The organism is Paludibacterium sp. B53371, from assembly GCF_018802765.1.
Taxonomy (GTDB): Bacteria; Pseudomonadota; Gammaproteobacteria; order Burkholderiales; family Chromobacteriaceae; genus Paludibacterium.
Genome location: NZ_CP069163.1, coordinates 1884989 through 1939188, shown reverse-complemented (window position 1 = coordinate 1939188; position 54200 = coordinate 1884989). Strand labels below are relative to the sequence as shown.

General features: G+C 62.2%; 58 protein-coding genes (1 of these 58 cut by a window edge). 35 read left to right on the top strand and 23 right to left on the bottom strand.

Features of this window, described 5'->3' with window-relative positions; translation table 11 throughout:
• Positions 1–42: 42 nt before the first annotated feature.
• Both fdhF and JNO51_RS09285 read right to left on the bottom strand, forming a co-directional pair.
• The gene (gene fdhF / locus JNO51_RS09290; protein WP_215776355.1) at positions 43–2187 is read right to left on the bottom strand and encodes a formate dehydrogenase subunit alpha; all 2145 of its coding nucleotides are present in this window, start codon (positions 2185–2187) and stop codon (positions 43–45) included.
• A 33-nt stretch (positions 2188–2220) separates the two neighbouring features.
• Positions 2221–2757, bottom strand: a complete 537-nt coding sequence (locus JNO51_RS09285) for a 4Fe-4S dicluster domain-containing protein (RefSeq protein WP_215776354.1) — start codon at positions 2755–2757, stop codon at positions 2221–2223.
• Positions 2758–3153: 396 nt separating this feature from the next.
• On the opposite strand from JNO51_RS09285, the gene hypA reads away from it, so the two are divergent.
• The 7 genes from hypA to JNO51_RS09250 all read left to right on the top strand — a co-directional run bounded on the left by hypA (position 3154) and on the right by JNO51_RS09250 (position 9872).
• Complete coding sequence (hypA, locus tag JNO51_RS09280) at positions 3154–3495, top strand: hydrogenase maturation nickel metallochaperone HypA (RefSeq protein ID WP_215776353.1); 342 nt, start codon at positions 3154–3156, stop codon at positions 3493–3495.
• 32 nt (positions 3496–3527) lie between these two features.
• Entirely contained in the window at positions 3528–4355 is an 828-nt protein-coding gene (hypB, locus tag JNO51_RS09275; protein WP_215776352.1) for a hydrogenase nickel incorporation protein HypB, read from the top strand.
• Positions 4352–6658, top strand: coding sequence for a carbamoyltransferase HypF (gene hypF / locus JNO51_RS09270; RefSeq protein ID WP_215776351.1), 2307 nt, complete (start codon positions 4352–4354; stop codon positions 6656–6658). Before hypB ends, hypF begins: the two co-directional genes overlap by 4 nt.
• Positions 6659–6685: 27 nt before the next feature.
• Complete coding sequence (locus tag JNO51_RS09265; RefSeq protein WP_215776349.1) at positions 6686–6934, top strand: HypC/HybG/HupF family hydrogenase formation chaperone; 249 nt, start codon at positions 6686–6688, stop codon at positions 6932–6934.
• A gap of 7 nt (positions 6935–6941) precedes the next feature.
• Entirely contained in the window at positions 6942–8078 is a 1137-nt protein-coding gene (gene hypD, locus JNO51_RS09260) for a hydrogenase formation protein HypD (RefSeq protein WP_215776346.1), read from the top strand.
• Complete coding sequence (hypE, locus tag JNO51_RS09255; protein WP_215776344.1) at positions 8075–9115, top strand: hydrogenase expression/formation protein HypE; 1041 nt, start codon at positions 8075–8077, stop codon at positions 9113–9115. Before hypD ends, hypE begins: the two co-directional genes overlap by 4 nt.
• A gap of 88 nt (positions 9116–9203) precedes the next feature.
• Positions 9204–9872, top strand: coding sequence for a DUF975 family protein (locus JNO51_RS09250; RefSeq protein ID WP_215776342.1), 669 nt, complete (start codon positions 9204–9206; stop codon positions 9870–9872).
• Here the strand turns inward: JNO51_RS09250 and JNO51_RS09245 are convergent.
• On the bottom strand, positions 9866–10555 hold the full coding sequence (locus JNO51_RS09245) for a cyclic nucleotide-binding domain-containing protein (RefSeq protein WP_215776339.1): 690 nt from the start codon (positions 10553–10555) through the stop codon (positions 9866–9868). The two genes, JNO51_RS09250 and JNO51_RS09245, sit on opposite strands and share 7 nt — an antisense overlap.
• 88 nt (positions 10556–10643) lie before the next feature.
• Here JNO51_RS09245 and JNO51_RS09240 point away from each other — a divergent pair, with 88 nt between their 5' ends.
• Positions 10644–11060: a DMT family transporter gene (locus JNO51_RS09240; RefSeq protein ID WP_215776336.1), complete on the top strand. Its 417-nt coding sequence runs from the start codon at positions 10644–10646 to the stop codon at positions 11058–11060.
• 18 nt (positions 11061–11078) lie between these two features.
• Positions 11079–11564, top strand: coding sequence for a DMT family transporter (locus tag JNO51_RS09235; RefSeq protein WP_215776334.1), 486 nt, complete (start codon positions 11079–11081; stop codon positions 11562–11564).
• Here the strand turns inward: JNO51_RS09235 and JNO51_RS09230 are convergent.
• Positions 11507–12928 carry a PLP-dependent aminotransferase family protein gene (locus JNO51_RS09230; RefSeq protein WP_215776331.1) on the bottom strand — a complete coding sequence of 474 codons (1422 nt, stop codon included), beginning with the start codon at positions 12926–12928 and terminating at the stop codon, positions 11507–11509. The genes JNO51_RS09235 and JNO51_RS09230 overlap by 58 nt on opposite strands.
• Positions 12929–13017: 89 nt before the next feature.
• Between JNO51_RS09230 and JNO51_RS09225 the strand changes: the two genes are divergently transcribed.
• The 4 genes from JNO51_RS09225 (at position 13018) to JNO51_RS09210 (ending at position 16422) form a co-directional block, all read left to right on the top strand.
• The gene (locus JNO51_RS09225; protein ID WP_215776329.1) at positions 13018–14388 is read left to right on the top strand and encodes a pyridoxal-dependent decarboxylase; all 1371 of its coding nucleotides are present in this window, start codon (positions 13018–13020) and stop codon (positions 14386–14388) included.
• A gap of 58 nt (positions 14389–14446) precedes the next feature.
• Entirely contained in the window at positions 14447–15079 is a 633-nt protein-coding gene (locus tag JNO51_RS09220; RefSeq protein WP_215776327.1) for a LysE family translocator, read from the top strand.
• A gap of 28 nt (positions 15080–15107) precedes the next feature.
• Positions 15108–15857 (top strand): bifunctional 2-polyprenyl-6-hydroxyphenol methylase/3-demethylubiquinol 3-O-methyltransferase UbiG, encoded by a 750-nt coding sequence (locus JNO51_RS09215; RefSeq protein ID WP_215776325.1) that lies wholly within the window; start codon positions 15108–15110, stop codon positions 15855–15857.
• A 106-nt stretch (positions 15858–15963) separates the two neighbouring features.
• Positions 15964–16422, top strand: a complete 459-nt coding sequence (locus JNO51_RS09210) for a GNAT family N-acetyltransferase (protein WP_215776322.1) — start codon at positions 15964–15966, stop codon at positions 16420–16422.
• 17 nt (positions 16423–16439) lie between these two features.
• On the opposite strand, the gene JNO51_RS09205 is transcribed toward JNO51_RS09210, so the two are convergent.
• Positions 16440–17582 (bottom strand): helix-turn-helix transcriptional regulator, encoded by a 1143-nt coding sequence (locus JNO51_RS09205; RefSeq protein ID WP_215776320.1) that lies wholly within the window; start codon positions 17580–17582, stop codon positions 16440–16442.
• A 192-nt stretch (positions 17583–17774) separates the two neighbouring features.
• Between JNO51_RS09205 and JNO51_RS09200 the strand changes: the two genes are divergently transcribed.
• Positions 17775–18116, top strand: a complete 342-nt coding sequence (locus JNO51_RS09200; RefSeq protein ID WP_215776318.1) for a hypothetical protein — start codon at positions 17775–17777, stop codon at positions 18114–18116.
• A gap of 177 nt (positions 18117–18293) precedes the next feature.
• Positions 18294–18713, top strand: coding sequence for a hypothetical protein (locus tag JNO51_RS09195; protein ID WP_215776315.1), 420 nt, complete (start codon positions 18294–18296; stop codon positions 18711–18713).
• A gap of 13 nt (positions 18714–18726) precedes the next feature.
• Here JNO51_RS09195 and JNO51_RS09190 read toward each other — a convergent pair whose 3' ends face one another.
• The gene (locus tag JNO51_RS09190) at positions 18727–19281 is read right to left on the bottom strand and encodes a lipocalin family protein (protein WP_215776312.1); all 555 of its coding nucleotides are present in this window, start codon (positions 19279–19281) and stop codon (positions 18727–18729) included.
• A gap of 420 nt (positions 19282–19701) precedes the next feature.
• On the opposite strand from JNO51_RS09190, the gene JNO51_RS09185 reads away from it, so the two are divergent.
• From JNO51_RS09185 to JNO51_RS09125, 13 genes are all read left to right on the top strand, one after another.
• On the top strand, positions 19702–20271 hold the full coding sequence (locus tag JNO51_RS09185; RefSeq protein ID WP_252346039.1) for a 4Fe-4S dicluster domain-containing protein: 570 nt from the start codon (positions 19702–19704) through the stop codon (positions 20269–20271).
• Complete coding sequence (gene hyfB / locus JNO51_RS09180; protein WP_215776308.1) at positions 20268–22292, top strand: hydrogenase 4 subunit B; 2025 nt, start codon at positions 20268–20270, stop codon at positions 22290–22292. The genes JNO51_RS09185 and hyfB overlap by 4 nt, the downstream gene beginning before the upstream one ends.
• A 10-nt stretch (positions 22293–22302) precedes the next feature.
• The gene (locus JNO51_RS09175) at positions 22303–23241 is read left to right on the top strand and encodes a respiratory chain complex I subunit 1 family protein (RefSeq protein ID WP_215776305.1); all 939 of its coding nucleotides are present in this window, start codon (positions 22303–22305) and stop codon (positions 23239–23241) included.
• Positions 23242–23250: 9 nt separating this feature from the next.
• Entirely contained in the window at positions 23251–24690 is a 1440-nt protein-coding gene (locus tag JNO51_RS09170) for a hydrogenase 4 subunit D (RefSeq protein ID WP_215776303.1), read from the top strand.
• A 10-nt stretch (positions 24691–24700) separates the two neighbouring features.
• Entirely contained in the window at positions 24701–25351 is a 651-nt protein-coding gene (gene hyfE / locus JNO51_RS09165) for a hydrogenase 4 membrane subunit (protein WP_215776301.1), read from the top strand.
• Positions 25352–25356: 5 nt separating this feature from the next.
• Entirely contained in the window at positions 25357–26907 is a 1551-nt protein-coding gene (locus tag JNO51_RS09160) for a hydrogenase 4 subunit F (protein ID WP_215776299.1), read from the top strand.
• A 22-nt stretch (positions 26908–26929) separates the two neighbouring features.
• Positions 26930–28645, top strand: a complete 1716-nt coding sequence (locus JNO51_RS09155) for an NADH-quinone oxidoreductase subunit C (protein WP_215776296.1) — start codon at positions 26930–26932, stop codon at positions 28643–28645.
• Positions 28646–28655: 10 nt separating this feature from the next.
• On the top strand, positions 28656–29195 hold the full coding sequence (locus JNO51_RS09150) for a formate hydrogenlyase complex iron-sulfur subunit (RefSeq protein WP_215776294.1): 540 nt from the start codon (positions 28656–28658) through the stop codon (positions 29193–29195).
• Positions 29192–29986: an NADH-quinone oxidoreductase subunit B family protein gene (locus JNO51_RS09145; RefSeq protein ID WP_215776291.1), complete on the top strand. Its 795-nt coding sequence runs from the start codon at positions 29192–29194 to the stop codon at positions 29984–29986. Before JNO51_RS09150 ends, JNO51_RS09145 begins: the two co-directional genes overlap by 4 nt.
• Positions 29983–30393, top strand: coding sequence for a formate hydrogenlyase maturation HycH family protein (locus JNO51_RS09140; RefSeq protein ID WP_215776289.1), 411 nt, complete (start codon positions 29983–29985; stop codon positions 30391–30393). Before JNO51_RS09145 ends, JNO51_RS09140 begins: the two co-directional genes overlap by 4 nt.
• Complete coding sequence (gene hycI / locus JNO51_RS09135) at positions 30386–30859, top strand: hydrogenase maturation peptidase HycI (protein WP_252346038.1); 474 nt, start codon at positions 30386–30388, stop codon at positions 30857–30859. The genes JNO51_RS09140 and hycI overlap by 8 nt, the downstream gene beginning before the upstream one ends.
• 111 nt (positions 30860–30970) lie before the next feature.
• Positions 30971–32617, top strand: a complete 1647-nt coding sequence (locus JNO51_RS09130; RefSeq protein WP_215776287.1) for a sigma 54-interacting transcriptional regulator — start codon at positions 30971–30973, stop codon at positions 32615–32617.
• A 22-nt stretch (positions 32618–32639) separates the two neighbouring features.
• Positions 32640–34865 (top strand): patatin-like phospholipase family protein, encoded by a 2226-nt coding sequence (locus tag JNO51_RS09125; RefSeq protein ID WP_215776284.1) that lies wholly within the window; start codon positions 32640–32642, stop codon positions 34863–34865.
• On the opposite strand, the gene trpC is transcribed toward JNO51_RS09125, so the two are convergent.
• From trpC to JNO51_RS09110, 3 genes are all read right to left on the bottom strand, one after another.
• Entirely contained in the window at positions 34859–35671 is an 813-nt protein-coding gene (gene trpC / locus JNO51_RS09120) for an indole-3-glycerol phosphate synthase TrpC (RefSeq protein ID WP_215776282.1), read from the bottom strand. The two genes, JNO51_RS09125 and trpC, sit on opposite strands and share 7 nt — an antisense overlap.
• A gap of 137 nt (positions 35672–35808) precedes the next feature.
• The gene (locus tag JNO51_RS09115) at positions 35809–36012 is read right to left on the bottom strand and encodes a cold-shock protein (RefSeq protein WP_133680610.1); all 204 of its coding nucleotides are present in this window, start codon (positions 36010–36012) and stop codon (positions 35809–35811) included.
• 225 nt (positions 36013–36237) lie between these two features.
• Positions 36238–36711, bottom strand: coding sequence for a MarR family transcriptional regulator (locus tag JNO51_RS09110; RefSeq protein ID WP_215776280.1), 474 nt, complete (start codon positions 36709–36711; stop codon positions 36238–36240).
• Between the two features lie 177 nt (positions 36712–36888).
• On the opposite strand from JNO51_RS09110, the gene JNO51_RS09105 reads away from it, so the two are divergent.
• The 3 genes from JNO51_RS09105 (at position 36889) to JNO51_RS09095 (ending at position 39359) form a co-directional block, all read left to right on the top strand.
• Positions 36889–37974, top strand: a complete 1086-nt coding sequence (locus JNO51_RS09105; RefSeq protein WP_215776278.1) for an HD domain-containing phosphohydrolase — start codon at positions 36889–36891, stop codon at positions 37972–37974.
• 189 nt (positions 37975–38163) lie between these two features.
• Positions 38164–38919, top strand: coding sequence for a hypothetical protein (locus JNO51_RS09100; RefSeq protein ID WP_215776276.1), 756 nt, complete (start codon positions 38164–38166; stop codon positions 38917–38919).
• Positions 38889–39359 (top strand): hypothetical protein, encoded by a 471-nt coding sequence (locus JNO51_RS09095; protein ID WP_215776273.1) that lies wholly within the window; start codon positions 38889–38891, stop codon positions 39357–39359. Before JNO51_RS09100 ends, JNO51_RS09095 begins: the two co-directional genes overlap by 31 nt.
• A 440-nt stretch (positions 39360–39799) precedes the next feature.
• Here the strand turns inward: JNO51_RS09095 and JNO51_RS09090 are convergent, their stop codons facing one another.
• The 6 genes from JNO51_RS09090 to JNO51_RS09065 all read right to left on the bottom strand — a co-directional run bounded on the left by JNO51_RS09090 (position 39800) and on the right by JNO51_RS09065 (position 45284).
• Entirely contained in the window at positions 39800–40597 is a 798-nt protein-coding gene (locus JNO51_RS09090; protein WP_215776270.1) for a Cof-type HAD-IIB family hydrolase, read from the bottom strand.
• A gap of 99 nt (positions 40598–40696) precedes the next feature.
• Positions 40697–41461 (bottom strand): SDR family oxidoreductase, encoded by a 765-nt coding sequence (locus tag JNO51_RS09085; RefSeq protein ID WP_252346037.1) that lies wholly within the window; start codon positions 41459–41461, stop codon positions 40697–40699.
• Positions 41462–41480: 19 nt separating this feature from the next.
• Entirely contained in the window at positions 41481–42002 is a 522-nt protein-coding gene (locus JNO51_RS09080; protein ID WP_215776266.1) for a DUF3833 domain-containing protein, read from the bottom strand.
• Positions 41999–43225 (bottom strand): cyclopropane-fatty-acyl-phospholipid synthase family protein, encoded by a 1227-nt coding sequence (locus JNO51_RS09075; RefSeq protein ID WP_215776262.1) that lies wholly within the window; start codon positions 43223–43225, stop codon positions 41999–42001. Before JNO51_RS09075 ends, JNO51_RS09080 begins: the two co-directional genes overlap by 4 nt.
• Positions 43222–44007, bottom strand: coding sequence for a DUF1365 domain-containing protein (locus JNO51_RS09070; RefSeq protein WP_252346036.1), 786 nt, complete (start codon positions 44005–44007; stop codon positions 43222–43224). The genes JNO51_RS09075 and JNO51_RS09070 overlap by 4 nt, the downstream gene beginning before the upstream one ends.
• Positions 44004–45284, bottom strand: a complete 1281-nt coding sequence (locus tag JNO51_RS09065; protein WP_252346035.1) for an NAD(P)/FAD-dependent oxidoreductase — start codon at positions 45282–45284, stop codon at positions 44004–44006. The genes JNO51_RS09070 and JNO51_RS09065 overlap by 4 nt, the downstream gene beginning before the upstream one ends.
• Before the next feature lie 104 nt (positions 45285–45388).
• On the opposite strand from JNO51_RS09065, the gene JNO51_RS09060 reads away from it, so the two are divergent.
• Positions 45389–45997, top strand: a complete 609-nt coding sequence (locus tag JNO51_RS09060) for a TetR/AcrR family transcriptional regulator (protein WP_215776257.1) — start codon at positions 45389–45391, stop codon at positions 45995–45997.
• Between the two features lie 76 nt (positions 45998–46073).
• Here JNO51_RS09060 and JNO51_RS09055 read toward each other — a convergent pair whose 3' ends face one another.
• Entirely contained in the window at positions 46074–46283 is a 210-nt protein-coding gene (locus tag JNO51_RS09055) for a hypothetical protein (RefSeq protein WP_215776254.1), read from the bottom strand.
• 312 nt (positions 46284–46595) lie between these two features.
• Here JNO51_RS09055 and soxR point away from each other — a divergent pair, with 312 nt between their 5' ends.
• Complete coding sequence (gene soxR / locus JNO51_RS09050; RefSeq protein ID WP_215776251.1) at positions 46596–47051, top strand: redox-sensitive transcriptional activator SoxR; 456 nt, start codon at positions 46596–46598, stop codon at positions 47049–47051.
• Between the two features lie 106 nt (positions 47052–47157).
• A complete protein-coding gene (locus JNO51_RS17465; RefSeq protein WP_256444943.1) occupies positions 47158–47286 on the top strand; it encodes a hypothetical protein in 129 nt (42 codons plus the stop codon).
• A 241-nt stretch (positions 47287–47527) separates the two neighbouring features.
• On the opposite strand, the gene JNO51_RS09045 is transcribed toward JNO51_RS17465, so the two are convergent.
• The 3 genes from JNO51_RS09045 to JNO51_RS09035 all read right to left on the bottom strand — a co-directional run bounded on the left by JNO51_RS09045 (position 47528) and on the right by JNO51_RS09035 (position 50808).
• Positions 47528–48469 (bottom strand): DMT family transporter, encoded by a 942-nt coding sequence (locus tag JNO51_RS09045; RefSeq protein WP_215776248.1) that lies wholly within the window; start codon positions 48467–48469, stop codon positions 47528–47530.
• A gap of 221 nt (positions 48470–48690) precedes the next feature.
• Positions 48691–49917, bottom strand: a complete 1227-nt coding sequence (locus tag JNO51_RS09040) for a phospholipase D-like domain-containing protein (RefSeq protein ID WP_215776246.1) — start codon at positions 49915–49917, stop codon at positions 48691–48693.
• Positions 49918–49989: 72 nt separating this feature from the next.
• The gene (locus JNO51_RS09035) at positions 49990–50808 is read right to left on the bottom strand and encodes an ABC transporter substrate-binding protein (RefSeq protein WP_215776244.1); all 819 of its coding nucleotides are present in this window, start codon (positions 50806–50808) and stop codon (positions 49990–49992) included.
• A gap of 100 nt (positions 50809–50908) precedes the next feature.
• Between JNO51_RS09035 and JNO51_RS09030 the strand changes: the two genes are divergently transcribed.
• On the top strand, positions 50909–51652 hold the full coding sequence (locus tag JNO51_RS09030; RefSeq protein WP_215776242.1) for a 2'-5' RNA ligase family protein: 744 nt from the start codon (positions 50909–50911) through the stop codon (positions 51650–51652).
• On the opposite strand, the gene JNO51_RS09025 is transcribed toward JNO51_RS09030, so the two are convergent.
• From JNO51_RS09025 to JNO51_RS09010, 4 genes are all read right to left on the bottom strand, one after another.
• Positions 51591–52655: an RNA methyltransferase gene (locus JNO51_RS09025; protein WP_215776240.1), complete on the bottom strand. Its 1065-nt coding sequence runs from the start codon at positions 52653–52655 to the stop codon at positions 51591–51593. The two genes, JNO51_RS09030 and JNO51_RS09025, sit on opposite strands and share 62 nt — an antisense overlap.
• Positions 52656–52775: 120 nt before the next feature.
• Positions 52776–53834 carry a ribonucleotide-diphosphate reductase subunit beta gene (locus tag JNO51_RS09020; RefSeq protein WP_215776238.1) on the bottom strand — a complete coding sequence of 353 codons (1059 nt, stop codon included), beginning with the start codon at positions 53832–53834 and terminating at the stop codon, positions 52776–52778.
• A 94-nt stretch (positions 53835–53928) separates the two neighbouring features.
• Entirely contained in the window at positions 53929–54126 is a 198-nt protein-coding gene (locus JNO51_RS09015) for a hypothetical protein (protein WP_215776235.1), read from the bottom strand.
• A 62-nt stretch (positions 54127–54188) separates the two neighbouring features.
• On the bottom strand, positions 54189–54200 hold the 3' portion of the coding sequence (locus JNO51_RS09010; protein WP_215776233.1) for a ribonucleoside-diphosphate reductase subunit alpha. The gene runs 2826 nt beyond the window's last position; 12 of the gene's 2838 nt are visible here — the last part of the coding sequence; its start codon lies off the right edge, out of view; the stop codon is at positions 54189–54191.

The window sequence follows — 54200 nt, the reverse complement described above, 5'->3', positions numbered from 1 at the left end:
AATCTGTAAAACGCCCCCGGCGCGGCCGGGGGCGGCTTGCGGCTAGTTCAGGGCCGCCTGGCGCATGTCGGCCTTCATCTTGCTGTAGGTCTCATGCACATGCTGCTCGGCCCATGCCTGGTCGGCAATGGCTTCGACCTTGACGGCGCTGTATTTGTACTCCGGCGTCTTCGAGATCGGGTCCAGATGCTCGGCGGTCAGTTCGTTGCAGGCACCGATCCACCACTGATAGGTCATGTAGACCGCCCCCGCATTGACACGCGGGTTCAGGTTGGCTCGGGTGATGACCTTGCCGCGGCGCGAGGAAACCCAGACCAGAGACTGATCCTGGATGCCGTAGGTCTTGGCATCGTCCGGGTGGATCTGGACAAAGCCCGGTTCGTCGGCCAGGGTTTGCAGCGCGGCGCAGTTACCGGTCATCGAGCGGCAAGAGTAGTGCCCCACTTCACGCACCGTGCACAGGCCGAGCGGATAGTCGGCATCGACCTTTTCCAGCGGCGCACGCCATTCGGCGGCAAACAGCAGCGCTTTGCCGCTCGGGGTGTCGAACTTGTTGCCTTCGTACAGCCACGGTGTGCCGGGGTGGTCCTCCGTCGGGCAGGGCCATTGCACATAGCCCAGATCCGCCATCTTCTCGTAGGTGGCGCCGGTGTACAGATGGCACAGGCCGCGCAACTCGTCCCAGATTTCCCGGGCATTGTTGTAGTGCATCGGATAGCCCATGGCGGTGGCCATCAGGCTGTGGATCTCCCAGTCGTCCTTGACGTCGCCCGGGGCGTCCACGGCCTTGTAGCAGCGCTGGAAGCCGCGGTCGGCACTGGAGAAGACGTTCTCATGCTCGCCCCACGAGGTGGCCGGCAAAATGACATCGGCCATCATGGCGGTCTTGGTCATGAAGATGTCCTGAACGATGATCAGGTCCAGCTTGGCAAAGGCCTTGCGCATCACGCCCAGGTCCGGCTCGGTCTGCAGCGGATCTTCGCCGAAGATGTAGTAGGCCTTGAGCTTGCCTTCCTCGATCAGGTGCGGCACCTCGGTCAGACTGTAGCCCTTCTCGGCCGGCAGGCTCGGCACCCCCCATGCCTTGGCGAAACGCTCGCGTGCCTCGGCATCGGTCACGCTGTAATAGCCGGGCAGGGTGTTGGGCAGGGCCCCCATGTCACAGGCGCCCTGGACATTGTTCTGACCGCGGACCGGGCCGACGCCGACATTCGGGCGGGCCAGGTTGCCAGTGATGGTGGCCAGGCTGGACAGCCCCTTGACCACGTCGACGGCCTGACCCCACTGGGTCACGCCCATGCCCCACAGGATGGTGGCGGTGGCCGACCTGGCATACATGCGCATGGCCTTGCGCACCAGCTCCGGTTCCAGGCCGGTGATCTCGGCGGTGTACTCCGGGGTGTACTTGGCGACCATCGCCTTGTATTCCTCGAAGCCTTCGGCGTAATGCTCGACGAAATGCTGGTTGTACAGGCCTTCCTGGATCAGCACATTGGCGAAGGCGTTGACCAGCGCCATGTTGGAGCCGTTTTTCAGTGGCAGGTACAGGTCGGCGATACGAGCGGTTTCAATGAAACGCGGATCGCAGACAATGATCTTGGCGCCTTTTTCCTTGGCTTTGAGGATGCGGCGCGCCACGATCGGGTGCGAATCGGCGGCGTTGTAGCCAAAGACCAGGATGCAGTCGGTATCTTCGATTTCGCAGATCGAATTACTCATGGCGCCATTGCCCAGCGTGACCATCAGGCCGGCGACCGACGGGCCGTGGCAGACGCGGGCACAGCAGTCGATGTTGTTGGTGCCGATGACGGCCCGGGCGAACTTTTGCGCGACATAGTTCGATTCGTTGCCGGTGCCACGCGACGAGCCGGTCATCATGATGGCGTCAGGGCCGTATTGTTCCTTGATGGACTTCAGGCGCGAGCTGGCAAACTGGATGGCCTCGTCCCAGGAGACGGCTTCGAACTGGCCGCCACGCTGGCGGCGAATCATCGGTTGCTTCAGACGCGGGGTCAGCAGCTTGGTGTCGTTGAGGAAGTCCCAGCCGTAATAGCCCTTCAGGCACAGTTCACCTTCGTTGGTCACGCCATTGGCGGCTTCGGCGCCGACCACCTTGCCGTTATCGACCAGCAGGTTCAGCTTGCAGCCCGAGCCGCAGTACGGACAAACGGTAATTACCTTCTTCATGTTGCGATTCCTTCAGCGGAAAAGTGAGAGCGGTCAGAACGGCAGTGGCGGCACATCCAGTGCTGCCTGTTCGCGGCGTTTCTTCATGGCGGCTTCCAGCCGGGCCTGGTCAACCAGATGCAGGCACTTGGTCGGACAGGACGGAATACAGGCCGGGCCACCCGGGTGATCGATACACAGGTCGCACTTGAGCGCCAGCGCCTTGCTGGCCTGGCTCTTCAGGACACTCTTGCCGGGTGCCGGGACCGTGGTGACATCCATCGCGCCGTAGGGGCAGGCCACCATGCAGCTCTTGCAGCCGACGCAGCGTTCCTGCAGTACCTGAATGCTGTCTTCGCGCCGGACAATGGCGCCGCTCGGACAGGCTTTGGCACAGGGGGCATCGTCACACTGGCGGCACAGCACCGGGGTACTGACCCGCGCGCTCTTGATGACCTTCAACCTGGGTCTGAAATTGGCCGGGGACAGCATTTCCGTGCCCTCACCGACCGGGTGCGCCATGGCGCACGCCACCTCGCAGGTTCGGCAACCAATGCAATTCTGGGGTTCAGCAATGATGAACCGGTTCATGTTTCCGCCTCCTTTGGGCTCCGGACTTGATGCAAAACAATCGGGCTAGTGCGATGGCAATTTGCGATTGCCCGGGACTGTCAGTTGCATATGTTGTGCCAGGTTCGATTATGCCGCTGTCACCGGGGGCGGCGATTTGCGCCAGCGCAAGGCCGATTCGGGTTGCGACGGGCTTAGCACATTGATTTGCCGGGGGTTTGTACGCAGGGGCTGCGGGTTGAAATTCTTGGGTTGCCAGCCTGACGGGGCGCAGGGTTTGTCGACGCCGGGTGTCGAAACCGTCAGTGCCGTGTGCCGGATCGTCAAAAGTGTCGAAGTGTCGACAGTACACCGCGTGTGCGCGGCACTGCGCGCAGATATTCGAAGATGTTAATATAAGCAGATCTAGGAGGATTTATGCATGAGCTGATGCTGGCGGAAAGCGTGGTGCGGATCGTTGAGCAAACCGCCAGTCGGGCCGGCGCCAGCAAGGTGACGCGGGTGCGTCTGGCGCTGGGTGCGCTGGCACATGTCGATGCCGATGCCTTGCTGTATTGCTGTCAGCTGGTTGCGCGCGACGGGCCGGCGGCCGGCGCCGAATATGAGGTGGAGCGTCCTCCGGCCGAAGCCTGGTGCGCGAATTGCTTGCAACTGGTGTCACCGGTCGCGCTGGCGGCACCCTGCCCACAGTGCGGCGGCTTCCAGCTGGACATCCGGGCCGGTGAAGAAATGCAGGTTTTGGAGATTGCCGTCGCCTGACAACGGAAGGCGACATCAGGAAGGATCTTGTCATGTGTACCACCTGCGGCTGCAGTCACGGCCATATCATGATCAACGGCAAGGCCGCGCGCGGCCATGCCCACCCGCCAGGCAAGCCGGGGACGAGCAGCGGCGGTTATCGCCAGGTGGCGCCGCTGGATGCCGCGCATGCGCCGGGCATGGATCAGGCGCGAACCCTCAAGATCGAGCAGGACATTCTGGCCGACAATGACGCCCGCGCTGCGCATATCCGTGCGCAATTGCAACGCAAGGGCATCTTTGCCCTCAACCTGGTTTCCAGCCCCGGCTCGGGCAAGACCAGCCTGCTGGTGGAAACCATCCGCCGCTGGCAGCAGCAAAGCCCGGTGGCGGTGATCGAAGGCGATCAGCAGACCGCCAACGATGCCGAGCGCATTCGCGCCACCGGTGCGCCGGCAGTGCAGATCAATACCGGCAAGGGGTGTCATCTGGATGCCCGCATGGTGGATCAGGCCCTGCTGCAGCTGGATCGGGAGGGGGCCCTGGCACCGCGCAGCCTGTTGCTGATCGAGAACGTCGGCAATCTGGTGTGTCCGGCCGCCTTCGATCTGGGCGAGGCGCACAAGGTCGCCATTCTGTCGGTCACCGAGGGTGAGGACAAACCGCTCAAATACCCGGATATGTTCCGTGCCGCCGATCTGATGATTCTGAGCAAGATCGACCTGCTGCCCTATGTCGATTTCAAGGTGGAGGCGGCCATCGAGATGGCTCGTCAGGTCCGTCCGGGTTTGCCGGTGATCTGTCTGTCCACTCGCAGTGGTGAAGGCTGGCAAGCCTGGCTCGACTGGTTGCGCCAGGGGCTGGATCAGGCCGGGCAATGAGTCCGCTGCGACAGCGCCTGGTGGTGCGTGGCGTGGTGCAGGGCGTGGGTTTCCGCCCTTTCGTGTTTCGGCTAGCCCACGAACTCGGCCTGTCCGGCTGGGTGCGCAATGACACCGAGGGGGTGACCCTCGAAGCGCAGGGCAGCCCGGCCTCCCTGGCCGAGCTGGCCGTGCGCCTGCAGCGTGACAAACCGCCCATGGCCCGAATCGACAAGATTGCCGTGAATGCACTGCCGCTGCAGGATGAGCGCGATTTCGTCATCCGCCTCAATCATGGCGACAGTCCGGCGCGCATGGCGCAGATCGGGCCGGACAGCACGGTCTGCCCGGCCTGCCTGGCCGAGCTGTTTGATCCTGATAATCGTCGCTATCGCTATCCCTTCATCAACTGTACCGATTGCGGTCCGCGTTACACCCTGGTGCGGCATTTGCCCTATGAACGCGCCGGTACCAGCATGGCGGCTTTCCCGCTTTGTGCCCGCTGTCAGCAAGAATATGAAGACCCGCTGCACCGGCGCTTTCACGCCGAACCCAATGCCTGCCCTGACTGTGGGCCAAACCTGAGGCTGCTGGACCCGCAGGGCCAGCCTCTGGCGGGCGATCCGCTGGCTACCACCCTGGCTTGGCTGCAGCAGGGCAAGATCGTGGCCATCAAGGGCCTGGGTGGTTTTCATCTGGCCTGCGATGCCCGCCAGCCCGATGCCGTCGCCCGGCTGCGGTTGCGCAAGCAGCGCGAAGAAAAGCCGCTGGCGCTGATGGTGGCCAATACGGCCTCTCTGGATGCCTGGGTGGACTGGCAGCCCGGTGATCAGGCGCTGCTCGAACAGTCTGCCCGCCCCATCGTGTTGCTGCGCAAGCGCACTGCGGCCGATCTGGCCTTGCCGGGCATCGCCCCCGGGCTGGCCTGGCTGGGGGCGATGCTGCCGTATACCCCACTGCATTATCTGTTGTTTCACGAGGCGGCCGGCCGTCCCGACGGCACCGACTGGTTGTCGCAAGCCCAGCCGCTGACGCTGGTGATGACCAGTGCCAATGCCCATGGCGAGCCGCTGGTCATCGACAATCAGGCGGCGCTGACGCAACTGGCCGGGCTGGCCGATGCCGTGTTGCTGCACGACCGTGACATCGTCACGCGCTGTGACGACAGCGTGCTGCGCCAACAGCAGGGCCAGTCACAATTCCTGCGCCGCGCCCGGGGCTATACCCCGCTGGGTATCCCGCTGGCCCGGGTTGGTCCGGCGGTGCTGGCCATGGGGGGCTTTTACAAAAATGCGCTGTGCCTGACGCGTCAGGATCAGGCCTTTCTGTCGCAGCATATCGGCGACCTGGATCGGGTGGCGGTCTGTCTGGCCCAGGAGGCAGCCGTCGGGCACCTGCTGCATCTGCTGCAGATTACGCCGCAGGCGGTCGCGCATGATCTGCACCCGGACCTGCACGGCAGCCGGCTCGGGCAGCAACTGGCCCAGCAGTGGCAGGTGCCGGCGGTGGCGGTGCAGCATCACCATGCGCACATCGCTGCTGTGCTGGCTGAACACGGGGTCGACCGGCCGGTGCTCGGGCTGGCGCTGGATGGTGTCGGCCTGGGCAGTGACGGCCAAGCCTGGGGTGGCGAGCTGCTCAAGGTCGACGGTGCCGCGTTTGAACGTTTGGGCCACTTGCGACCGATTGCCTTGCCGGGGGGCGACCGGGCGGCGCGCGAGCCCTGGCGCATGGCCGCCGCCGCGCTGGCCATGCTCGGGCGTGGCGACGAGATTGCCACGCGCTTTGCCGGTCAGACCGGCGCGTCACAACTGGCGCAATGGCTGGCGCGACCGGGGCTGCAGACCACCAGCATGGGGCGCTGGTTCGATGCGGCAGCCGGCCTCTTGGGCGTCCAGCCGGTGATGCGCTTCGAGGGACAGGCGGCGATGCTGCTGGAGGGCCTGGCCGAACGTCATGGGCCGGTGACAGCGCCCGGTGCCCTGTATGTGCTGGATGACCATCTCGATCTGCTGCCGCTGCTGGCGAGACTGGCCGATGAGCCGGATGCCGGGCAGGGCGCCGCCCTGTTTCATACCGTGCTGGTGGATGCGCTGGCAGATTGGGTGGCACTGCATGCCGAACGGCAGGGGCTGCACCTGGTGGCCTGTGGCGGTGGCTGCATGCTCAATGCGCTGCTGAGCCGTGGTCTGCAGCATGCCCTGAAAGCGCGCGGCATCCGCATGCTGAGCGCCGGCGCCGTGCCGCCGGGCGACGGCGGACTGGCGCTCGGGCAGGCCTGGGTGGCCCGCCATCAACTGGATCAAACCATTCGGGTGTACTGACACCCGTTGAACGCAAGGAATACAAGCATGTGTCTGGCCATACCGGCGCGCGTGATCGAACTCATGGACGATGATCAGGCGCGTATTGAACTGGGCGGTGTGCACAAGGTGATCTCGGTCGCCCTGATTGATCAGGTGGCGGTTGGCGATTATCTGATCGTGCATGTCGGCTACGCCATCGGCAAACTCGACCCGGCCGAGGCGGCACAGACCCTGTCGCTGCTGGCCTCCATGGGGCAGGATGCCGATCCGGCCAACCCTGCTGCCTATCGCTGAGTCTGCCATGAAATATATCGACGAATTTCGCGATGGTGAGCTGGCGCAACGCCTGGCCCGCACGATCGCGGCCGAAGTGCGGCCGGGGCGCAGTTACCGGCTGATGGAGTTCTGCGGCGGCCATACCCATGCCATTTCGCGCTACGGTCTGCAGGACCTGCTGCCGCCGCAGGTCCGCATGATCCATGGCCCGGGCTGTCCGGTGTGTGTGTTGCCGATCGGGCGCATCGACAGCGCCATCGAGCTGGCAGTGCAGCACCAGGTGATCCTGTGTACCTATGCCGATACCCTGCGGGTGCCTGCCTCGGGCGGTATGTCGCTGTACAAGGCCCGCGCCCGGGGGGCGGATGTGCGCATGGTCTACAGCTGCGATGACGCGCTGGCGCTGGCCGAGCAGCATCCGGATCGTCAGGTGGTGTTCTTCGCCATCGGCTTTGAAACCACCACGCCACCGACCGCGGCGGTGATTCGCAAGGCGGCCGCACGCGGTGTGCAGAATTTCAGCGTGTTCTGTAACCACGTGCTGACCCCGGCCGCCATGGTGCATATCATGCAGGCACAGACCGAACCGGATGCCGTGGCGCTGGACGGGTTTGTCGGCCCGGCGCATGTCAGCACCGTGATCGGCTATGGCGCCTATCAGGCCTTTGCCGAGCGCTATCACAAGCCGGTCGTGATTGCCGGGTTCGAGCCGCTGGATGTCATGCAGGCTATTCTGATGCTGGTGCGACAGCTCAACGAGGGGCGGGCACAGATTGAAAACCAGTTCACCCGCGCGGTGAGCCGCGAGGGCAATCTCAAGGCGCAGGGCATGGTGGCCGAGGTCTTCACCCTGCGCGATGCCTTCGACTGGCGCGGCCTGGGTGAGGTGCCGGCCAGTGCCTTGCGTATCCGCGACGAGCTGGCCGCCTTCGACGCCGAACGGCGCTTCGGTATCGGCGATCGTCAGGTGCCGGATCACAAGGCCTGTGAATGTGCCGCCATTCTGCGCGGTCAGAAGCGACCGCAGGACTGCAAGGTTTTCGGTACGGTCTGCACACCGGATCACCCCATCGGGGCCTGCATGGTGTCCTCGGAGGGGGCCTGTGCCGCCCATTACACTTACGGCCGTTTCCGCACGGCCACGCAGCCGGATCTCTCATGAGCTATACCCGACCTCTGGATCTCAAACATGGCCGCATCGATCTGACCCACGGCAGTGGCGGTCGCGCCATGGCGCAATTGATTCAGCAGATTTTCCTGCGCCATTTCGATAACCCGTGGCTGGCGGCACAGAACGATGGTGCCTGTCTGCCACTGCCGGCTGACGGCGGGCGTCTGGTGATGGCGACCGACAGCCATGTGGTGTCGCCCTTGTTCTTTCCGGGCGGCGACATCGGCTGTCTGTCCGTACACGGCACCGTCAACGATGTGGCCATGAATGGCGCCCGGCCGCTGTATCTCGCCGCCAGTTTCATTCTGGAGGAGGGCTTTGCGCTGGCCGACCTGGTGCGCATCGTCGAATCCATGGCCGCGGCGGCACAGGCCGCCGGGGTGCCGGTGGTGACCGGGGATACCAAGGTGGTGGAGGAAGGCAAGGGCGATGGCGTATTCATCACCACCACCGGTGTCGGTGTGGTGCCTCCGGGGATCGAGCTGTCCGGGGATCGCTGTCGCCCGGGAGACAAGATCCTGGTTTCCGGGCCGATCGGCGACCATGGTGTGGCCATCATGTCGCTGCGCGAGGGCTTGCGTTTCGACACCACCATTCAGTCGGATACCGCGGCCCTGCATCATCTGGTTGCGGCCATGCTGGAGGCGGTACCGGGCCTGCGCGCGCTGCGTGATCCGACGCGCGGCGGCCTGGCCGCCGTGCTCAACGAGTTTGCCAGCCAGTCCGGTGTCGGCATGCTGATTCACGAGCGTGCCCTGCCGGTGCGCGAGCAGGTCAGTGCCGCCTGCGAGCTGCTGGGGCTGGACCCGCTGTATGTGGCCAATGAAGGCAAGCTGGTGGCGATCTGTCCGCCGGAAGATGCCGAGCGTCTGCTGCGTGTCATGCGGGCGCGTCCGGAAGGGCGCGAGGCGGCGATCATCGGCGAGGTGCTGGCCGATGATCATCATTTCGTGCAGATGGAAACCGCTTTTGGCGGTCGGCGCATGGTGGACTGGATCAACGGCGAGCAGCTGCCGCGTATCTGCTGAGGACGGGGCGCGGGTTTTAGCTGTCTGTCATGAATGTTGGGCAAAGATTTGCTATGCTTTTCCGTCCATCCATCCGGAGAAGCCAGTAATGAGCCAGATTTCCATGACCGACAATGCCCGCATCATGGCCGAGGCCCGGGCCGCCCTGAGCGGCCGCTGGAAAATGGCGGTCGGCGCGACAGCCATCCTGCTGGGGATCGAACTGGGCCTGAGCCTGTTGGTTTACCTTGGCTTGCCGCCATACTCTGACAGCTTCGTCGACCTGTTGATCAAGGGGCCGCTGGAGCTGGGGTTTGCCTTGTTTTACCTGCAGTTGCTGCGTGGCGGCGAGCTGCGCTTCAGTCAGCTGTTCAGCGGCTTCGAGCGCTACCTGACCGGTCTGGCCGCCTATTTGCTGATGGTGTTGTTCATCCTGCTGTGGGCGCTGTTGCTGATCATCCCGGGCGTCATCGCCGCCTTGTCCTACTCGATGACGTTCTATCTGCTGGTCGATGAGCCGCAACTGAGTGCACGCGAGGCGCTGCGCAAGAGCAAGATCATGATGATCGGCAACAAGTGGAAGTTCTTCTGTCTGGGCTGCCGCTTCATCGGCTGGTTCCTGCTGGGCCTGCTGACGCTGGGCATCGGCCTGCTGTGGGTGATCCCGTATCTGTCCACCAGCCTGGTGCGCTTCTATCAGGATATTCGCGATGTGCCGCCGGCAGTCGGCAGCGCCGACCCCGATCCCGGTCTGTCCTACGGTTTTGACGATCAGTAAACGCTGCCTGGTATGACATAGATACCGCCTGCACGACGTGCCAGCTCGGCGCGATCCTGCAGGCGGTATTGTTGTCCCTGTTTGATCAGCCAGCCCTTGCTGCAGAATGCCTGCAGGCTGCGGTGCAGATGACGGAAACTGACGCCCAGGCAGTCGGCAATCTGGCTCAGATTGCCGCTGAACCACCAGTCCTCACCCTGCTGGCGGGCGGTGGCCAGGAGGTAGCTGGCCAGACGATCCTCCAGCGGGTGCAGCATATTGAGGGCGCTGTTCTGGATCACCCGTCCCAGCTTGCGTCCCAGAGAGCGGCTGAGCGATTGCAAAAAAACGCTGTCACCAATCAGCGCTCGTCTGACGTAGTCCATGCTCAGACTCAGGCACAGACAATCATCCAGTGCTTCGATGCGCGAACTGGCGGGCCGGTCCGGCTCGAAAATTTCCATATCACCAAATAATTGCAGAGGCTGGTAGAAGCACAGCAGCAGCTCGCGGCCATTGGCCATGGGCAGCACCACCTTGGCGCGTCCCGCCACAAAGAACTGCAGATACCGCACCGGCTGGCCCTGCGCCAGCAGGCACTCGCCAGCCTGGAAAGCTTGCAGCTGCAGCGCCGGCAGATGGATCTCGCCCAGCATGCGCTGCAGCTGGTGCTGTCGGTAATAGTGTTCGATGCGCGGATCCATGCGGCTGCCCTCGAAGAAAATACCATTGTGACATTTGTCATAACGACTGCCAATTCAAACCACCTAAGCTCGGTGGCAAGGAGGCAGGATGATGACTGTGTGGGCATTTCTCTGTGGCGCGCTGACGGCGCTGATGATTCATCTCAATGGTCAGATGGCGGCGGCACTGGGCAATCAGCCGGCCAGTGTCCTGATTCACTTGTCGGGCCTGTTGTGGGTGCTGCTGTTGCTGGTGCAGCGCCGCTGGTCGCTGTGGCGACCGGGCATTCCGTTCTGGTGGTATGGCGGCGGGGTGGTCGGCATGCTGATCGTGGTGCTGGCCAATGCCGGTTTCCTGCGCCTGGGCGTCACCCTGACCGCGGCGCTGGGCCTGTTCGGTCAGACGGCTTCGGCCATGCTGGTTGATCACTTTGGCTGGCTGGGGGTGCGCCGGGTGCGTTTTGATGCCCGCAAATGGCCCTGTCTGGCCCTGATTGTCGTCGGCATTGTGGCCATGGCGCATTGAATGGAAAGGAGGGCAATCATGTGGATGGCGATGATGCTGGCTTTGCTGGCCGGTGTGGCGCGAACCCTGTCGCGTCTGTTGAACGCACGGCTGGCCGGACAGATCGGCGTGCTGCCGGGGACGCTGGTCAATTATCTGGGAGGGCTGGCTGCCGCCGTGCTGGCCTGTCTGTCTTGTGGCGTCTCCTTGCCCTGGCCATCCCTTGCCTGGGTCACTGTACCAGGCTGGGCCTGGCTGGGTGGTGCGGTGGGGGTGGGTTTCGTGGTGTTGTGCAATCGGGTGACACCGCATGTCTCGGCCTTTGCCATGACCCTGTTGATGTTTGCGGGGCAGATGAGTGCCGGTCTGCTGCTGGATGCCTGGCTGCACGCAGGGCTGTCCGGCTGGCGGGTACTGGGGGCCGTCTTGGCAGGACTGGGTCTGCTGGGCACTTTGTGGGTGGATCGTCATCCACGTGCGGCAAGACCCTGCGTGGCGAGTGCGCCCAGCCGTGAAACCGCCTGATCCAGGCCGTCGCTCCAGGGGTTGCCGGCATTGAGTCGCAGGCAGTCGCCATACAGTCCGCGGGCGCTGAACACCATGCCCGGTACCAGGCTGATCGCTCGCTGGCGCGCGGCGCGATACAGCGCCATGCCGTCGCCTGCGTCCGGCAGTTGCACCCAGAGCGCGTAGCCGCCGTCGGGCTGACTGACGGCGGTGCCGGGCGGGAAATGGCGCAACACCGACTGGCGCAGCTGGTCGACCTGCCGGGCCAGTTGCGGTTGCAGCCGGCGCAGGTGACGGCGGTATTCACCGCGATGCAGGAAATCGGCCAGTGCCAGCTGCAGCGGGGCATTGACAGCCAGCATGCCGGCCAGATGCAGGCTGCGCAGCGCATCATGGTGTCTGCCGGGGGCGCACCAGCCGATGCGATAGCCGGGCGCCAGGGTCTTGGAGAAGGAACCGCACCAGATTACCTGGCCGGTGCTGTCCCAGGCCTTGATCGGCAGGGGGCGCGGACCGCCATGGCTGCATTCCCCGAACACATCGTCTTCGATCACGGTGACCTGGTAGCGCTGTGCCAGTGCCGCGATGCGCTGCTTGTCCTCGCTGGACAGGCTGAAGCCGAGCGGGTTGTGGTGGCTGGCACTGAGCAGGGCGACCCGGGTCTGGCCGCCGGCCAGGCAGGCCTCCAGCCGGTCCAGATCCATGCCGTGCTGGCTGCAGGGTATTTCCAGTGCCTGACGCCCCAGGCTGGCGAGTAGCTGCAGTTGACCGCTGTAGCAGGGGGAGGGGACGGCAATACTATCCCCGGGCTGGCTGACGGCCAGCAGCGCCAGATGAAGTGCCGGCATGCAGCCCTGCGTGATCAGCAGATCTTCCGGATGCAGTGCCAGCCCGTCCGCGGCGAAATGCTGGCACAGTGCCTGGCGCAAGATGGCTTCGCCACCGGGGGCGCCATAGCTGGCCGCTGCCTGCGGCGCACGCCGCGCCGAACGCTGCAGGCTTTGCTGCAGGCTGGCGAGCGGCAGCAGCGAGGGGGCCAGCATGACCGTACCCAGCGGGGTGTGGCCGGGGTGTTGGGCACCCTGGCGGATTTCGGCGATCAGGCCGGCATGGTCGACCGGATGGGCGAGCGGATCGAAGTCCTTAAAGCGCGGCGCTGCACTGGCTTGCCGTCGGGCACGCACATAGAAACCGGACTTGGGCGCGGCCTGGATCTCTCCCTGTGCCTCCAGCCATTCGTAGCTGCGAATGGCCGTGGTCAGGCTGACGCCATGCTGTCGGGCCAGCTGCCGGATCGACGGCAGACGCTGACCGGGCGGCAGCCTGCCCTGATGAATGTCGTGGCGCAGGCTGAGGGCCAGTTGCTGATATTTGGCGTTCATCTGTACTCTTTTTTATCTGTCATTCTGTATCTGTATCCTGCCGGGTCTTCAGCATAAGCTTTTGGCATCAATCACGAAAGGACAATGCGATGGAACAGGCTCAGGCGGATCAGGCTTTTTTCGATCTTCAACCGCAGCTGCTGGCATGGAGCAGGGAGTGGTTGCAGCAATTGGGGCAGCGCCCGGTGGCTCGGCCGGATGATCCTTCGCCGCCGGAGCTGGCGCTGCCCGGGCAGGGGCTGGGGCTGGCGGGCGTCTGGCAGGCATTTTGTCAGGACCTGGCGCCCGGCTTCAATGCCTCGCCCGGTCCGCGTTATCTCGGCTTCGTCACCGGTGGCGTGACCCCGGCGGCGCTGGCGGGCGACTGGCTGACGGCGGTGATCGATCAGAACGTCGCCTCTGCCGGCAACTCGATCGCCACCGGGGTGGAACTACAGGTGCTGGACTGGCTGCGGCAGTTGCTGGATCTGCCCGAAGGGCTGGTCGGCAGCCTGACCACCGGGGCCACGGCGGCCAATCTGCTGGCCATGGTCTGCGCCCGCCAGCATGCCGGCTGGCGTCAGGGGCGCGACATTGCGCGAGACGGCATCGGGCCGGCGGCGATCCGGGTATTCAGTGCCACCCCGCATGCCAGCAGTCTTAAGGTGCTTGGTCTGGTCGGGCTGGGGCGCGAGCAGATCGCTGCCGTGCCTTGTCTGCCGGACAGCGAAGCGATGGATGTCGCGGCGCTGGCCGCCATGCTGGCCGCCAGCCCGGAACCGGGCAAAATTGTCATTGCCAGTGCCGGTACGGTCACCGGTACTGACTTTGATGACTTGACGGCCATTGCGGCCCTGTGCCGCCAGCATCAGGCCTGGTTGCATGTTGATGGTGCCTTCGGGCTGTTTTCGCGCCTGGATCCTTCGCGGCATGGCTGGACCGCGGGCATCGAGCTGGCCGACTCCATCACCTGCGACGGCCACAAATGGCTCAATGTGCCTTACGACTGCGGTATTTTCTTCACGCCCCACGCGGATCTGCTGCAGCAGTGCTGCTCGGTCGCCGCCCCCTATCTGGAAATGCATGACAGCCTGCCGGCCCTGATGGATCGTGGCATCGAGCAATCGCGCCGCTTCCGTGCGCTGCCGCTGTGGTTCAGTCTGCTGGCCTATGGGCGCGATGGCATGCGGCATATCGTCGAGGAGAATTGCCGCCAGGCGAGCGCTCTCGCTGAATGGCTGCAGGCTTCGCCGGATTATGAGCTGCTCAAGCCGCCACGCTTGAATGTGGTGATCTTCCGGCCGCGCCACGCTGAGGCGATGGCGGTGCTGACACGCCTGAATGCCGCGGGCGAGGTGTTCATGACACCGGGGGTGTGGCAGGGACAGAAAGGCATTCGGGCGGCTTTCAGCAACTGGCGTACCGAGGCATCCGATGTGGTGCGGGTGTGTCAGGCCCTGGCCAGGGCAAGTCAGGCTTGACGCCGTTCTGATAGAAATGCAGTATGAAAATGTCATTGATTATAAATGCGGTGCAACGATGAGCTGGCATCTGTGGTGTTGGTTTGCACTGGCCTATCTGGCGACGACCTTGTCCCCGGGGCCAAATGTATTGCTGGTTATTCGCAATACGCTGCGCTATGGGCCGCGAGCCACGTTTGTGACCGTGTCGGGTAATTTGTTGGCGCAGTTGCTGGTGGTGCTGCTGGTGGCGCTCGGCGTCGGGGCCGTGCTCAAGACGTTGCCGCCTCTTTTTCTCATCATGAAGCTTGTCGGGGCAGGGTATCTGCTCTGGCTTGGCGTGCGGCAGTTATGGCCGTCGTCGCCGGGTCGGTCCACGGCCGTTGTGCGTGGCGATGTCCCTTCCTTTGACCGGGGAAGGGTCTGGCGTGAGGCGATGTTCGTCTCTGGCAGCAATCCGAAAACCATGATCTTCTTTTCGGCCTTCTTGCCGCAATTCCTGGTGAATGACCGCCCTCTGTGGTCCCAGTTTGCCGTGATGTACCTGACCATCGCCGCCATCGTGTGTCTGGTGCATGCCATTTATGCTTTTAGTGCAGGTCAGATACAGTCCAGGCTGCGCAACGGCAGGTTGTTCGCTGGGCTGCGTCGCCTCGGCGGCCTGCTGTTTATCGGCATGGGGGTCAGGCTGGCTCGTTTGCAGGCCCCGTAAATGGGTTCTGGCGGTCCCGGGAGGAATGATGGAAGTCGAACACTACACCTCTGCCACGCTGGCGCGTTTTTATGATGCCTTCAATGAGTCTGAGCATGACTGGTTGTTTTACCAGTCTCAGTTGGGCGAAACATCACTGGATGTGCTGGATGTGGGGTGCGGCACCGGCAGCTGGCCTTTGCGGCTGGCCGCCGGCGGCCACCGGGTGATGGCGATCGATCCGGCCGAGGCCATGGTGCAGTGCGCGCGGGCCAAGGATGCGGGGCAAACGGTGCAGTGGCATGTCGGCGAGTTGTCGTTTGTACCGCCGGAGCCGATGTTTGATCTGGTGACGATGACCGGCCATGCCTTTCAGTGCCTGCAGACGGACAGCGATATTGCCGCCACGCTGAGTGGGGTGCGTGAACGTTTGCGTCCGGCCGGTCGGCTGATGTTCGAGACGCGCAATCCCCTCAGGCGGGCCTGGCGGCACTGGACCCCCATGGTGACCCGGCGCGAGGTCATGCTGCCTGACGGGCAGCGCCTGGCGCACTGGAACCGCTTTGTCGAGCAGATCGGGCAGTTGATTCGTTTTGAAGATCATTACCAGCTGTTGCCGGCCGGTCGTCACTGGGTCAGCGAGAGCCAGTTGCGTTTTTTGTCACAGCCACGTCTGGCCGAGCATCTGGCGCTGGCAGGATTCGGAAAGATTGACTGGTATGGCGATTGGCAGGGGGGCGCATTCGATCCGCAGAGTAGTGGCGAAATCATTGTGGTGGCCCACGCGCCGGCCCGCTGATCAGGGTGCAGGTCCGTTCTTGCACTATCGCTGACAAGTCTTATTCTGAAATCAAGGGAAATGCCCGTTGGGCAACGACAACGACCGATTATCACGGAGGTGAGCCATGTACCAGCTGACTCATGAAGACCCGTCCTGTGCCGATGCCGTCATGCTGCAGAATGCTTTGTCCACGGTGTTGTTCAATCTGACCGGCAGTAGCGGTCGCGCTTCTTTTGATCCGTCCGAACTCAAGGGCGCCAAGTCCTGTTTTGTGGTGGCGCGTGGTGATCGCGGCGAGCCGGTGGGCTGCGGGGCATTGCGCCCGCTGGAACCCGGCATTGCCGAAATCAAGCGCATGTATGCGGTGCCGGGCCATCAGGGGGTGGGGCGCAAATTGCTGGCGCATCTCGAAGCCGAGGCCCGGCGCATGGGCTATGAGGAAGTCTGGCTGGAAACCCGCGAAATCAACCGTCGTGCCGTGGCGTTTTATCAGCGGCATGGCTATGTGCGGATTGCCAACTATGGGCGGTACAGTGGCCGCAGTGAGGCCGCCTGTTTCGGCAAGTGCCTGCATCAGGGCTGATCCTGCCCGCCCTGGCCTCAGGACTCGTTCTGTGTCGGCATCACCGATAACAGGATACGGATCAATTCTGCTTGACGACGTGCCCCTGTCTTGAGAAAAACCTGTTTCAGGTGGCTGCGTGCCGTGTCGTAAGCCACGTCGAAATGGCGGGCGTAACTCTTCAGGTCCTCCCCCAGCATCAGCCAGCCCGCCAGTTGTGCCTGGCGGCGCGTCAGGCCGAATCGCTGGATCAACAGCTCCTCCGGCGCATAGGTGCGCTCGTCCGGGTCGGTGGCAAATACGATGACGTGGGTGTCATCGCTCAGTCCGGTCGCCCCCTCCTTTACGGGGGCCAGCATGACCGTCAGGGTGGTGGTGGAGTCAGGGCGGCTCAGTGCCAGGGCGCTGCCGCTGCGATGTCCGGCGTCCTGGTGTCCGCAGGCGCGCCGCATGGCGGCTTGCAGGCCGGCATCTTCGCTCGTTTGTTCACTGTGCAGCCCTCCGCCTTCGTCAATCCATAATCCGCGTCGCCGGCTGGCGATCTGTCGCCCTGCCTGGTTGACATGCAACACCTTGCCCTCACGGTTGCACAACCACAAGGCCAGGGGCAGGGAATCCAGTGCGCCGTTCAGACTGCTCAGCAGGCTCAGCCGGCGATGCAGGGCCAGTGCCAGTTTCAGGTGGGGCTGCAGCAGATCGTAATGTCGCAGATCTTGCTGGTCGAAGGCGGGTTGTCCGGCGCTGCGCAGTGTGGCCAGCATGATGGTATGGCCATTGTCGCGACTGACCAGTCCGCCCAGGCAATACATCAAGCCTTGCGGGCGCAGCCAGTCTTGATAGAACTCGGTCCGGATCAGCGCGTCAGTCGGACAGAGCATTTCCGACAGGACGGCCTGTCCGGGCGCAAATTGGGCCTGGGCGCGGGTCCATGGGCTGCAGGCGGCGTAGTGACGCGTATAGCTTTCCACATACGCCGAATCGTAGTCGTGATACTCCAGCAGCATGATCTTATCCCCCTGGCGGGATAAATCGCCGCATTGACTGTCATGCATGAACAAGGCGCTGGGGCCGCCATGGAATGTCCGGGCAAAGGCAGCCAGGAAGGCGGGCCATGCCTGCTGGTCTTCGGCTGCACGATAAATCAGGTGGATGAGATGGGAGAGGCTGTGTGCGTCGATCATCGCCAGCGCCGTTAGGGGTTTAATATATGTTTATAGCATATATTGCGCGGTGCATATCAAGTGTTCCACTGACCGCCAATGACCGGCTGCGGCTGTCAGTTTAGGAATTCGCCTAGATTCAGTCGTTTGCCATTTCAACAAACTCTCCGATATGTCGCCCTGATCGCAGGGCTCCCCTCATACGGAGTTGTTATGTCGTTGTCTGTTCATCCCGTCGTGCATGCCCTGCATCACCACCGGGCCGAGGCCAGCCCATATGCACTCGCTGCGGCGGCTGCCCTGGCGCAGTTGCCTCAGCATGGTCATGTCATGCCAGTCAAGCTGGGCAAGGTCGGAAAGGTGCTGGCGCTTGAGGCGGCGGCGCGGCGTGTTCGCCATCGCCATCCCTTGCTGGTCGAGGCGATGTTGCAGCGGGTCGCACTGCATCATGGTCCGGGCCGGCTGGCCGTGTCGCAGATGATGCGCCATGTGGCTGCCGGCATGGAGGGGAATGGTTTGCATCGCCCCGGCTCGTTGCTGCAGACCAGTGCCTGAGTCCTGTCCGAACCGGCTGCTCTGTTCTAGGACAAGGTCATCATTAACAATTGGTAATTATTTCAAAACCGATTTCGGGAATTTTGCCGTTCGACTGTCTGACAAAGCTGTTAGTGTGCGATACACGCCGTTGAGCATGGGCCTGTCTGGCGTGGTCGCATCAGAACAGGAGTCTGGATGGATTTCCCGATCGTGCCCGGCAGTCCGGCATCGCTCACGCTGATGCCCAGCAGTCATGCCAGTGACCTGGCCGGCGTGGCCGCCACCCCTGGCTATCAGGGCGACCCGCCAGATCATGCCGGACTGATGCCCGGGGCAGGGCTCAGTCTGGCTCAGATGGGGGTGGTGAGCAGCGTGCCGTCCGTGCCTGCCGCCATGCGGGGGCCTGCGCCGGTGCAGGCGGCTGCAGATAACCCGGCTTCCGGGACAGAGGGGGAGTCGGACGGCTTTGCCCAGCTGCAACAACAGTTCAGACAGGCGGCGCTGATGGCGCAGTGGCGTCTCAGTCCGCGTGTCGCATCCGGCAGGGCGGGTCTTGAGGCCGCATTCGCTTCGGCCTCCGCCGCTTCCCCGTCTTCCCTGATTGCCCGGGCCTGAGCCCGGGCACGACTCAGTTCGGCTGATCGGCCGTCATGCCGGTCTGAGGGGTCAGGGTCAGCCCGGACGTATCAAATCCCATCACTTCAAGGCGCGCCAGCAAACTCTGATAGGCAGAAGGTTTGACTTGCGGTGTGCGCGACAGGATCCAGAGATATTTGCGGGTTGGCTCGCTGACTGCGGCCAGCTGATATTTCGCATCCAGGTCGATGACCCAGTAGTCGCCCCATACCAATGGCGCAATCTGCAGCCATGTCGGGGCGAAACTCACTTCCAGTCTGGCGGAATCCGGCCCTCCCAGCTGGCGCGCGATGCCGCTGGCTTGTTCGATCTCCCCCTTGCTGTTGCGGCAGCGATTGAGTACGGACAGCTGATGGTCGCTGTTCAGATCGTATTGCGCCGTGGTGTCGGCGACGCAATGTCGCTGGAACCAGTTCGGATACTTGGCAATTTCGTACCAGGTGCCGAGATAGCGGTTGACGTCGAGGCGCGGGATGGCAGTGAGCGAGTCTGCCTGTGACGCCAGGGGTAGTAGTGTGCAAAGCAGGAAAAGCAGGTTTTTTTTCATCTTGATTCCTGAGTGTACGAGCGTGGGCATGAGGCCCTGAATGATTATCCCGACTTGGCCCCGGCTTGTCGCGTCTGATTTGATGTCGAAGTGTCATTTTTCTTCCCCGGTTTCGTCATTTGTGTCGAAGTGCTGACGCAGGTGTCGACATCTCAGCCCGCACCTCCCCGGCTTGATACAGGCCAATCCCTTGGCGACAAAGGGAATAATTTCCCGGTGAAATTGTTTTGCCGCAAAGACGAGAGCTGGCACGGCATGTGCAATGCATGAGCGGAGACCTTCCGTGCGCACGTTTCGCCGCATCGCAGCGACAAGGCATGGAAGGCCCCTATTGCAGGCTGGCGTCGATTTTTCGGGGGATTGGTTATGAGCCGCTTCGTTTTTGCGGAGCCAACACGTTGTATTGGATGTAACACCTGCATGGCGGCCTGCACCATGGTGCACAAGGCTGAAGGCCTGCAGGCGCATCCACGTCTGACGGTGGTCAGAACCGGGCAGGTGACTGCGCCGGTGCAATGCCGCCATTGCGAGGACGCGCCCTGTGCGCGCGTCTGCCCGGTCAAGGCCATTACCCATGAAGGCGATGCGGTAGTGCTGAACGAGACGCTGTGCATCGGCTGCAAGCTGTGTGCGATTGCCTGTCCGTTTGGCGCCATTACCCCCTCCGGGACCCCGGTCAGCGGCGTGGTGGCGGTCAGCCATCTCTACCAGGCACCGCCGGTTACCAGCGGCGCTGCCACGGGGGCGGATACCTCGGCCACGCTGGATCCGATGCTGGACTGGCAGCCGGGGGTCAAGCAGGTGGCGGTCAAATGCGATCTGTGCGACTTCCGCGCCACGGGGGCCGAATGTGTCCGAGTTTGTCCGACCAAGGCGCTGCGACTGATCGATCGCCGCACGCTGGCACAGGATGCCGATAGCAAGCGTGCCGATGCCGGTGAGGCGCTGAATGCTGCCGTCTCGATCGATTTCTCCCGGGAGCCAAAATGAGTCTGATGCCACTGGGTTATCTGCTGTTGTCGGTGCTGCTGTTCCTGGCCGGCGGCGTGGCTTCGGTCGCCGCGGCACGCTGCGAGCGGCTGGCGATCAATCTGTCGGCGCTGGCCGGCCTGCTCGGCGGTTTTGCCGGACTGGCGTCCGCCTTGCCGACCCTGCTGACCGGGCGGGTGTTCATGCTCGATCTGGCCGGTCCGTTTTCCTTTGCTCATTTCACCCTGCGTCTGGACATGCTGGCAGCCCTGATGGTGGCGGTCATCTCCGTGCTGGCGATGCTGGCGGCAATCTACTCGCAGTCATATGTACGCGAATATCAGGGACGTGGCGCCTGGGCCATGGGGCTGTTCATGAATACCTTCATCGCCGCCATGCTGGCGCTGGTGGTGGTCGACAATGCCTTCTGGTTCCTGGTGTTCTTTGAAGCCATGTCGCTGGCGTCCTACTTCCTGGTGATCTTCGATCAGGATGAAGAGTCGGTCGGGGCGGGGTTGCTGTATTTCCTGATCGCCCATGCCGGTTCGGTGCTGATCATGGTGGCCTTCTTCCTGCTCTACAGCCGCAGCGGCAGCCTGGACTTCCAGTCGTTCCGCGGACTGAAGCTGCCGCTGGGGCTGTCCTCGCTGGTGTTTGTGCTGGCCTTCCTTGGTTTTGGTGCCAAGGCCGGGATGGTGCCGCTGCACAGCTGGCTGCCGCGTGCGCACCCGGCGGCACCGTCGCATGCCTCGGCCATGATGTCCGGGGTGATGGTCAAGATCGGTGTGTTCGGGATCATCAAGGTCGGGATTGATCTGCTGGGGGCCCAGTCGAGCTGGTGGGGGCTGCTGGTGCTGGCCGTCGGCGCCGTGTCCGCCGTGCTGGGCGTGCTGTATGCCCTGGCCGAGCAGGACATCAAGCGTCTGCTGGCTTATTCGACGGTGGAAAACGTCGGCATCATCCTGATGGGGGTGGGTGCCGGCATGCTTGGCCTGGCGACCGGTCACATCGCGCTGGCCGGTCTGGCGCTGATGGCCGCCTTCTATCATCTGTTCAACCACGCGCTGTTCAAGGGCCTGATGTTCTTTGGCGCCGGGGCCATTCTGTATCGCACTCATACCCGCGACATGACCCTGCTGGGCGGACTGGCGCGCCGCATGCCGCTGACTGCCCTGGTGTTCCTGATCGGCGCCATGTCGATCTGTGCCTTGCCGCCGCTCAATGGCTTTGTCAGCGAGTGGTTCAGCTATCAGGCCCTGTTCGCCATGAGCCATGACGGCGACTTCATGATGCGGCTGGCCGGTCCGGTCGCCATCGTCATGCTGGCGCTGACCGGTGCCCTGGCGGCGCTGTGCTTCGTCAAGGCATGGGGCATGACCTTCTCCGGGCAGGCCATGAGTGAACATGCCGAGCATGCGGAGGAAGCGCCCTACAGCATGTTGCTGGCGATGGGGGTGCTGGCCGTATTGTGCATCGGCGCCGGTGTCGGCGCGCCGTGGCTGGCCCCGCTGTTTGCCCGGGTCGCCGCCTCGCTGACCGGGGGCTTCGTCTTGCCGGTTGCCCAGGGTCTGGTGCTGCATTCGGGGCAACTGAACACCCCGGCCGTGGTGTCGACGCCGCTGCTGGCACTGTTGCTGCTGGCTTTGCCGCTGTTGCCTTTCCTGCTGATCGCTGCCATGCAGGGACGTCGCGTGGCGCGTCGCCATGCCGGCGATGCCTGGGCCTGCGGCTATGTCACGGAAAAGCGCATGACCGTGTCGCCGGAAGGCATGTCACAGCCGGTGGGCTTCATGTTCGGCAGTCTGTACCGCCTGCGTCAGACGCTGAGCCTGTCGGCCTGGTTCGATCGCGGCCTGTCCGGTGCGGTGGATGGCGCCACCCGGCTGGAGCCGCAGTGGGATGCCCGCCTGATCGCCCCGATTGTTGCCGGTGTGCAGCAGCTGGCCCGACGCATCGCCTGGCTGCAGCGTGGTGATTTCCGTGTTTATTGCCTGTATGTGGTCGTGGCCCTGGTCACGCTGCTGCTGGTCTCGGTTCGATAGGAGCATTGCAATGCCGAACCCGAACATGATTCTGCTGGCCGTGCTGCAGGGGGTGATCCTGCTGTTGCTGGCGCCCCTGATGACCGGTGTGTCACGCATGATCCGTGCCCGCATGCATTCGCGCCGCGGCCCGGGCGTGCTGCAGGACTACCGTGACATCATCAAGCTGTTCAAGCGCCAGGATATTGCTCCGGCGGCCTCCGGCATGGTTTTCAGGCTCACGCCCTATGTGATTGTCGGTGCCATGTTCCTGATGGCCATGGCGCTGCCGGCGTTCATTCGTCACTCGCCTCTGGGGGCGCTGGCTGATCTGATCACTTTTGCCTATCTGTTTGCCCTGGTGCGCTTCTTCTTCTCGCTGTCGGGGATCGACTCCGGGAGTTCATTCGCCGGGATTGGTGCCGGTCGCGAGCTGACGCTGGGCATTCTGGTCGAACCGACCATGATCCTGTCGCTGCTGGTGGTGGCGCTGATCGAGGGGACGACCAATCTGGGCGCGATTGGCGCCGGCATCGGCGGCAATTATCTGCAGTCGCCGGCGGCGATCGGTCTGGCCATGCTGGCCTTTGCCTTCACCGTATTTATTGAGATGGGCAAGCTGCCATTCGACATGGCCGAGGCCGAACAGGAGCTGCAGGAAGGGCCGCTGACCGAGTATTCCGGTCCGTCGCTGGCCTTGCTCAAGCTGGGGCTGGGTCTGAAGAAAGTGGTGATGGCGCAGTTTCTGCTGGGGGTATTTCTGCCGTTCGGCATTGCCTCGTCGGCCGATGCCGGCGCCTTGCTCATCGCCCTGATCGTACTGCCTCTGAAGTTGCTGCTGGTATTCCTGCTGGCCGGTCTGATCGAGAACAGCATGGCGCGCGGACGCTTCCTGCTGACCTCGCGTGTCACCTGGGTCGGCTTCGGTCTGGCGGCGCTGTCCTTCGTCTTTTATCTCACCGGTCTCTGAGGAGCAATCATGGAGAATATCGCTCTCGCGACCATTCTGGTGCCATTTGCCGGGGCGGCGCTGATTCTGCTGGCGCCGGCGCGGGCCGCCAAATGGATTGCCTCGCTGTTTGCTGCGCTCGCCTCGCTCGGCACGCTGGCACTGGCACAAGCCTTCGCCGCCGGCGGCAAGCTGGCATTGACGACCGGGGTTTTTTCCCTGGCGGGCATGCCGCTGATCGGCATCACGGTTGACCGTCTCAGCACCCTGGTGGCCATTGCCGTGGTGGTGCTGGGGTTTCTGGTGGTGCTGTATTCCACGGCCTATATGTCGGAAGGCAACCGGGAACACCCGCATGTCGCCAAGCCGCGCTACTACGCCTATCTGTTGGTGTTCATCGGGGCCATGGCCGGGCTGGTGCTGTCTTCCACCCTGCTGGGCCAGCTGGTGTTCTTTGAAATCACCGGTGCCTGCTCCTGGGGGCTGATCGGTTACTACCAGAAGCCGAAGGCACTCAAGTCGGCCCTCAAGGCCCTGCTGGTGACCCATGTGGCGGCGCTGGGCCTGTATGTCGCGGCCGGCTGGCTGTTTGCCCAGACCGGGTCCTTTGCCCTGACCGGTATCGCCAGTCTGACGCCGCAGGCCAAGATCGTGGTGTTCCTCGGCGTGATGCTGGCGGCCTGGGGCAAGTCGGCGCAGTTGCCGCTGCATGTCTGGCTGCCGGATGCCATGGAGGCGCCGACCCCGGTCAGTGCCTATCTGCACGCGGCCTCGATGGTCAAGGTGGGGGTGTATATCTTTGCCCGTGCCATTTACTCGGCCGGTCAGGTGCCGGAAATCATCGGCTGGATCGGTGCCGTGATGGCGCTGCTGACCATGCTGTACGGCTTTGCCATGTACCTGCCGCAGAAGGACATGAAGCGACTGCTGGCCTATTCGACGATCGCCCAGCTGTCGTACATCTTCCTCGGTCTGTCGCTGTCGATTTTCGGTTCGCAACTGGCCTTCAACGGTGCGGTGGCTCATATCTTCAACCACGCTTTTGCCAAGAGTCTGTTCTTCCTGGTGGCCGGGGCGCTGTCGTATACCTGCGGCACCCGGGTGCTGCCGAATCTGCGCGGGGTGCTGAAGCAGTCGCCGTTCCTCGGGGTGTGCTTCGGTGTGGCGGCGCTGGCGATTTCCGGTGTGCCGCCGTTCAACGGTTTCTTCAGCAAGTTTGCCATTCTGGCTGCCGGTTTCCAGCTGTCGGGCGCGCACTGGCTGCTGCTGCCGCTGGTGATCCTGGCACTGATCGAGTCGGTGTGCAGCTTCGGCTGGCTGATGGCCTGGTTCGGCAAGGTGGTGCCGGGAGAGCCGTCCGAGGCGGTGGCCTCGGCCACGCCGCTGCCCATGGCCATGCGCGTGGTGTTCTCGCTGTTGCTGGTGATGTGTCTGGCTTCCAGCTTCATCGCATCGTCCTGGCTGGGTTGAGGAGTTAATCATGGATGGAATGTTGATCGTCAATAACCTGGCCGGTCTGCTGATCGTGACGTCGCTGCTGGTGATCTGTACCGGCAGTGTGCTGTCCTCGGCGCGCTGGTATGCCCTGCAGTCGCTGGTGCTGGTCGGGATTTTCCTGGCGCTGGCCGCCACGCAGGGCTCGGGTGAGCTCTACTTGTGGTCGCTGTCGGCCTTTGTCACCAAGGTGGTGCTGGTGCCGCTGATCATGGTGCGCACCCTGGGCAGGCTGGCGGATCGCGAGAGTCTGCAAGGCTGGCTGAGTCCCGCCTGGATGCTGCTGCTGGCAGCGGTGATCGTGATGTTGTCGTGGTTTGCCGTGTCGTCGGTCAAGCTGGCCGTGGTCGCTGATCTCAAGCCGGCGCTGGCCGTGTCGCTGGGCCATTTCCTGCTGGGGCTGATGTGTATCGTCACTCAGCGCAACATCCTCAAGCAGATTTTCGGTTATTGCCTGATGGAAAACGGTGCGCATCTGACGCTGGCGCTGATGGCCAGCAAGGCGCCGGAGCTGGTGGAGGTCGGTATTGCGACGGACGCGGTCTTTGCGGTGCTGATCATGGCGATCCTGGCGCGGCGCATCCATCGCACGCTCCATACCCTGGATGTGAAGCAACTGACTGCGTTGAAGGGCTGATCAAAATGACCCATAACCCATGGCTTTCCCTGATGTTGACCATCCCGCTGGCCACGGCACTGCTGTGTTTTGCCAGTCGCCTGCTGGGTGGCATGGCCCGTTCGGCGGCTACCGCGCTGCATCTGCTGGGCACGGCGCTGCTGCTGGTGCTGTCGATGCTGGTGGCCGGCTCGGTGCTGCATGGCGGGTCGACGGCCGGTCTGGCGGACTGGCTGCATGTCGACGCGCTGGGGGCGATCTTCCTGGGCCTGCTCGGACTGGTCGGTTTCCTGACCGGTTTCTATTCGATTGGCTATATGGGCCACGAACTGGACGAGGGAGAGATTGATGTCGGACAACTGTGCAACTACTTCGGCATCTTCAATCTGTTTCTGTTCACCATGTTGCTGGCGGTGACAGCCAACAACATCATCATGATGTGGGTGGCCATCGAGGCCACGACGCTGGGCTCGGCTTTCCTGGTCGGCTTCTACAACCAGCGTTCCTCGCTGGAGGCTGCCTGGAAGTACATCATCATCTGTACCGTTGGTGTGGCCTTCGGTCTGTATGGCGTGGTGCTGGTGTATTCCAATGCCGCCAGCGTGATGGGGGACCATGGCGGGGCGGTGTTCTGGACCGTGCTGATGGGGCAGGGCAAGGCCCTGGATCCGACGCTGATGCGTCTGGCCTTCGTCTTCGTGATGATCGGCTTCGGCACCAAGACCGGCCTGTTCCCGATGCATGCCTGGCTGCCGGATGCGCACAGTGAAGCCCCCAGTCCCGTCAGTGCGCTGCTGTCGGCCGTGTTGCTCAACTGTGCCCTGCTGGTGATCATCCGCTTTTACCTGCTGGTGTCGCAGTCGATTGGTCCGGCTTTCCCGCAAACCCTGCTGATGGTGTTCGGCTTCCTGTCACTGGCTGTGTCGGCTTTCTTTATCGTATCTCAAGGTCATATGAAAAGACTCTTGGCATACTCTAGCGTCGAGAACATGGGGCTGATTGCCCTGGGGCTGGGGCTGGGTGGGCCACTGGGCGTGTTTGCCGCACTGTTCCATACCATCAATCACAGTCTGGCCAAGGCCTTGCTGTTCTGTGGTTCGGGCAATGTGCTGCTCAAGTACGGCACGCCGGATCTGGGCTCGGTCAAGGGCTTGCTCAAGACGGCGCCGCTGACCGCCATGCTCTTTGGCGCCGGGGCGCTGGCGCTGGGCGGGATTCCCCCCTTCAATGTGTTTTTCAGTGAGTTCCTGCTGGTGGCTGCCGGGATCAAGGTCGGCTATGGCTGGCTGATGGTGCTCTGTCTGCTGCTGCTGACGGTGGTGCTGGCCGGTCTGGTGCGCATGGTCGCTGGCAGCCTGTTCGGCGAGGCACCGGAGCAGGTGGAGAAGGGTGAGCCCGGCGCACTGACGCTGCTGCCGATGGCCGTGTTGCTTGGCCTGATGTTGTTGATGGGGGTGGCAGCGCCACGTCCGGTGACCGATTTGCTGCATGCCGCCACGGCGGCGGTGCAGGATGTGGTCGGCACCGCCCCCGCCATGAATGCTGCCGTGGTGGCGCCGCTTGCCACCGTGAAATAAGCCCGCGAGGAGAATGTCAGATATGTCAGTAGCAGAACACGCCAGAGTGGGCAAAAGCTATGTCGAGGCCCTGCGGGCCCGTTTTCCCGCTGCCGTGCTGGAAGAGGAATGGCAGACCGCGGACCAGGTGACGGTGACCGTCAAGCTGGGCAGTTTGCCGGAAGTGGTCGAGTGGCTGTACTACGAGCAGGGCGGCTGGTTGTCGGTGTTGTTCGGCAACGATGAGCGTTCGCTCAACGACCATTTCGCCGTGTATTACGTCTTGTCGATGGAAGGCATCGTCAAGAGCTGGGTGGTGGTGCGGGCGCTGGTGGAGGCCCATCGGCCGGAGTTTCCGTCGGTGACGCCGCGCGTGCCGGCGGCGGTGTGGGGCGAGCGCGAGATCCGCGATATGTACGGCCTGACGCCGGTCGGCCTGCCGGACGAGCGCCGTCTGGTGCTGCCGGATGACTGGCCGGACGATCTGCACCCGCTGCGCAAGGACGCCATGGCTTATAACCAGCGCCCGGCGCCGACCAGTGACACCGAAACCTATACCTTCGTCAATGACGCCACCGGCAGCACGCGCGATGTGCCGCTCGGCCCGCTGCACATTACTTCCGACGAGCCGGGGCATTTCCGCCTGTTTGTCGACGGCGAGGATATCGTCGACGCCGATTACCGCATGTTCTATGTGCATCGCGGCATGGAAAAGCTGGCGGAAACCCGCATGGGCTACGACGAGGTGACTTTCCTGTCGGACCGTGTCTGCGGCATCTGCGGTTTTACCCATAGCGTGGCCTACAGCACGGCGGTGGAAAATGCGCTGGGTCTGGTCGTGCCGCCGCGGGCCCAGGCGATCCGCAGCGTGTTCCTTGAGGTCGAGCGTCTGCACAGTCATTTGCTCAACCTGGGTCTGGCCAGCCACTTCGTCGGTTTCGACACCGGCTTTATGCAGTTCTTCCGGGTGCGCGAGAAGGCCATGACCATGGCCGAATTGCTCACCGGGGCCCGCAAGACCTACGGCATGAACCTGATCGGTGGCGTGCGGCGCGACATCATGAAGGAAGAGCGCAGTCGTACGCTCAAGCTGGTTGCCGAGCTGCGGGTCGAAGTCACGCAATTGGTGGAGATGTTGCTGGCGACGCCGAATCTGCGCGAGCGCACTTCGGGCGTGGGGATTCTCGACCGCAAGGTCGCGCGCGATTTCAGTCCGGTCGGTCCGCTGATCCGGGCCAGCGGCTTCAAGCGCGATATCCGCGCCGATCACGCCTATGCCGGTTATGCCAGTCTGCCATTTGACGTGCATACCGAAGACAGCTGCGACGTACTGGGCCGGGTGCTGATCCGTGCGCGCGAGTTTTTCGATTCGCTGGCCATCATCGAGCATGCGCTGGACAATCTGCCGGCCGGTCCGGTGTTGCTGGAAGGGTTCCACTATCGTCCGCACCAGTTTGCGCTGGGCTTTGCCGAAGCCCCGCGCGGCGAGGACATTCACTGGGCCATGACCGGCGACAATCAGAAGCTGTTCCGCTGGCGTTGCCGTGCGCCGACCTATGCCAACTGGCCGCCTTTGCGCTATATGCTGCGCGGCAATACCGTGTCGGACGCGCCGCTGATCGTCGCCAGTATCGATCCGTGCTACTCGTGTACCGACCGCGTGACGCTGGTGGACGTGAAGAAGAACAAGTCCACCACGGTGCCGTACAAGGAAATCGAACGCTATGGCCGCGAGCGCAAAGACTCGCCGCTGAAATAGGAGCCGATCCATGCTCAAGCTCTTCAAGATCATTACCGGTGCGGGCGAGGCGACCGCCAAGTATCCGTTTGCCCCCTATCCGGTCAGCCCCGGGTTCCGCGGCAAGCCGGAGCTGAATGCCCAGCAGTGCATTGCCTGTGCAGCCTGTACTTCCGCCTGTCCGGCCAATGCCCTGACCATGGGCAACGACACGGCCAGCGGCACGCGAACCTGGCAGCTCAATCTCGGGCGCTGCATCTTTTGCGGCCGCTGCGAGGAGGTTTGCCCGACCCATGCCATCGCCCTGACACCGGAATTCGAGCTGGCGGTAGCCAACAAGGACGATCTGCTGCAGAAGGCCACTTTCCGCCTGCAGGATTGTGCCGTGTGCGGCCAGCCGTTTGCACCGGCCAGGGAGGTCGGCTATGTGATGGATCTGCTGCGACAGAGCGGCTTGCCGCTCAGCGAGGCGCAGCGCGAGCAATTCGCCTGCTGCCCGTCGTGCAAGCGTGAAGCCACCATTGCACGTGATTTGACCTCGCAGCATTTGTCCCCGGAGGCGGAACAATGAACGGAGCTGTTGACACTTCCCGGCTGATCGCCCCGCGCGACGCCAGCGGCATGCCGGTGCCCCTGACTGAAAGCGAGCATATTGCCGCCCTGAAAGGCAAGCTGCTCAAGGATATCCAGCGTTCGGCCTATGTGTACCGGGTGGACTGCGGCGGCTGCAACGGTTGCGAAATCGAGATTTTTGCCGCCATTACCCCGGTGTTCGATGCCGAGCGTTTTGGCATCAAGGTGGTCGCCTCGCCGCGCCATGCCGACATCTTGCTGTTTACCGGCGCGGTGACCCGTGCCATGCGCATGCCGGCGCTGCGTGCCTGGCAGGCGGCGCCGGACCCGAAGATTTCCGTCTCTTATGGTGCCTGCGGCTGCTCGGGCGGGATTTTTCATGATTTGTATTGCGTCTGGGGTGGCAGTGACAAAGTGGTGCCGGTCGATGTTTATATTCCCGGCTGCCCGCCGACACCGCCGGCCACGCTGTACGGGTTTGCCATGGCGCTCGGCCTGCTGGACCAGAAGCTCAAGGCCACTCATCAGGTCGAGGGCGAGGATGAGCGTCCGGTCGTGCCGCATCCGGCGATTCCGTTGGATGTGCGGGTGGAGATCGAGCGCGAGGCGCGTCGTCTGGCCGGCTATCGCAGTGGCCGGCTGATTGCCGATGAATTCCTTACCCTGGTGACGGAAACCGATCTGACGCTGGATGAGTGCATGAAGCGTCGTCTGTCTGGTGAAGATGATCCGCGTCTGGCGGAGATCCTGACCCGCCTGTGGGACATCGGTGCCGGGGGCCGGCCATGAGCGGCAAGGTGATCTTTTACTCGCTATCGAAGAAGTTCCTTGAGCGCGAACAGGATCTGCCGGCTGAGGGGCCGGCGCGTCAGGTGATCTACCAGACGCTGGCGCTCGGGCACCATATCGGGGTGATCGACTGCCTGAAGACGGCACTGTCCTGTCCACTGGACGGCTTTGATCGCTGGGTGGGCAAGTTGCCGCCCGGCGAGGCCCGCCGCAAGCTGGAAGGGGTGTTCAAGTTCGGCGAAATCATGATTGATGCCTCACATACCCAGTTGCTGGCGCTGGCCTTGTCCCGTGCCGAGGCAGGGTTCGAGGAGGATGAGCTGACCTGGACGCGTGCGTTGATGTCCGCGCTGGCGGCGATTGAGGCCGAGCCGGCCATGTATCTGATGGTGAAACGCCGTGACTGATTCCCTGTTGCTGACCGTGGGTAACCGCATGATGGGCGACGATGGCGCCGGCCCCTTGCTGTTTGACTTGCTGCAGGCGCAACCGGCGCCGGGCTGGCAGGCGATTGATGGCGGGTCGTCGCCGGAGAATGTGGCCCATGAGGTGCTGGCGGCACGACCGCGGCAGGTCGTGGTGTTCGATGCGGCCGATATGGGGCTGGCGCCGGGCGAGGTGCGTCTGGTGGATGACCGGACCATTGCCGACATGTTCATCATGACTACACATAATCTGCCGCTGAATTTTCTCATCGAGCGTCTGCGCGAGGAGGTCGACGAGGTACTGTTTCTCGGCGTACAGCCGGATGTGGTGGCGTTCTATTTTCCGCTCACCTCGCGCATCGAAGCGGCTGTGCGTGCGCTGCATGACCGCCTGACCAGCGGCAAGGGGCTGGATGGCATGCCCTGGCTGGAATCGGCGCACCCCTGACATCCCTTGATCTGACCGCGTTTGCCGAATGGTCACTGCCTGTTACAATGCCGCTTGACTGTGGCAGTAGCAGGCTTTCCTTCTTTCATTGGCCATAATTCCGATCGAACCATGGACTCCCATCTGCATTGTCTTGCCCCGGATGTCGGCGCTGCCAGCCAGGCTGCATCGCTCGACGCCTTGCGTCGCGAGCGTGATCATCTGCAGATTCTGGTCGATGTCACCAATGCCGTGTTGTCCACATTGCAGCTCGATGATCTGGTCGAGCAGGTGGCCCGTGCCCTGAGCCGTTATCTGGCTATTCATTTCGTTGATCTCAACCTGTTTGATGCCGACTCGACCCGGGTCGAGTCGCATGCGGCCCTGTTTCGTGCCGACGGCTCTTTGCGTCGCGAGCAGGCAGAGTTCTCGCTGAATCATCTGCCGGCGCGGCAGGATGTGATGAACAAGCAGGTGCTGGTGTGCGATCAGTCGCGCATGCAGCAGCTGGCGGCGGAACATCGCCATGTGCGCGAGCTGCTGGCGCAGGGGTTTTGCTCGCTGTGTGTGTTGCCGCTGTTCTCCGGCGAGCGCATCGTGGGGGCCCTGATGCTGGCGCATGACCGCGAGGCGCATTTCTTTCATGACAATCTGTTGTTGTTGCAGCAGATTGCCGCCCGCATCGCGCTGTCGCTGGACAATGCACTGGCCTATCAGCAGATCTCCCGCCTCAAGGATCGCCTGACCGACGAAAACCGGCTGCTTGCCGAAGAAATCAGCAATTACGAGAGCTTTGACGAGATTATCGGCCAGAGTCGGCTGATGTCGGAGCTGTTGGAGCAGGTTCGCATGGTGGCCGACACCGATTCTTCGGTGCTGATCCGTGGCGAAACCGGTACCGGCAAGGAGCTGATTGCCCGGGCGATCCACAATCTGAGTCCGCGCAAGGCGCAGCGCATGGTGACCATGAATAGCGCCGCCATTCCGGCCGGTCTGCTGGAGAGCGAACTGTTCGGGCATGAAAAGGGCGCTTTTACCGGGGCCAGTGCCCAGCGGCTGGGGCGCTTCGAGATGGCGCATCATGGCACGCTGTTTCTGGACGAGGTGGGCGACATTCCGCTCGAGCTGCAGCCCAAGCTGTTGCGCGTGCTGCAGGAGCGTGAGATCGAACGTCTTGGCGGGCAGAAGATCATTCCGGTGGATGTGCGGGTGATTGCCGCGACCAGTTGCGATCTGCAGCAAATGATCGATGAACGCCGCTATCGCAGTGATCTTTATTATCGCCTGAACGTGTTTCCGATCTGGGTGCCGCCTCTGCGCGAACGACCGGAAGACATCCCGCTGCTGGCACGGTTTTTCGTGCAGAAGTTCGCCCGGCGGCTGAAGCGCAATATTGAGTCCATTGCCGATGAGACGCTGCGGCGTCTGGTGCGCCATCCCTGGCCGGGCAACGTACGCGAGTTGCAGAACGTCATCGAACGTGCCGTGATTCTGTCGCGCGGACCGGAGCTGCATCTGCCGATGGCCGATCTGCAGCCTGCCCATCCTGTGCCGCAGTCGGTGGCGCCGCCTGCACGCGGGCCGGTGATGCCGGCGCCGCTGTCGGCAGACGATGGCAGCGAGTCGGAGCGCGAGCGCATCCTGCGTGTGCTGCGCGAGGCCAATGGCATCGTGGCCGGGCCAAAAGGGGCGGCCGCCCGGCTGGGGCTCAAGCGCACCACCTTGCTGTCGCGCATGCAGCGCATGGGTATTTCCATCAAATCACTGGATGAGCAGTGAACCTCCGTTTGCAGGATTGTGCATGATCCGTCATTTGAAATGTCTGTGTCTGTTGGTGCTTTGCTGTCCGATGCTGGTGATGGCCGATGAGGCCTCAACCGCCTCACCACCGGCGCGGCCTCGTATCGGGGTGGTGCTGGGCGGGGGCGGGGCCCGTGGTTTTGCGCACCTGGGCGTGCTGCGCGAGCTGGAAAAAATGCATATCCCCATCGCCTGTATTTCGGGAACCAGTGCCGGCGCGCTGATTGGTGGCATGTATGCCAACGGTCTGGGGCTGGACGAGATGCAGCAGTCTTTCCGGGACGCTGACTGGAATGCGATGTTGTCCGGCCGGCCTGCCCGCTCCCAGGTGCCGTACTCACGCAAGAGCGATGACTACAAGAATTATTTCGATATTACCTTCGGGGTGCGCGACGGGGCGTTTCGCGTGCCGCGCAGCGCCATCAATTCGCAGGATGTCGATCTTTACATCCGCCAGCTGACCCACGATCGGGTGATCGACAGTTTTGATCATCTGCCGATTCCTTTCCGGGCGGTAGCGACCGATCTGTCCAATGGCGATGCGGTGGTGTTCGATCACGGCGTGCTGGCTACGGCCTTGCGCGCCAGTATGGCCGTGCCGGGGCTGTTTGATCCGGTGACCGATCAGGGCAGGCTGCTGATTGACGGCGGCGTGGCGCGCAACCTGCCGATCGAGGACCTGAAGCATCACTGTGCCGATCACGTGATCGTGGTCGATGTCGGCACCCCGCTGATGAAAACCGAGCAGATCAAGACGCTGTTCGATGTGGTGGCGCAGACCAGCAATCTGCTGGTGACGCGCAACGTCAAGCAGCAGAAGGCCTTGCTGGATGATCAGGATATCGTTATCCGGCCTGATCTGAATGGTTATTCAGCGGCATCGTTCGTCGATAACCAGGCCATCATTGCCCGCGGTGTCAAGGCCGTGGATGCGGTGCGTGAGCGTCTGGCCGCCTGGTCGGTGCCACCTGCCGAATATCAGGCCTGGCATGCGCGTCTGGTCCCGCCCGAGTCGCCGCACATTGAGCGCATCGAGGTGGTGAGTCCGACCGGCAGCTATATCAATGGGGAGCGCCTTGCGCGTAAGCTGGACAGCGAGCAGAAAGCCCCCAGGCTGGATACGGCGCGTCAGCAGTTGCGCGAGCTGTTTGCCGGTGGTGATTACGACAATCTCACCTACCGCATCGAGAACAAGGACGGCCGCAATGTGATGCAGGTGATGCCGGTGGAACGTACTATCGGCCCGACCTATCTGCGCTTCGGTCTCAACCTGAAAAACAGCACTACAGGCGATGCCAGCTTCACCTTCCTGGCTTCATCGCTGAATACCTGGCTGGATGCGGCCGGGGCGACCTGGCGCAATGATCTGCAGGTCGGATCGGATACCCTGCTGCGCAGCGAGATCTATCAGCCCCTGGGGCTGGACAGTCCGATGTTCGTGTCTGCCCAGGCTCACTACAAGGAAGAGGCCTGGCCATTTTTTGACAACCACCATCTGAAGTATGCCGAGCTGACGCTGGCCGAAACCGGTGGCGAGCTCGATGCCGGGGTGGCGCTGGGCAAGTACGGTCAGCTGCGCGGTGGTCCTTACTGGACCCGCTACAATCCGCGTCTGACCATGGGTGTTTTGCCGGGTTCGTTGTCGTCGCTGGATCAGAAGGCGACCGAGGCCGGTCTGCAGATGAGTGCGGTGGCCGATCAGTTTGACAACCCGCGCTGGCCGCGCAGCGGTTATTTCTTTGACGGTAATCTGCGTTACTCCATGCCCGCCTGGCAGGGGATCGATACGCGTTACTACGCGCTGACGGCTGAGAATGCGCTGACCCTCGGCGATTTTACCTGGCGCTTCACCGGCAAATTGAAGGGGAATCTGGATGTCAGCAATCCGGATCGTTTCATTACCCCGCAATTCCTTGGCGGCTTCCTGAATCTCAGTGGGTATCAGCAGGACGAACTCTACGGCGAGAAGGTCGGTCTGGGGCGCGTGATGGTGTACTGGCGCGCGGCCACCCTGCCTTCCGCGCTGGGTTCCGGGCTTTATGCCGGCACTTCGCTGGAGGTGGGCAAGGTGTGGCGGCGCAATTTCAGTGATGAAGATACCGGCTGGTTGCCCGGGGGCTCGGTGTTCCTGGGCGCCGACACCATCCTTGGCCCGTTCTTTGTCGGGGTGGGGAGTGCGCGCGGCGGCCGTCTGATTGGCTATATGTATCTCGGGCTGGATTACTGAACCGGGCGGGGCGAGCCGGCGAACAGTTCGGCGAGTGCCCGGCCGGGGTCGGCTGCACGCATGAAGGCTTCGCCCACCAGGAAGGTACTGACCTGGTGGCTGTGCATGCGCGTGACATCCGCGCTGCTCAGGATGCCGCTTTCGGTGACCACGATGCGCTCGGCGCCAATCTGCGGCAGCAGTCCGATGGTGGTGGCCAGATCTACGTCGAAGGTGCGCAGGTTGCGGTTGTTGATGCCGATCAGCGGGGTCGTCAGATGCAGTGCCCGGGCGAGTTCTTCGGCGTCGTGGACCTCCACCAGCACGGCCATGCCGAGTGACAGTGCCAGGTCGTGGAAGGCGTGCAGGCGGGCATCGTCCAGAGCGGCCGCAATCAGCAGGATGCAGTCGGCCCCCATGGCTCGCGCCTCATAAACCTGATATTCGTCGACCAGAAAGTCCTTGCGCAGTACCGGCAGGGTGCAGGCCTGTCGTGCCGCTTCGAGATACAGGCGATCGCCCTGGAAAAAATCCCGGTCAGTGAGGACAGACAGGCAGGCTGCGCCGTGCTGTGCGTAGCTGGCGGCGATGGCGGCCGGATCGAAATCGGCACGGATGACACCTTTGCTCGGGCTGGCTTTCTTGACTTCGGCAATGACGGCGGATAGGCCTAGGCGATGGCGCAGGCGCAGGGCCTCGACAAAGTCGCGCTGATCTCCGGTGCGGGATTCAGCGTCCTGGCGGACTTGTTGCAGGGAGCGCTGGCTGAGTGCCTGGCTGACTTCTTGCCGTTTGCGCGCCAGGATGGTGTTGAGAATATCGGTCATGCAGGATCCCCGGTAAAAAAGGCATCATGCAGAATGAGTCGTGCTTTGACAAGGGTCGGGCAGGAGGATGGCTTTGCTGCAGACGCAAAAAAACCCGGATCGTGATCCGGGTTCTTGTCTTCCGATTCGGCCGATGATTACAGCGGCTGGATGTTGGAAGCTTGCTTGCCCTTCGGGCCCATGGTCACTTCGAAGCTGACTTTCTGGTTTTCAGCCAGGGTCTTGAAGCCATTGACCTTGATTTGGGAGAAGTGTGCGAAAACGTCTTCGCCGCCTTCGTCCGGAGTGATAAAACCGAAGCCCTTAGCGTCGTTGAACCACTTAACGGTACCCGTTGCCATGTGTAATTCCCATTCATAAAAAAATAAAAACAAGTGCATGAAAATCAAGGGAAATGGCGAACTGTGGTACAGACTTGCGTCCAACTACGACAACCCATATCTTCGACTTGAAAATCCTGCAGGGACGGATAATGCATAAGGTTTCAACGCTATGCAAGCTTTATTTTTTATCGGTGTGCGCTTGGGGGTGATGCCAAAGGCGTAAAACCTTGTCGACAGCACGGTTTAGCCGCTTTTTGGACGCCCGTTTCGCGGCGGCTCCAGTGCCGTGGCCAGACGTTCCAGCAGCGGGCCTGCCTGCTGCAACAAAGCGATTTCTTGCTCATTCAGGCAGCTTGCCATGGCCTGGGTCAGCCAATTGTCACGATTGCTGCGGTTGGCGGCCAGGACCGCCATGCCCTCGCGGGTCAGTCTCACGCAGCTTTTGCGTTTGTCGTTCGGGTCTTCTTCCTTGAAGGTCAGCCCCATTTGCTCCAGTTTGCGCAGCAGGGCGGACAGATTTTGCGGCCGCAGTCCCTCATATTCGGCCAGTGCGGTGGGGGTGGCTTCGTTGCCCAGCTGGTCTATGCGGCTCAGCAGCAATAATTGGCTCAGGGGGAGTTCCAGTGGCGTGCTCTCGCGCCGCAGGCGTCTGACCAGCAGCATCATCTGTTTGCGCAGCGTGCTGGCACTGGCGGCAATATCGGTGATTGGTTTCATTGATTATTGATGCAGCGATAAATATTTGAGCCGAACATAGTATAAGCCGGGCTTGTTCGGCAAGTGTGCCATCGAAATCCGTCATTATTCGGGTGCACCTGTATGCATTAGGTATAACTGTCGCTATCATGTAATTTAAACTAGCTGCTGTCTGTGATGAATCACATGGAGCGTGTCATGACGGATGAACGACCACTGATCGAGGATGAGGAAAGCTTTCATGACTTTCATGATGCGTTGAACGACTACGCTCCACATATTGAAGCGCTGGTCGCGCTGCTGAGGCAGCAGCCGCGTGATCGCGATGCGGTGGCTGACTTGTTCCGCACGTTTCACAACATCAAGGGTGACGCCAGTCTGTGCCGTCTGCTGTTTCTGGTGCCGTTCGTCCATGCGGCCGAGACGCTGCTGGCGCGGGTGCGTTCCGGAGAGGTGCCTTTCACGCCCCGGCTGGCGGATGTCTTGCTGCTGTCGACGGACCGCTTGCAGCAGGCCGTGGATGCCATGGCAGCCCATGAGGCGATCGGTAATCTGCACCTGGATGAGTTGACGGCCGCGCTGGAAAGCCTGCATACGCAGCCGGCCGGCGAGCTGGAAGCGGCCTGTGCCCGTCTGATCGATGCCTTGACCGGGGTGCGTGAGGCGCGGGGCGAGCGACCGAATCTGCAACCCTTCATGACCGACCGTTCCGGTGATCTGGCTTTCTTTCATCAGCTGGCCTTGCAACTGGAGCGTCGCTCCTCGCTGTTTTCCGGTCGCACCGAACGAAATCTGCAGCTGGCTTTGCTAACCAATCAGCTGGCCGGTTCGCCGGTGGATGCGGATCAGCTCTGTGCGGCGGTCTTTGTGCATGATCTGGGCATGATGCTGTTGCCGGAGGCCATGTGGATCGGTACGCGCATGATGAGCGAGGAAGAGCGGCAGCTGATGCGTCAGCATGTGGCCTGGGCCGCCGGGCTGCTGCAGCGGATTCCAGGCTGGGATCTGGCGGCTCGCATTGTGCTGCATCACCATGAGAAGCCGGATGGCTCGGGTTATCCGCAGGGCCTGGTGCTACAAGACATCGAGCCGGGCGCGCGCATTCTGGCGCTGGTGGATGCCTTTGAGTCGGTGGTGGTCAAACAGGGCGCACGCGGCCAGCCTCGCTCGGTGTTGCGCGCTGCTGCCGAGGTCAATGCGGCCGACCATCAGTTCGACAAGGTCTGGGTTGGCCACTTCAATCGTGCCGTGCATATCATGATGGATGAGCGGGAGAGTGAGTGACTGATGGCCGGCATGGCACGCTCAACCGTTGTTTGCGCAAAAATAAATCATGCGAGTTCATCTAGGTCATGGAGATTATGGCTGCAATCTGTATAATTCGTTGCCATAGCGTATAAGAAATTGCTTAACGACCTGTTTGCATATTACTACCCGGTTGGTGCAGCAGGATCGTTGGCAGCCTGAGATGACATGGCATTGCCCACTGACTACTCTCCGGTGTTTGTGCTGGAAGGGCAGGTGTTGTACGACGCCCAGCGCAGATACCTCTCCCGGCAGGATCAGCAGGTCGAGCTCAAGGAACATGAGGCCCGACTATTGTCTGCGCTCCTGAGCGGCGTGCAATCGAAACGCGAGATCATCGCCTTGCTGTGGGAGTCCCGTGGGGTCATTGTCACGGAGAACAACTACTACAAGGTGGTCAAGGGTCTGCGTAATGCCTTCGAGGCCATTGGTCTGTCGGCAGACCTGCTCAAGACGCTGCCACGCATCGGCATTGCCTATGTCGGCACGGCGGAGGTGCAGGGTGAAGCTGCGCCCGCAGCCGTGTCCGTCGAGCCGCCGCCCGAGGTGCTGCAGCCGGTGGAAGTCCCGCCTCCCGCTGCTCCTGCAAGACGGCGACCGCATGAGCTGTTTGACCTCGGGCACTGGGGAACCGGTCTGCTGATCGCCCTGTTGGCCATCTTGTGTGGCTGGCTGATGTTTCGCTCTGATAACGGGTTTCGTTTGCTGGGCGCCTCCGAGGGCGTCAAGGTGTATGTCTACAAGGACCCCGGCATTGCCTTGCCGGATGTGCTGCGGCGTTATCGGCAATTCTCTCTGGGGCGGCAAGATATCCGCTATGTGTACTATCGGGCGGTTGGCAAGAATTACATCATCCTGGCATGTCCGACGTCTTTGCCGGATGGGGCGGAATCATGCATATCCCTGATGCAAAAAAATCTCTGATCATCCTGGCGCTCGAGGGCGTGCTGGCGGCGACGCTGTGGTGGGGCAATCCTGCCGGCGGGCGCGAATATGCGCCAAGACATCCCTGCCTGGCCAATGTGGCCATTGCCCGTGACAGCAGTTCGACCGCCTCGGGTCATCTGATGGTTTTTCCCGCAGGATCGCAGTGGATTTTCAATTTGAGCTGGCGTGCCAATGGCACCGTGCATGTGCTCCATCGGCAGCTGGATGTGCACTTTCAGGATCTGGGCATGGGGCGATATCGCTATCTGGTGCGCAGCCTGGCGCGCTATCGCGACGACACCGCCGACGATGTGACCGATCTCTTTCCCATGATTCAGCCCGGTGCCGATGGCGCCATGACCTTCACCCCGGTGGCCGATGGGCTGTTCAATGTGCAGGTGAATGAAGACCTGCAGTTCTATTGCACCGAGCAGTAACCCCCCTTGATTGAACCTTCTGGTGTGGTACCCGCGTGCCGCTTTGTTGGCGCGAAGGGTGGCGTGTTCATGCGCCATGACAGGGGAAAACTGCCGCCATTCAGAAATTTTCAGAAGTTTTCACATGTTTGTCTAGTCAAATTCAGATTAACGACGAGCAAAATTCTGTCGGAGGCGTAAGCTGAACTTATCGGACGGCAGCCACAAAACGCCGCACCGATTCGGGGTCACCCGGGCAGTTCAGCAGGATGTCGAGGTTGCGCGCATTCCGTGATGCATCCTTCGCTCTTATACGCTGGTTCCTGTCTTGTGCGTCGGGGTAGTCGTACAGGACAGATCAATAGCGGTATGCGCGCAACCTGGACAGCTTGATACCGGACTGTCACGCAAAACAAAAAGCCGCACCTTCGGGTGCGGCTTTTTGTTTTGTTGTCCGGGGCTCAGGGCAGTTTGAACAGCTCACGCAGGTGGCGGGCGACAGCCGCGTCGTCGTGATGGCCGATGCGCGGCGCGGCCGGCAGCTGTTCTGCCAGTCGCGGATGCGCGTTGCCCATCAGTCGCGGATGGCCGGCCAGCTGCAACAGTTCGATATCATTTTGGCCATCGCCGAAGGCCACGCAATGCGCCGGGTCGATCTGCAGTCGCGCCAGGATCATCTCCAGTGCCGACCCCTTGGAGACATCCCGTGCCATCACCTCCAGACAGTCATCGGCGGAGAAGGTGATGGTGACCGTGTCGCCGAAGCGGGCATGCAGCTTCTGCTCGACGCTCAGCAGGTGCGCGTGGGGTGCAATGTAGAGCACCTTGGCGACCCCCTGGCCATCATGCTCGGTGAGTGTTTCGACCTGATAGGTGAAGCCCGAGTCCCGATGCATGTCCAGTAACCATTGGCACGGCTGATTGATCAGCCAGGCATCATCCAGATAGAAATTCAGCAGACAGCCTTCGCTCAGTGCCGGGTCTGCCAGCTCGCGGACCAGCGCCGGCGGCAGGTTGCTCTGATGGATCAGCCGGTTGTCGGGGTCGTGGACCCGGGCGCCATTGGAGGTGATCAGATGGGCGCGGACACCCAGCGTGGCGCGGATGCCGTTCACATCGAGGAAGTGGCGTCCGGTGGCGATCACCAGATGAATGCCCTGATCATCCAGTGCACGCAAGGTCTGGGCCGTGAAGTCATTGACGGCGTGGCTGGCGTCAAGCAGGGTGCCGTCGAGGTCGGAAGCGATAAGCTGATACACGTTAGCAATCTGACAGGAAAGAGGGGGATAGCGCTATGATACCCGAAATGGCCTGCCAGGTCTTTTTTGACGGCTGGTTTGCTAAAAAGTCAATGAAAATCAGCTGCTTGCAAATCTTTGTAGTAGCCGGGCCCGCCAGCGGAACGGCAGGGTGCGCAGGCACTTGAGCAGCAGGGTGAAATGCCGCGGAAAGTGAATTTCGAAGCTGCCGCGGCGCAATCCGGCTTCAATGTGGGCCGCCGCCTGCTCCGGTGTCTGCAGGCCGGGCATGCTGAATCGATTGCGGGCGGTCAGCCGGGTGGCCACAAATCCGGGGTTCACCAGCTGGACCGACAGTCCCTGGGTATGCAGCTCGACGTACAGCAGCTCCGCCAGATTGATCAGCGCGGCCTTGCCGGGGCCATACACGGGCGCACCCGGCAGGCCGAAGTAGCCGGCCACGCTGGCCACCAGCACAATCCGCCCGTGGCGCCGTGCACGCCAGTCATTCAATAGCAGCGAAAGCGCGCGATAGACGCCATTGAGATTCACGTCCAGTGTATGGGCGGCGCGCTCCGGGTTGACCTGCCAGCTGTGCTCCGGCTGATAGTCGGCCGCACAGTAAATCAGCATGTCGGGGGAGTGTTCTGCCGAGAGTGTGCGGGCAGCCTGCTGCCAGTCCTCGCGGCTGCAGACATCCAGCGGCAGGATGCGGGCAGCGGGATGGCCGGCCGCCACGCTGGTCAGTTGCTCGACATTGCGCGCGCTGAGAATGACGTATGCCCCCTGCGCCAGCAAATGCCTGGCCAGGGCGGCGCCAATGCCGCTCGAGGCGCCGATCAGCCAGACACGCTGTCCCCGCCAGTGCTGCAGGGGCGGGTTCATTGCCTTCCAGGGCCACATCTCAGCCGCCCTTGCGGAAGAATAGCGTCACTTCGCCCAGCCGAATGCCGAATTTGCTCATGGTGGCGCGATTGACCATGGTCTGATCATCGATCAGGAACATCCAGTCATCAAAATCGACCTGCCAGCCGGACTGGGCCTCAGGCAGCTGCAGGCGATAGCGCCAGTGCAGGGCATTGCCGGCGGCCTCGCCACGAGCGTCGCCAACCACATCGGCCGCGTTGCCCCGCCACTGTCCGTTGCCCTGGGCGCGCAAGCGCCAGGTCCGTTGCTGCGTTGTGCCGTCGCTATACAGAAAGTGCTCGTCGAGTACCAGCTGCTCACCCTCCATGCGGCCATGAATCTGGACAGTGAACCGTTTCAGGACACGGCCGTCCCGTTGCTGGAACATGCCCCAGGCCTGGGTGTCCCCCAGGAAGAAACGCGCGGGATCCAGTGCCGGTTTGTCCTGCTGATAACTGTGGATGTCGGGGGCGGCACAACCCGTCAGCCACACCGCCAGCAACACGATCAGTCGCTTCATGCCGGTTCTCCTTCTTCGGTCTGGGTGAGCAGGAATTGCGAGACCCCGATGCGCTCTTCTTCGAAGCCGGCCTCGCAGTAGCTCAGATACAGACGCCACAGGCGAATGAAAGCTTCGTCAAACCCCTGGGCGGCGACAGCGGGCAGCGCTGCTTCGAAGGCGCTGCGCCAGCGTCGCAGGGTTTCTGCATAATCGCGGCCGAAGTCCAGCCGGTCCCGGCTGTCCAGTCCGTGGTGCCGGGCCAGCGCTTCGAAGCGCGGCACGCTGGGCAGCATGCCGCCGGGGAAGATGAACTGCTGGATAAAGTCGCTGCCGGCGCGATAACGCAGAAAATGGCGCTCATCAATGGTGATGCTCTGAACCAGTGCACGCCCCCCCGGCCGCAGGCAGCGTTTCAGTGTGGCAAAGAAAGTGGGCCACCAGGCCTCGCCCACGGCTTCGAACATCTCGATCGACACAATGGCGTCGAAGCGTTCGTCCAGGTCGCGGTAGTCCTGCAGGGCGAGGGTGGCAAGCTCGGTGCCGGCCAGGCGGGTCCTGGCGTGTTGCAACTGCTCTTGAGACAGGGTGATGCCATGCACGGCAATGCCCTGCGCGGTGGCCACTTCGGCAAAACCACCCCAGCCGCAGCCGATCTCCAGTACCCGCATGCCGGGCTTGAGGGCCAGCGTATCGATGATGCGCTGATACTTGGCATGCTGCGCCCTGGCCAATGGCTGGCGCAGATCGCCGTTGAACCAGGCGCTGGAATAGGTCCAGCTTTCATCCAGCCACAGACGATAGAAGTCATTGCCCAGATCGTAGTGCGCCTGAATGTTGCGCCGACTGCCGCTGCGGCTGTTGCGGCGCAGGAAATGCCGCAGGCGATACCACAGGCTGGCCAGTCGGGTACCAAATACCGCTGGCTCCAGTGCCTGGCTGTTTTGCAGCGCCAGGCGCAGCAAGGCTGTCAGGTCGCGGCATTGCAGCAGTCCGTCTCGCCAGGCTTCGGCAAAACCGATATCCCCCTGGCGCAGGATCATGGCGCAGGCGCGCCAGTCAGTCAGTTGCAATTCGGCGTGCAGGCCGTGCCCCGGCTGGCCGAAATCGACCTGGCTGCCATCCGGGCAGGTCAGCCGCAGGTGGCCGGTGTGCAACCGGCGTAACAGGGACAGAAAGGCGCGGGCCGCCGCGGGAGGGCGGGCCGTCGTGCGGCGGAGGGCATGGGATGCCGTCTGACTCATGATGGTTTCTCCAGATTGCTGCTGATGGCGTGGCCTGGTGCAGGTGGTTTGTGATGGAAAGGAACTTTTTTCAGCCACAACTGCAGGGCCTGCCAGTGAATGCGCCAGACAATCCCCAGGGTAAGCAGTGGTTGGGCCAGCAGGGCGCGCAACAGGTTGTGACGGGTAAAGGGCCGGGCCTGGCCGCTGATCGAGGTCTGGATCAGCGGGCCGAGTTCGTCGTGCAGGTCGATGCCGGTGAAGCTGCGCTCTGCGGTTTCTCTGAAGCGGAAACGGTAGCCGCCTTCGACCCGGCAAAATGGCGAGACATGAAACTGCTTGCGGCAGTGCAGCGGGGTGTCTGGGGTGATGGGGCTGCCATCCGGGCTGGCCAGCAGGTAGCCGTGATGTTCCCCGAAGGTGTTGTTGACCTCCGCCAGGATGGCGCACAGCGCCCCGTCACCGTTGTGACAATGCCAGAAACTGACCGGGTTGAAGGCGAAGCCGGCGATGCGCGGGAAGGTCTGCAGCCAGACGTGGCCATCATGCGGCAAGCCTGCCTGTGCCAGTTGCTGGCGAATCCAGGGCAGCAGGGGACTGCCGTCGCGCGGACCGTAGTCGCGTTGTCTGACCGAGAGCAGTCGCCAGCAGTCGACGCCGAACCAGCGGTTGCCAAGGGTATGCAGGGCGTCCAGGCGCAGGCGGATGAAAAATACCGGATAGCTGAACTGATGCAGCACTGGCCTGAGCCGGCGGTGCATCACCGAGCCCCGGTAGAGTCGGGCATGATCCGTCTGGCTCACAGTACCCCCCAGGACGGCGAGACGCCGAAGTCGCGCGCCACGCGCAGTGCCGATTTGAGTCCGTCTTCATGAAAACCATAGCCCGTCCAGGCGCCGGCGTACCAGCAGTGTTGCTGACCTTGCAGGCTGGCCAGGTTCTGCTGGGCGTTCATGGCAGCCTGGTCCATCAGTGGGTGTTCGTAGACAAAGCTGCCGTCAATCAGGTTGCTGTCCGGCAGGCGTGGCGGGTTCAGGGTGACCATGACCGGGCTGCTGACCGGCAAGGGTTGCAGCTTGTTGAGCAGATAGGTAACGCAACATTGCTGCGGCTCGGTTGGCTGGTTCTGAATCAGGTAGTTCCAGGCCGACCAGGCACGTCGGCGTCGTGGCAGCAGGCCGGGGTCGCGATGCAGGATCGCCAGGTTGCGCTGATAGCGCACCGCGGACAGCAGGCTTTGCTCGGCCTGACTCGGGTCAGACAGTATTTTCAGGGTGTCCGGGGCGTGGGTGGCGAACACGACTGCGTCGAAGCTTTCGCTGCCATGGGCGCTGATGACCACAGCCTGCTGCGGACCGCGTGACACCGACAGTACCGGGGTATTCAGGCGCACGTCTTTCAGCGTGGCCAGCATGCGCTCGACGTAGCGTCGCGCGCCGCCCGGAATGGTGTACCACTGAGGCCGCTGATTGACCTGTAGCAGTCCGTGGTTGTGGCAGAAGCGCAGAAAGGTCTCTGCCGGGAAAGCCAGAATGTCCCGCATCGGGCTGGACCAGATCGCCGCTGCCATGGGAAGTAGGTAGTGCTGCAGGAATCGCGGACGGTAGCCTTCGCGCTGCACCAGTTCGCCCAGAGTGCAAGGTGTCACGTGACACTGCTGCAGATAGCGCTCGGCATGACGATTAAAGCGCAGGATGTCGGCCAGCATGCCGTAAAATCCCGGCGACAGCAGATTACTGCGCTGGGCGAAGACCGTATTCAGGTTGCTGCCGGCCCATTCCAGCTCCCCTTCGCCGGCGGAGACCGAAAATCCCATGTCACTCGGATGCAAGGTAATGCCCAGTTCCGCCAGCAGGCCGAGCAGATTGGGATAGGTGCGGCGATTGCAGACCAGAAAGCCGGTATCGACCGGGAAGGATTGCCCGTCCACCTCGATGTCGACCGTGTGGGTATGGCCCCCGGCATAATCGGCCGCTTCGAACAAGGTGACATCGTGACGCGGATTGAGCAGATAGGCAGTGGCGAGGCCGCTGATGCCTGAGCCGATGACGGCGATACGCTTTGTCTCTGTCGGGTTCAACTGGTTCTCCTGCATGTTTGCTTGGCAGTGATGGCTGGCTTGTTTATAGTGCAGGATATAACCTTGCAGTCAAAAAATCTACTAATTAGTAAAAGACAATACCGATGAGTATTTTATCCCGACTCAGTTTCAAGGATCAGGCATTCCGTCTGCGTGAGCAGGCAGTGATGGACGCCACGACAAAGCTATTGGCCAGCAAGGGTTTTGACTTGATGACCATGGATGATGTCGCCGGGGAGGTCGGTATCTCCAAGCCGAGTCTGTACAAGCACTTCAAGTCCAAGGAAGAGCTGGCTACCGAGGTGATGATCCGCCTGCTGGATGATGCGGTGGCCTTTGTTGCCGGGCTCGATCAGGCGATGAATCCGGTGGCCAAGCTGCAGGCCCTGCTGGCCTGGGCGCTGCGCACCCGCCTGCAGGGCGGTTTGCCCTTCTTGCCGTCAACCAGTGTTCAGGTGCGCGAGATGCTGACGCGCAGTCCGCGCTATGTGTTGCGGGCAGCGCGTCTGCACAAATTGCTGGGAAAGTTGGTGGCTTCGGCGAAGAAGCAGAAGCTGCTGCGCGGCGACTTGCCGGATGATGTGATTCTGTTTGCTTACTATGCACGCAGTTGTGACCCGGCGGTCGAGTACTTGCGTTTATATGGTGATTATTCGGACGAGCAGATTGTTGAGCATATGCTGAGTGTCTGCTTTGAGGGCATGGCCGTTTGAGTCGGCGCTGTCGGGAATAGGACAAAGGGGAGGCTCTGCCTCCCCTTTGTGGTTTCTGGCTGCCGCGACGGCGTCATCACTGACCGTGGTCGTGAAGATCCTTGTCGGCGCAGCCCCAGTTGCCGCCACGGCTTTCATTCCCCGGGGCCCACTGACAGTTCAGCGTCGTCTTGCTGTTGCTGGCTTCGTTGTTGGCGGTGCTGGCCGGCATGGTGTCGGCGGAGGCCAGTAGCGGGGTGCTTGCCGCGAAAATGGCAATAATGGCGGCAAAAATGTGGGTTTTCATATTCAACTCCTTGGAACAGCGTTTAAGATGGCTCCCTGCGCATCTACTGTGCTTTGTTTATATCCCATTCATTTTGCAGTGGCCAGTTGACAACTATTAAATATTGTGTATTTGCAATGCTTTGCTGAGTGAAAGCCTTATTTGGCGCATGTTTTGCCTGGATGTGCTGTTTACATGCGAAATAAAGGTTAACAATCCCGCCCTGGTTTGGGCGAGAGATAGGGGGGGGTGCGCAGGTCGGTCATTGTTGATTAAATGATACAGATGGCATAATTGATGTGGTTGTCAGATGGGTGTCTGTGCGGAGGGAGTATGGCGGAAGTGTGGCTGACGATCGGGCAATTGGCGCAGCGGGCGGGGGTGGCCAGCAGTGCCTTGCGGTACTACGAATCGCAAGGCCTGTTGTCGAGTGTGCGTCAGGCCGGCGGGCAGCGGCGCTTCCGGCGTGATGCCTTGCGGCGGGTTGCCTTTATTCGTGCGGCCCAGCAGGTGGGATTGTCGCTGCAGGATATCGCTGCTGCACTGGCGTCCTTGCCTGATGGCAAAACGCCGGATGCGTCTGACTGGTCACGGCTGTCGGCTGCGTGGCAGCCGATGTTGCAGGCACGGATCGATGCGCTGTGCCGGTTGCGCGATCAGTTGAGTCGTTGCATCGGCTGTGGCTGTCTGTCGCTCGAGCGTTGTCAGTTGTACAACCCGCAGGACCAGGCGGCGCAGGGTGGGGGTGGTGCTCGTTATTGGCTGGGAGGTGAGCCACCTCTGAGGTAAACGGCAAGTATGGTGTGTGTTGTGCGGGCGCGAGAATGGGAGTGTTCTGATTCTTGCTGGAGGGTGATTGTCTCATCATCTTTCAATCAATGATTGGGAGAATTTAATGAGAAACCTGTTTTTGCGCTATTTGCTGTTTGGTTTGGTGCTTGCCAGTTGCATGGTCGGGGCTGTGCTGGTCGACATGGGGGCGGCGGCGGGGGTGTCACACTGCGCACTTGCCCTTGGCGGGTGATGCGGGCTTTGTCCGTCGGTGTGGTAAAAAAGAATAGGCCCCGCTTGCGCGGGGCCTTTCTCGTTTTGTCTACTGCTGTCCTGGTAAAGTCGGATGAGACTTTCGTGTAGTATTGCTACGCGTGATGACGCTGTCAATGCCTTGATTGGCCAAAACCTATGAGATCTATTGCTATTTTGATCCATGTCATGTTTCTGGCAAGCCTCCTGTTTGTGTAGCAATACTACATTACCAGGGCGGGCTACCCGCGTTGTGCCAGCTGCATGCGCCATGGCAGGGTGAGCGGCCTGCTGCTGCCCAGTGCCAGGCCGGCCATGATGGCGGCAAAGCCGATGACATGAAAAGTTTGCAGGTGTTCACCAAGAAAGATCATGGACAGCAGGGCCGACATCGGTGGCATCAGGTTCATGCAATTGCCGGCAAAGGTGGCCCCCAGCCGGTCGGCGCCACGGCGATAGAACGCATAGGCCAGGACGGAAGGAAACAGTGCCAGATAGGCGAGTGCCAGCCAGTCGGCCCGACTGAGCGTGCTGTTCAGCCCCTGCGGTTCCAGCCACAGGGCCAGCGGCAACAAGAGCAGTGAGTCGAGTACGGCCTGGGTGGCCAGCAGCGCGCCCGGGTCCAGCTGGCCGGGTAGGCGGACGACGCCAAGGGTATAGCCTGCCCAGCACAGGCTGGCGGCCAGCAGCCATAGCGTCCCGGAGCCAGCGATCGCCTGCCGGATGTCTCCCAGATCCCCATGGACAGCGATCAAGACCGCGCCGCACATCGCCAGCATGACACCTGCCCAGGTTCGAAGCGGGAGACGCTGACGCAGTGCAGAGAGCAGGACGATCCATACCGGGGTCAGTGTCTGCAGCGCTGCCGCACTGGTCACGCCGGCCCTGGCCACTCCCATGTAGATCAGTGCGTTATTGGCGGCGATACCTGTCGCGGCCAGCCAGAGCAGGTGCCAGCGTTGTTGCCACAGCAGCTTGTACTGCTGCCGCAGGGCGCTGGCGGCCAGCGGGCAGAGAAGCAGCGATGCGCAGGCCCAGCGGCCGAGGGTGAGCCAGAGAGGGGGCAGATCGTTGCTGAAGGCGCGGGCTACTACGACGTTGCCGGCCCAGAACAGAACGGCGGCCAGCAGCAGGCAGGCCGCACAACGCTTGCGTTGGAAAAAAGACGGCGCGGTGATGGTCATGACGTGATGCTAGAGCGGGTGCGCCGGGCGGGGTTTGATCTGAGGCAAGCGGCAGCGAAACGACGGCGTTTTGTTTGGTGTAAATAACCACAAAAGCAACAAAACGATTTATTTATACACTGGCATAATGCCATTATGCCAGTTGAACTTGATTGTAAAAAATCAAATAGGCAGTGAAATTGGCTTTTGCGGCCTGAGATGCTCAGGCCGCATCGCTGTGCTTAGTGTTGGTTGCTGCAATCCTTGTTGACTCTGGGGTAGGTTTTCCCGGGGATGACGACCGAGGTATAGGGGGAGTTCCAGGTCTGCGCGTGCAGGGTGGCGATGCGCTCCGCCATGGCCGGGTTGCGCAGTACGATCTCCAGGTTGCGAGAGTGATCGACATAACCGCCACTCCAGTTGCTGGTGCCCAGCCAGGCAATCTGGCCGTCAATCTCCATGCTCTTGGTGTGGATGACCCGGGCGAAGGGAATGCACCCTGAGGCCGCCAGAGGAAGCTTCACCAGGCGGATTTCCATGCCGGGCAGGACAGACAGACTCTTCAGGTAGTCAATGCCGGGGGACTCGGCATTCCAGTCCGACAGCATCAGCTTGACACGCACGCCGCGCGCCAGTGCATCACGAATCGCATTGTCAAACAGCGGATAGTATCGACGAGGTTTGTCAAAGGTCAGTGGCAGGTAGTCGAGCAGCTGAATGCGGATTTCGTGGCGGGCCTCTGCCATCAGGGCCGTCAGCGTGGACTCGGTATCAGCCACCCCGTCCGGATCCCAGTTATTGGGGCTGGCCAGCAGCAGGGCCGGCTGCTTCAGGTCGATGGCAGGCACCCCGGTGCGCAGTGGGGGAACAGGCTCGCCGGCAGCTACCTGCTGCTGGGCTCGCCAGTCGTGTTCGAAAATACGTTGCAGCCGGTCGACCATCGCGGCGTCGTCGATCTTGAGGCCGGTTTCGTGAATGTGCTCCAGTGACCGCCAGTCGAAGTTCTGGCTGCCGACATAGGCCGTTTTGCCGTCCACGATCAGGTATTTGGCGTGAATGATGCCGCTGCCGCTGACTTTGGCCCAGTCCAGTGTGCGGAAGGTCAGATGGGGGATCTGCTGCAGACGGGCCACGGTGGCCGGGTCGGTGGCAAACTGGCTCTTGGCTTCCATCAGAAAACGAATGTTGACGCCGCGGCGTCCGGCCGCGTCCAGACTGGCGATCACTTGCTCCAGTTTGCTGCCTGGCTGGCTGACGGCATAAAACTGCGCCAGCACGATCTCGTGTTGCGCCGCATCGATCATCTGGCGCCAGACCGTGGCCGGGTCACGCAAATCCGGCGTGTCCAGTCCGGCGCCGACCGGGGCGGTATGGACCAGCTCATAGCCGGGAATCGTAAAATCAGCCTGTGCCGACAGGGGGATGATGGCGGGCAGCAGGCTCAATAGCAGACTGGCGAGGCGGCGCATGAAACACTCCGGAGTGCAAATCCGCGATTTTGCCGGAACAATATGCAAGGGATATGACAATCCAGCCGGTGCTCAGGGTTTCAGCATGATGGCGGCTTCCTCCGGCCCGACATATTTCTGTACGATATCGCGCAGCGTGCCATCGCTGCGCATTTCCTGCAGGGTGGTCACGATGCGTGTTTTCAGGGCGTCATCGACCGTCTGTCTGCTCAGCATCAGGTTGAGCTGGGGCCACTGAGTATTGCCATCCCAGTCTTCCTGACGATACTGGCCCAGTTCTTCGGCAGACAGCATGGCCCGATAGACTGGCGCCGAGGTGATGATGGCCTGAACCCGATTGGCGCGCAGCATGGCAAACAGCTGTACGGTGTCGGCAGCCAGAACCAGTCTTCCCTGGCTTTGCAGCTGGTCGGCCAGCTGATCGTAAACCGCGCTGCCGTAATGCCAGCCCTTGCCGGCACCCAGCAGCCATTGCGGCTGGCTGACAAAGGCTTTCATGCCCGGAGCTGGGCCATTCTTGCGGATGACCATCACATTGTGCTGGCGCAGATAGGGGACCAGCCAGGCGATCCGTGCCCGTTCCTCGGTGGCGAACTTGTGCGCGGCCAGATCGATTTGCCCCAGTTCGGCCAGCTTGAGGATGCGAATCACCGACTCGACGCGGATCTCGGGCTGACAATGCAGGCGCCTGGCCAGCTCCTTGCTGATCTCCAGGTCGATGCCACTCATCTGATTGGCGGCATCCAGAGAAAAGTAGCGGCCGAACTCATCCAGGGCGATGCGCAGGGATGGCTGGCAGGCTGGCTGGGCCCGCAGGGCTGCAGGGAGACAGGACAGCAGGAGGATCAGCAGGACGCCGCGGCAGCGACGCATGGCAGGCAGAACAGGCATGGCCATCGCTCTCGAAAAGGTTCTGTTTCATGGTAGATCCTGATGCCGCGCTGTCCAGTCTGCCATGCCATCCGTGTACGATTGAACAGGGAGAATAACAGTGTCTTTGGCGTTCACCGCCCGATCCTTGCGGGCGGTATTCCTCTCTGCGGGGGAAACCCAGGCCAGCACCCGAGGTGATTTCAGCGCATGGCATCACGGCCGCCCGTGGTTCTGGTTCTGGGCCATTGACGCAGCCTTGCCGGCTATCGTCGAGCGCGTGCAGCGGGCGCAGCAATGTCTGGCGCCCTACCTGCTGGACGACTATGTCCGCGCGCCCCATGTCACCCTGAGTTTGTGTGGTTTCCCGCCGACCGACACGACCGGCGAGGGGGAGTATGACGGGCGCCGGCTGGATGCTCAGTGCCATGCCCTGCGACAACTGGCCCGGCGGCCTTTTGAGCTGCAGGTTGCCGAGCTGGACAGCTTTCGCTCTGCACCTTTCTTGTGGGTACGAGACCCGGCGCAACAGTTGCCCGCCGTCCGCGCCTGCCTGTCAGGACACCCGCAGGATCATGCCGAGCAGGAGTATGTCCCGCATGTCACGGTAGGTCTGTATAGCGCGGCCTGGCCCAGCGCGCCGCTGGCCCGCCTGCTGCAGGAGTTTGACCCGGGGCCGGTTCTGAAGCTGCCAGTCGAGCGACTGAGTCTGATGCGTTACGCCAGTCACGAGATTGGTGGTCAGTTGGAGACGATGGCGGATTTCTGGCTGGGGTCGCAGCAGCTGATCTGGCGCCCGGCCTTCAGTCAGCTGGCCGGGGCGTTCCGGCTGGCTGGCGGCGCCGCAGACGACTGCTGTCAATGAGTCCGGCAGCCCTGGCGCGCAACTGACCGCAGCCGCCGTCGATATCCTGGCCTGCCGAGTCCCTCACCTTCGTCAGTACGCCATATTGGTGCAGGTGGCGCTTCATGCGGTCGATTTGGGCGGCTGACGGGCGCTGAAAGGCATCGGTTTCCAGGCTGTTGTAGGGGATCAGGTTCAGGATGGCGTACTTGCCCCGGAGCAGCTGCACCAGGGCATCCATTTCCGCCTGGCTGTCATTGATGCCGGCCAGCAGGGTCCACTGGTACTGGATGGGATAGCCGACCTGGCGGGCGTAGTCTTCACCTAGTTCGACCAACTGCTGCGGTGTCAGGCGTGGTGCGCGCGGCAGCAGCGATGCGCGCAAGTCGGCCCGGGTGGTATGCAGCGACAGCGCCAGCGCCGGCTTGACCGCCTGCTGCGGCAACCGCTCGAACACGCGCAGGTCGCCCACCGTGGAAAAAACCAGATTCTTGTGGCCGATCTGGCCGTCCGTGCCCAGCAGGTTGATGGCCTCCAGCACGCTGTCCAGATTGTGCGAGGGCTCGCCCATGCCCATGAACACCACTTTTCTGACCGGACGCAACTGCCTGGCCAGCGCGACCTGGGCGGCAATCTCTGCACTGCCGAGCTGGCGCAGCAGGCCAGACTGTCCGGTCATGCAAAAGCGGCAGCCGACGGCGCAGCCCACCTGGCTGGAGACGCACAGCCCGTCGCGCGGCAGCAGCACACTCTCGACCATCTGACCGTCGGCCAGTGCCACCAGCAGGCGCAGCGAACCATCCGCTGCCGGGTGCTGCGACTCGATACGGGCCAGTGTTCCCATCTGCTCAATGATGGCGGGCAAGCCCTGACGGACGGACAGCGGGTAATAGTGCTCGCTCTTCTGGCGGCGCGTGCCGTCACCCAGCGGGCGGCCCTGCAGCCAGGCGCGGGTGATCCTGCCGATATGGCAGGGCTGGGCGCCGATGGCGGCGAGCGATTGCTGGAAATCCTGAATATGCATGATGGGGGTAAGCGGTAGCCAAGACGTGCGCTGCGTAGGGTAAGGCAGGAAGGGGGCGGACGGCTACGATTATTTGCTGGCCGCAGCCTGCCGGGCGGCAGGCTGCGGTTCGGCGCCGGCTCAGTCCCAGCTTAGTGCGCCACCGGTCTGATACTCGGTGACCCGGGTTTCGAAGAAGTTCTTTTCCTTCTTCAGGTCGACCATTTCGCTCATCCACGGGAAGGGGTTGTCTGCCCCGGGGAACAGCGGCTCCAGGCCGATCTGCTGCATGCGGCGGTTGGCGATGAAGCGCAGGTATTCCTTGAACATGCTGGCGTTCAGGCCCAGCACGCCGCGCGGCATGGTGTCTTCGGCATAGGCGTATTCCAGATCAACGGCACGGCGGAACAGGTCGTTGAGCTCGGCCTTGAACGACTCGGTCCACAGCTGCGGGTTTTCCAGCTTGATGGTGTTGATCAGGTCAATGCCGAAATTGCAGTGCATCGACTCGTCGCGCAGGATGTACTGGTACTGTTCTGCGGCGCCCGGCATTTTGTTCTGCCGTCCCAGCGCCAGGATCTGTACGAACCCTACATAGAAGAACAGACCTTCCATGATGCAGGCGAAGACGATCAGCGACTTGAGCAGTTTCTGGTCGTTGGCGGTGTTGCCGGTCTTGAATTGCGGATCGGTCAGCACGTCGATGAACGGGATCAGGAAATCGTCCTTGGCGCTGATGGACGAAATCTCGTGATAAGCGTTGAAGACCTCGCCTTCATCCAGCCCCAGGCTTTCGACAATGTACTGGTAGGCATGGGTATGAATGGCCTCATCGAAGGCCTGGCGCAGCAGGAACTGGCGGCACTCCGGCGCGGTGATCTGACGGTAGGTGCCCAGCACGATATTGTTGGCGGCCAGGCTGTCTGCCGTGACGAAGAAGCCGAGGTTGCGCTTGACGATGCGCATTTCATCCTCGGACAGCTGGCCGGTCTTCCACTGCTCAATGTCGCGCTGCATGTTGATTTCCTGCGGCATCCAGTGGTTGGCGCACTGGGACAGGTATTTCTCCCAGGCCCACTTGTACTTGAACGGTACCAGTTGGTTGACGTCGGTGGTGCCATTGATGATGCGCTTGTCGACCACGTTCACGCGGCTGGTGGCGGCGGCGGGGGCATCGGCATTGTCGGTAAAATTCAGCATGGTCTCTTGGTGCTTTTCTTTTTGAGGGTAGATCAGCCATCCCGGGAGGCGTCAGGCGCCCCGGGAGTGTCGCTCGTGCGGGCCGAGGGTCAGCTCAGGCGTGGCTGTCGGCGTCTTCCGGCTCTTGTTGCCGGATGGCGTACAGCGGCACGCTGGCCTTGCCGAGAATCAGCATGCCGCCCTGCAGGGCGCGCGGCGCATCCGGGCCCGGCGCATCCAGGGTCAGGCGTACCGTGTTGTTGGTGACGCCGCGGGTCGCATTGCTGCATGCCATGTAAACGGAAGCGCTCATGCTGATTCCTTTTCTTGGGTTGGCCCGGGCGCCATCCGGCGCCCGGGAGGTGCTGGCCGGCCTTACTGGCAGGC

What these genes read in the sequence shown, in the direction of transcription:
- JNO51_RS17465 (WP_256444943.1), top strand. Translation starts at nt 47,158, where the DNA reads ATGAGAAACCTGTTTTTGCGCTATTTGCTGTTTGGTTTGGTGCTTGCC.
- hypF (WP_215776351.1), top strand. Translation starts at nt 4,352, where the DNA reads ATGAGTCCGCTGCGACAGCGCCTGGTGGTGCGTGGCGTGGTGCAGGGC.
- JNO51_RS09035 (WP_215776244.1), bottom strand. Translation starts at nt 50,808, where the DNA reads ATGCCTGTTCTGCCTGCCATGCGTCGCTGCCGCGGCGTCCTGCTGATC.
- JNO51_RS09020 (WP_215776238.1), bottom strand. Translation starts at nt 53,834, where the DNA reads ATGCTGAATTTTACCGACAATGCCGATGCCCCCGCCGCCGCCACCAGC.
- hypA (WP_215776353.1), top strand. Translation starts at nt 3,154, where the DNA reads ATGCATGAGCTGATGCTGGCGGAAAGCGTGGTGCGGATCGTTGAGCAA.
- JNO51_RS09055 (WP_215776254.1), bottom strand. Translation starts at nt 46,283, where the DNA reads ATGAAAACCCACATTTTTGCCGCCATTATTGCCATTTTCGCGGCAAGC.
- JNO51_RS09175 (WP_215776305.1), top strand. Translation starts at nt 22,303, where the DNA reads ATGCCGAACCCGAACATGATTCTGCTGGCCGTGCTGCAGGGGGTGATC.
- JNO51_RS09160 (WP_215776299.1), top strand. Translation starts at nt 25,357, where the DNA reads ATGACCCATAACCCATGGCTTTCCCTGATGTTGACCATCCCGCTGGCC.
- JNO51_RS09250 (WP_215776342.1), top strand. Translation starts at nt 9,204, where the DNA reads ATGAGCCAGATTTCCATGACCGACAATGCCCGCATCATGGCCGAGGCC.
- JNO51_RS09245 (WP_215776339.1), bottom strand. Translation starts at nt 10,555, where the DNA reads ATGGATCCGCGCATCGAACACTATTACCGACAGCACCAGCTGCAGCGC.
- JNO51_RS09140 (WP_215776289.1), top strand. Translation starts at nt 29,983, where the DNA reads ATGAGCGGCAAGGTGATCTTTTACTCGCTATCGAAGAAGTTCCTTGAG.
- JNO51_RS09185 (WP_252346039.1), top strand. Translation starts at nt 19,702, where the DNA reads ATGGCGGCCTGCACCATGGTGCACAAGGCTGAAGGCCTGCAGGCGCAT.
- JNO51_RS09085 (WP_252346037.1), bottom strand. Translation starts at nt 41,461, where the DNA reads ATGAACCCGCCCCTGCAGCACTGGCGGGGACAGCGTGTCTGGCTGATC.
- JNO51_RS09170 (WP_215776303.1), top strand. Translation starts at nt 23,251, where the DNA reads ATGGAGAATATCGCTCTCGCGACCATTCTGGTGCCATTTGCCGGGGCG.
- JNO51_RS09200 (WP_215776318.1), top strand. Translation starts at nt 17,775, where the DNA reads ATGTCGTTGTCTGTTCATCCCGTCGTGCATGCCCTGCATCACCACCGG.
- JNO51_RS09100 (WP_215776276.1), top strand. Translation starts at nt 38,164, where the DNA reads ATGGCATTGCCCACTGACTACTCTCCGGTGTTTGTGCTGGAAGGGCAG.
- JNO51_RS09095 (WP_215776273.1), top strand. Translation starts at nt 38,889, where the DNA reads ATGCATATCCCTGATGCAAAAAAATCTCTGATCATCCTGGCGCTCGAG.
- JNO51_RS09155 (WP_215776296.1), top strand. Translation starts at nt 26,930, where the DNA reads ATGTCAGTAGCAGAACACGCCAGAGTGGGCAAAAGCTATGTCGAGGCC.
- JNO51_RS09015 (WP_215776235.1), bottom strand. Translation starts at nt 54,126, where the DNA reads ATGAGCGCTTCCGTTTACATGGCATGCAGCAATGCGACCCGCGGCGTC.
- JNO51_RS09190 (WP_215776312.1), bottom strand. Translation starts at nt 19,281, where the DNA reads ATGAAAAAAAACCTGCTTTTCCTGCTTTGCACACTACTACCCCTGGCG.
- JNO51_RS09215 (WP_215776325.1), top strand. Translation starts at nt 15,108, where the DNA reads ATGGAAGTCGAACACTACACCTCTGCCACGCTGGCGCGTTTTTATGAT.
- JNO51_RS09060 (WP_215776257.1), top strand. Translation starts at nt 45,389, where the DNA reads ATGAGTATTTTATCCCGACTCAGTTTCAAGGATCAGGCATTCCGTCTG.
- JNO51_RS09225 (WP_215776329.1), top strand. Translation starts at nt 13,018, where the DNA reads ATGGAACAGGCTCAGGCGGATCAGGCTTTTTTCGATCTTCAACCGCAG.
- trpC (WP_215776282.1), bottom strand. Translation starts at nt 35,671, where the DNA reads ATGACCGATATTCTCAACACCATCCTGGCGCGCAAACGGCAAGAAGTC.
- JNO51_RS09150 (WP_215776294.1), top strand. Translation starts at nt 28,656, where the DNA reads ATGCTCAAGCTCTTCAAGATCATTACCGGTGCGGGCGAGGCGACCGCC.
- JNO51_RS09075 (WP_215776262.1), bottom strand. Translation starts at nt 43,225, where the DNA reads ATGAGTCAGACGGCATCCCATGCCCTCCGCCGCACGACGGCCCGCCCT.
- hypD (WP_215776346.1), top strand. Translation starts at nt 6,942, where the DNA reads ATGAAATATATCGACGAATTTCGCGATGGTGAGCTGGCGCAACGCCTG.
- JNO51_RS09080 (WP_215776266.1), bottom strand. Translation starts at nt 42,002, where the DNA reads ATGAAGCGACTGATCGTGTTGCTGGCGGTGTGGCTGACGGGTTGTGCC.
- hypB (WP_215776352.1), top strand. Translation starts at nt 3,528, where the DNA reads ATGTGTACCACCTGCGGCTGCAGTCACGGCCATATCATGATCAACGGC.
- JNO51_RS09145 (WP_215776291.1), top strand. Translation starts at nt 29,192, where the DNA reads ATGAACGGAGCTGTTGACACTTCCCGGCTGATCGCCCCGCGCGACGCC.
- JNO51_RS09195 (WP_215776315.1), top strand. Translation starts at nt 18,294, where the DNA reads ATGGATTTCCCGATCGTGCCCGGCAGTCCGGCATCGCTCACGCTGATG.
- JNO51_RS09105 (WP_215776278.1), top strand. Translation starts at nt 36,889, where the DNA reads ATGACGGATGAACGACCACTGATCGAGGATGAGGAAAGCTTTCATGAC.
- hyfE (WP_215776301.1), top strand. Translation starts at nt 24,701, where the DNA reads ATGGATGGAATGTTGATCGTCAATAACCTGGCCGGTCTGCTGATCGTG.
- JNO51_RS09240 (WP_215776336.1), top strand. Translation starts at nt 10,644, where the DNA reads ATGATGACTGTGTGGGCATTTCTCTGTGGCGCGCTGACGGCGCTGATG.
- JNO51_RS09130 (WP_215776287.1), top strand. Translation starts at nt 30,971, where the DNA reads ATGGACTCCCATCTGCATTGTCTTGCCCCGGATGTCGGCGCTGCCAGC.
- JNO51_RS09230 (WP_215776331.1), bottom strand. Translation starts at nt 12,928, where the DNA reads ATGAACGCCAAATATCAGCAACTGGCCCTCAGCCTGCGCCACGACATT.
- fdhF (WP_215776355.1), bottom strand. Translation starts at nt 2,187, where the DNA reads ATGAAGAAGGTAATTACCGTTTGTCCGTACTGCGGCTCGGGCTGCAAG.
- JNO51_RS09285 (WP_215776354.1), bottom strand. Translation starts at nt 2,757, where the DNA reads ATGAACCGGTTCATCATTGCTGAACCCCAGAATTGCATTGGTTGCCGA.
- soxR (WP_215776251.1), top strand. Translation starts at nt 46,596, where the DNA reads ATGGCGGAAGTGTGGCTGACGATCGGGCAATTGGCGCAGCGGGCGGGG.
- JNO51_RS09205 (WP_215776320.1), bottom strand. Translation starts at nt 17,582, where the DNA reads ATGATCGACGCACACAGCCTCTCCCATCTCATCCACCTGATTTATCGT.
- hypE (WP_215776344.1), top strand. Translation starts at nt 8,075, where the DNA reads ATGAGCTATACCCGACCTCTGGATCTCAAACATGGCCGCATCGATCTG.
- JNO51_RS09045 (WP_215776248.1), bottom strand. Translation starts at nt 48,469, where the DNA reads ATGACCATCACCGCGCCGTCTTTTTTCCAACGCAAGCGTTGTGCGGCC.
- JNO51_RS09025 (WP_215776240.1), bottom strand. Translation starts at nt 52,655, where the DNA reads ATGCATATTCAGGATTTCCAGCAATCGCTCGCCGCCATCGGCGCCCAG.
- JNO51_RS09040 (WP_215776246.1), bottom strand. Translation starts at nt 49,917, where the DNA reads ATGCGCCGCCTCGCCAGTCTGCTATTGAGCCTGCTGCCCGCCATCATC.
- JNO51_RS09125 (WP_215776284.1), top strand. Translation starts at nt 32,640, where the DNA reads ATGATCCGTCATTTGAAATGTCTGTGTCTGTTGGTGCTTTGCTGTCCG.
- JNO51_RS09115 (WP_133680610.1), bottom strand. Translation starts at nt 36,012, where the DNA reads ATGGCAACGGGTACCGTTAAGTGGTTCAACGACGCTAAGGGCTTCGGT.
- JNO51_RS09110 (WP_215776280.1), bottom strand. Translation starts at nt 36,711, where the DNA reads ATGAAACCAATCACCGATATTGCCGCCAGTGCCAGCACGCTGCGCAAA.
- hyfB (WP_215776308.1), top strand. Translation starts at nt 20,268, where the DNA reads ATGAGTCTGATGCCACTGGGTTATCTGCTGTTGTCGGTGCTGCTGTTC.
- JNO51_RS09220 (WP_215776327.1), top strand. Translation starts at nt 14,447, where the DNA reads ATGAGCTGGCATCTGTGGTGTTGGTTTGCACTGGCCTATCTGGCGACG.
- JNO51_RS09235 (WP_215776334.1), top strand. Translation starts at nt 11,079, where the DNA reads ATGTGGATGGCGATGATGCTGGCTTTGCTGGCCGGTGTGGCGCGAACC.
- JNO51_RS09265 (WP_215776349.1), top strand. Translation starts at nt 6,686, where the DNA reads ATGTGTCTGGCCATACCGGCGCGCGTGATCGAACTCATGGACGATGAT.
- JNO51_RS09210 (WP_215776322.1), top strand. Translation starts at nt 15,964, where the DNA reads ATGTACCAGCTGACTCATGAAGACCCGTCCTGTGCCGATGCCGTCATG.